The organism is Nocardia sp. NPDC003979 (genome assembly GCF_053605015.1).
Genome location: NZ_JBSGIJ010000011.1, coordinates 115344 through 172639, shown reverse-complemented (window position 1 = coordinate 172639; position 57296 = coordinate 115344). Strand labels below are relative to the sequence as shown.

Sequence of the window (57296 nt, the reverse complement as noted above, 5' to 3'; positions counted from 1 at the left end):
CCCGACAAGGAAAAGCCCGGCCGCGGCGGTAACCGCTGACCGGGCTCTACCGAACCAGCTCAGCGCAGCATCTCCGCCACCAGGAACGACAGTTCCAGCGACTGCTGAGTGTTGAGCCGGGGATCGCAGGCAGTCTCGTACCGCCCACCGAGATCCAGATCGGAGATGTCCTGCGCACCACCGAGGCATTCGGTGACGTTCTCGCCGGTCAGCTCGATGTGCATACCGCCGGGGTGGGTGCCGAGCGCGTGGTGGACCTCGAAGAAGCCCTGCACCTCGTCGACGATGCGATCGAAGTGACGGGTCTTGAACCCGGTGGACGACTCGTGGGTGTTGCCGTGCATCGGGTCGCACTGCCAGATCACCTGGTGGCCGGTGGCCTGCACCTTCTCGATGATCGGCGGCAGCACATCGCGCACCTTGCCGTTGCCCATGCGCGCCACCAGGGTGAGCCGGCCGGGTTCGTTGTTCGGGTCGAGCCGCTCGACGTATTCCACCGCCTGGTCGGGGGTGGTTGTCGGGCCGATCTTGAGGCCGATGGGGTTGGCCAGCAACTCGGCGAAGGCGATGTGGGCACCGTCGAGCTGACGGGTGCGCTCACCGATCCACAGGAAGTGCGCGGACAGGTCGTAGAGCAGCGGTTCGCCCGTCTCGCTCTCGCTGAGGCGGAGCATCGCGCGCTCGTAGTCGAGGACGAGCGCCTCGTGCGAGGCGTAGATGCGGGCGGTCTTGAGGCTCGGGTCGTTGACCTGACAGGCCGCCATGAACCGCAGACCCTTGTCGATCTCCTCGGCCAGGGTCTCGTAGCGCGCACCCGCGGGCGACTGGGCGACGAAGTCGCGGTTCCAGTCGTGCAGGCGGTGCAGGTCGGCCGTGCCCGCACTGGTGAGGGCACGGACCAGGTTCATCGCGGCACTCGCGTTGGCGTAGGCCCGGACCAGGCGTGACGGGTCGTGGCGGCGCAGCTGCTCGTCGGCGACCAGGGAGTTGACCATGTCGCCCCGGTAGGACTTCAGGCCGAGCGCGTCGATGTCGGCCGAGCGCGGCTTGGCGTACTGACCGGCGATGCGGGCCACCTTCACCACCGGCATGCTCGCGCCGTAGGTGAGCACGACAGCCATCTGCAGCAGGGTGCGGATATTGCCCCTGATGTGGGGTTCGGTGTTGTCGGCGAAGGTTTCCGCGCAGTCACCGCCCTGCATCAGGAAGGCCTCGCCGCGCGCCACCTGCGCCAGCTGCGCCTTGAGGTCCTCGACCTCGGCGGGCAGGCAGATCGGCGGCACGCTCTCGAGCACGGTGCGCATCGTGGTGGCCTCGTCGGCGTCCCAGGACGGCTGCTGCAGGGCGGGGCGAGCCAGAGCGGCGTCCAGTCGCCTGCGCAGATCGTCAGGCAGCGGCGGCAGTTCCGGCAGGCGGTCAATCGGTACGTCGACGGTCCAGGTCACCAGATCAGAATACGGACTCGACGTAGCGGGCGAATATCCGGCGTACCTGCGACGGGCCGACGGGACCCCGGCGGCGACCCCTGCGCACCACGCGCGAAGTGCCCGCATAGGGTTTCACTCAATTCATCGTGGGTCCGCCTGCCTCGTCGCGCCGGACGGGTCGGGCGCCCACCGGCACGAAGAGGCGATCTCCCTGCGATATTTCTACGATTCGGAATTCGTCGAGGACGGCGTGACGATCGATCTGATCTCGATCGGCGTCGTCTGCGAGGACGGACGCGAATACTACGCCGTCTCCACCGAATTCGACGCCGGCCGGGCCGGGCCGTGGGTGCGCCGCAATGTACTACCGAAGCTGCCACCGGCCGGTTCGCCGCTGTATCGCACCCGGGCCCAGATCCGCGACGACCTGTTCAAGTTCTTCCTGCCCCGGCCCGGTGTGTATCCGGAGCTGTGGGCCTGGGTCGGCGCCTACGACCACGTGGCGCTGTGCCAGCTGTGGGGTGACATGACCGCCCTGCCCAAGAACATGCCCCGCTACACCAACGAACTGCGCCAGCACTGGGTGGCCCACGGCAGCCCCGAACTGCCGCCCATCCCCGACGACGCGCACGACGCGCTGGCCGATGCCCGCCACAACCTGGCCAAGTTCGAGGCCATCGAATCCCACCGCCGCACGCCGCGCCTCTGAAAACGACGAAGGCCCCGAGTCGAAAACGACTCGGGGCCTTCGTTGTTCGCGGAATCAGTGACCGCTGTGGTCACCGTTGCCAGTGCGAGCCTGGTGCTCGGCGAGGGCGCCGAGCATCTTGTGCTCCTCGGCCTCCTCGATCTCGGCCCAGGCCTGGCCCTCGGCGCGCGGGTCGGGGCGAAGGAAGCTGCCCGTACCCGGCTTGCCCGCCGAACCGAGGCGGTTCATCTTCTTGGGCACCGGGGCACCCTGGTACTCCAGCGGGATGGCGTGGCCGTGTGCGTCGACCCCGCCCAGCGGCTGGTGCACCTCGATGTACTCACCGTGCGGCAGCCGCTTGATCACACCGGTCTCGATGCCGTGCTCGAGCACCGCGCGGTCGCTGCGCTGCAGGCCGATGCAGAACCGGTAGGTGATGAAGTACGCCAGCGGCGGCAGCAGCAGCAGACCGATGCGGCCGATCCAGGTGGTCGCGTTCAGCGAGATGTCGAACTTCAGCGCGATGATGTCGTTGACACACGAGAGCGTGAGCACCACGTAGAACGCGATGGCCATCGCACCGATCGCCGTGCGCACCGGCACGTCGCGCGGACGCTGCAGCAGGTTGTGGTGCGCACTGGTGTCGCCGGTGAGACGCTTCTCGATCCACGGGTAGGCGATCAGCAGCGTGAACACCAGGCCCATGACCAGCGCGACCCAGAACGCCGCCGGAATCGTGTACCGGCCGAGGTAGAGCTCCCAGGCAGGCATCAGACGCGCCATACCGTCGGTCCACATCATGTAGAAGTCGGGCTGTGAACCCGCCGACACCTGCGACGGGTTGTACGGACCGAGGTTCCACACCGGGTTGATCTGCAGGACACCGCCCATGATGCCGACGATGCCGAGGGTGAAGGCGAAGAACGCGCCCTGGTCGGCGGCGAACACCGGGACGATGCGAGCACCGACCACGTTCGTCTCCGTGCGGGCCGGGCCGGGGAACTGGGTGTGCTTCTGGTACCAGACCAGCGCCACGTGGGCACCGATCAGCGCCAGGATGATGCCGGGCAGCAGCAGCACGTGCGCGATGTAGAGGCGCGGGATGATGATGTCGCCGGGGAAGTCGCCGCCGAACATCAGCCAGTGCAGCCAGGTACCGACCACCGGGACACCGATGGTGATGCCGGAGAACGCGGCACGAAGACCGGTGCCCGAGAGCAGGTCGTCGGGCAGCGAGTAGCCGAAGAAGCCTTCGAACATCGCCAGGATCAGCAGCAGCGAGCCGATCACCCAGTTCGCCTCACGCGGCTTGCGGAACGCGCCGGTGAAGAAGATGCGGAACAGGTGGATGATGATCGACGCCGCGAACAGCAGGGCCGCCCAGTGGTGGATCTGCCGGACGAACAGACCGCCGCGCACCTCGAAGGAGATGTTCAGCGTCGTCTCGTAGGCCCGCGACATGCCGACACCGCGCAGCGGCTGGTAGGCACCGTCGTAGACGACGTGCGCCATCGACGGGTCGAAGTACAGCGTCAGGTAGATACCCGACAGCAGCAGGATGATGAACGCGTACAGCGCGATCTCACCGAGCAGGAACGACCAGTGGGTCGGGAAGACCTTGTTGATCGACCGCTTCACGAACGCGGCGGCGCGATACCGCTCGTCCATCTCATCGGCCTGGTTGGCCATGATAGTTCCAGCACTCATGAACGACGCTCCCAGAAGGCCGGGCCGAGCGGCTCGATGAAGTCGCCCGCGGCGACCAGGAAGCCCTCGGAGTTGACGGTGATCGGCAGCTGAGGCAGCGCACGGGCGGCCGGACCGAAGACCGGCTTACCCCACTCGGTCGCCGAGAACTGCGACTGGTGGCACGGGCACAGGATCCGGTTGGTCTGCTGCTCGAACAGCGAGGTCGGGCAGCCGAGGTGGGTGCAGATCTTCGAGTAGGCGAAGTAGTCGCCGTAGTTGAAGCTCTCCTGGCCCTTGCGCTTGATCGCCTTCTCGGCGTCCTCGGTGCGCAGCCGGATCAGCATGACGGCGTTACGGATGCCGCGCAGCGACTGCAGGGTGGCGTGCGAATCGCCGCGCCACTTCTCTTTCCAGGGGAAGACGGTTTCCATCGCACCCGCGTCGAGATCCTCCGGGCGCACCAGGACGATGTCGTCGGGGCGGCCGGTGTCGCGGCGGATGTAGACGGTCTCGCCCGGGTAGTCCGGGGTCCAGCCCGAGACCCACAGCGGCGACTTGTCGCGCTTGGCCCACGGGTTCTTGATCATGCCGCCGATGAACACCATCGCGGCACCGAGGCCGAGCACACCGACACCGGCACCGGCGGTGCCGAGCATCATCTTGCGGCGACCGAGGGTGGAGGTCTCGAGCGCGTCCTGCAGCTCGGCGGCCAGGGTACGGCGCTCGACCTCGTCGGACGGGCCGTCGTGGCGCTGCTGGATGGAGATCTCGGCGGGGATGAACCGCTTGCGGATCAGCACCACGGCGATACCGATGACCAGCACCGAGATGCCGAAGGTCAGACCGATGAGCGGGGTGAACAGCGAGTAGGCCTCGTGGCCCCGGTCGCCCTTGCCCTTCCACTCCCACGGCCAGAACAGGAAGACACCGATCAGCGCGGCGGCCGCGAGGCCGGAGATGGCGAACCAGAACGTGACGGCCCGCTCGGCGCGCTTCTCCGCCCGGGTGCCGGCCACCGGCCAGCGCTCGCCGCGGTACACGACCTCGACGTCGTCTCGCGCGGTACCGAGTTCGACGAGCTCGTCACGCGACATCGCGTCCAGTTCGTCTTCGGTGGGTTCGCGACCCATGTCGCTTCGCTCCTGTCCACTCATGACTGTGTCCTATCCGACGCGCCGAGCGCGACCTGCCCGATCATGTCCGGGAACCGATCCACATGGCCGCACCGACGGTGGCGGTGATGCCGATGACCCAGATGGCGAGACCCTCGGTCGCCGGACCGAAACCGCCGAGATCCCAGCCGCCGGGCGACTTCTCCTCCGCGGCGTTCTTGACGTAGGCGACGATGTCGCGCTTCTCTTCCGGCGTCAGCTGGCGGTCGGAGAACTTGGGCATGTTCTGCGGGCCGGTGAGCATGGCGTCGTAGATCTGCTGCTCGTTGGCCGGCTCGAGCGGCGGAGCGAACTTACCGCCCGACAGCGCGCCACCACGACCGGTGAAGTTGTGGCAGGACGCGCAGTTCATGCGGAACAGCTCCGAACCGCGGCCGATGTCGTCGCCGCGCAGCGATTCCTGGGCGATTTCGCCGTTGGCGTCGCGGATCACCGAGGGGCCACCGCCGTTGGCGGCGACGTAGGCGCCGAGCGCGTCGGTCTGATGCGCGTCGAACTTCTCGGGCTTGCGCATGGCCTGGGCCTCGTTGCGCACCATCGGCATACGGCCGGAGGAGACCTGGAAGTAGACCGCGGCCTCACCGACACCGATCAGGCTCGGACCGCGATCGGGCACACCCTGCAGGTTCGCACCGTGGCAGGTGATGCACGAGGTCTCGTAGAGCTGCTTGCCCTCACGGATCAGCGCGGACTGGTCCTCGTTCGCGGTGGCGATCTGCGGCTCGGGGGTGAGCGCGCTCGCCAGGAAGCCGGCTCCGACGAGGCCGACCATCAGCGCGAGCGCACCCGCGATACGACGGCGGGCACGACGCTGCTTGCGCGTCTTGGCAGCCTGACCGGCGCCTGCGGGCTCGGGGGCCGACGGGGGAGATGAACTCATCTGTAGTCCCTTTGGAGTAGACGGAACCGACTTGTGCAAAAGCTTGTGTGCCCGCGGGCTAGCTGACGAAGTAGATCGTGGCGAACAGCCCGATCCAGACGATGTCGACGAAATGCCAGTAGTAGGACACCACGATGGCGGCGGTGGCCTGAGCGGGGGTGAACTTGCTCAGCGTGGTGCGGATGAGCAGGAACACGAACGCGATCAGACCGCCGATCACGTGCAGACCGTGGAAGCCGGTGGTGATGTAGAAGACCGAGCCGTAGGAGCTGCCCGCGATGGTCGTGCCCTCGTGCGCCAGGTGGTAGTACTCGTACGCCTGACCGGCGACGAAGAAGGCACCCATCAGCAGGGTGATCGTGTACCAGCGGCGCAGGCCGAACACGTCGCCCTTCTCCGCGGCGAACACGCCCATCTGGCAGGTGAACGACGATGCGATCAGCACGGCCGTCACCGGAACAGCCAACGCGAGGTTCAGCTCGGTGGGCTCCGGGGGCCAGTCGCCGTGCGCTTGCGCGCGCGCAACGAAGTACATGGCGAAGAGGCCGGCGAAGAACATCAGCTCGCTCGACAGCCAGATGATGGTTCCGACGCTGACCATGTTGGGCCGGTTCAGCGAATGCACACGCTGAGTAATGGCCGATCCTGGGGTGCCTACTGCGGTCGTCACGGGGTAAGTATGACTCTTCGTAGTACGACAGCTGTACCCGGGTACGAAAGTTTGTCGCGCGGACCGGAAAACCCACGTACAGAGGGGGTCCGAAGCACCCGTCGGCGTGTTGGCGACTCTTCGCGTGACAACTCATTGTGACAGCGTTGGATGTGGATAGGCTGAGACGAGGAGGCGACGATGGTCGTAGTGCGGATGTGGCGGCGGCTCTTCGGTGGGCAACCCGGTGGGCTCGATCCCACGCGCGAGGATCTGGTCGTCGTCGCGTCGAGCTTCGACGACGCCGAGGCGTCCTCGGTGGCGCTCGACCGGGCCGTCGATCTCGATCGCGGCGCGCAGGCGGTGTTGCGGCACCATCTGCGGCTACCCGCCGATCGCATCGACGAGGCCTGTGAGATCGCCGGATACGACGGCTACGAGCGCGCGGAGGTGGTGCGCGGGGTCTCCGACGAGCTCGTGCCCGTGCTGCTGCAGCGGGTACAGCTGCTCGACCCGCTGACGATCTCGCAGGAACGTTCGCGGATGGCGGGCCTGGCGCAACGCCACGACGGGGTCGCCGACGGGTGGGACGCGCTGCAGCCGCCACGTCCGGCCGCCTAAACTTGCCGATCGAGCGCACAGTGGTTGCGCAAGCGCAACCTCGTTGCGCCCGTCGTCGAAACGGAGATGCAGAGCAGATGAGCGTGCGCAGCTGGCCCCAGGTGCTCGGGACACTCGCCGACGGGGGTGACCTCGGCTCCGACGACACCGCGTGGGTGATCGACGAGATCTTCACCGACAACGCCACCCCTGCCCAGATCGCGGCCTTCGGCGTCGCCATGAAGATCAAGGGCCCCACCCCCGCCGAACTGGCGGGCATGGTGTCGGGGATGCTCGGGCACGCGCGGCTGGTGCACGTCGACGGGGACGCGGTCGACATCGTCGGCACCGGCGGTGATCGTTCCGGGTCGGTGAACATTTCCACCATGTCCTCGGTGGTCGTCGCGTCGGCGGGGGTGCCGGTGGTCAAGCACGGCAACAGGGCCGCGTCGTCGAAGGCCGGTGGCGCCGATGTGCTCGAGGCGCTCGGTGTGAAGCTGGCGCTCGGCCCGCAGTCGGTGGCGCGGTCGGTGCGCGAGGCCGGGATCGGGTTCTGCTTCGCGCCGCTGTTCCATTCGGGTCTGCGTTTCGCGGGTGCGGCGCGCAAGGAGATCGGCATTCCGACCGTGTTCAATGTCCTCGGCCCGCTGACGAATCCGGCGCAGCCGCGCGCCGGGCTGATCGGCTGCGCGTTCGAGGACCTGGCGCCGGTGATCGCGGGTGTGTTCGCGCGACGCCGCTTCGCCGACGCGGTACCGGGTGTCGCGGGGACCCCCGCCGAGTACAGCGCCAGTGCGCTCGTAGTGCGCGGGCGCGACGGGCTCGACGAGATCACCACCTCGGATCTGACCGATGTGTGGGTGGTCAGCGGTGGGCGCGTCGAGCAGACGGTGCTCGATCCGACCGCGCTCGGCATCCCCCGCGTCGATCTCGACGAGTTGCGTGGCGGCGATGCGGCCGAGAACGCGCGGATCGCGCGGGAGGTCTTCGCCGGGACGCCGGGTCCGGTGCGGGACGCGGTGCTGCTGAATTCGGCCGCGGCGATCGTCGCCTACGACCTGTCACGTGGCGTGGGCGATGTCGATCTCGACCTGGACGCCGCGCTCTCGGCGGCGATGGAACGCGCCGCCGCCGCGGTGGACAGCGGCGCGTCCGCGAAGTTGCTGCAGACCTGGGCCGAACTCACCCAGGTCCTCGACGACAACTGAAAGCCCTACTCCCCCAGGGAGAATCCGGCTTCCACGTCGGCACTGGAATACGACTTGAAGGCGATGTGGGTGGTGGTGCGCACCACCCCGTCGACCTTGTCGATGCCCTCGGTGACGACCTCGGCGATGCGCTCGTGATCGCGTACCCGCACGATCGCGATCAGGTCCACATCGCCGGCGCAGGAGTACACCTCGGCGACTCCTGTGGTATCGGCGAGCGCCTGTGCGGTCTCGGGGATGCGAGAGTTCTCGGCCTGGATCAGCACGATCGCGGTAATCATGGGATCAGCCTAGAACTTCGGGCCGCTCGGTGGCCGCTTTGAACCGTCGCATGAGGTCGTAGCTCTTCACACCCGGTGCCGTTTCCAGCGAACTCGATACGTCGACGCCGTAGGGACGGTGGCGGGCGATGACGTCGGCGACATTGTCCGGGTCGAGGCCACCGGCCAGCACCACCCGGCCCGGCTGGGCGCGCACCCAGTCGGGGAACTCCTCGAAGACGCCGCTGCCCGCGCTGGCGTCGTAGAAGAAGTATTCGCTGGTCTGCTCGGGTGCGGGCGGGGTCGAGGAGCAGAAGGCCAGGTTCGGCAGGTCGGCCCACCGGTAGAGCTGGACGACGTCGAAGGCGTCGGCCACCTCGGCGACTTCGGCGTGTTCCAGCGCGACCGCGAAGGTGGTGATGCGACCGCGCGCGTAGTCGGCGAGGGCACGGGCCTGCTCGGGCGTGCGGTATCGCTTGCTCTTGGGCGTGACCATGACGCCGATCGCCGAGTAGCCCAGCTCGACCGCCCAGTCGATCTGTTCCTCGGTGGTCAACCCACACACTTTCACGAACACCGCCACCAGTCCTTTCCACCGTGAACGCCACCGACCATGATCCAGGACGGGCCAGGTGTGTGGCGGTCAGGGCGGTGGAACAGCGCCGGTCGCGTTCACCGCTCCGCCAGATACTGCTCCTGCTCGGACCGCACTTGCGCCGCCTCCCGGGCCAGCTGCGCCCAGGCGACCCAGCGGGCGGCACCGTGCAAGGGTTCGCAGTACCCGTCGCTGGTCCGGACGATCCTGGCGCCGGGTTTGGCGAGCCAACGCGCGATGACGCCGACCTCTTCCGGCGGCGCACCGAGGAGCGGGGGTACGTCGTGGGCGAACACGGCCGGCCGCTCGGCGCGCGACCCGGCAGCCTCGGCGAGCGACGGAGCCGTGATGGGCGACGCGGGAGGCTCGGCAGTGGGCTCGGACGGATCGGTTGTCGCCGAGGCGGCGGCGATTCCGGGGATCGGCATCGCTGCTCGTGACGGTGTGCGCTCCTTGCTCGTTGCCGCGTCGCCGAGATCGGGCACGACCGTTTCCGCGGCGGCCACGATCTGGTCTACGACGGCCATGGGTGGCGCGCCGCGCCGGGCGACGCCCGCGGCGGCGAGGCGGCCGTGGCGGATGACGGAGAATTCCCAGCCGCCCGCGCCGTCGGGAAGGGCGATGATCAGTTCGGCGAGGCGGGCCAGGGCAGCCAGTCGTTGCGTGCGCGCCAGTTTGGTGACCACGGCGGCGGTGCGATCACGCAGGCGGGCAGCTGCCTCGAAATGCTCTGCCGTGGAATAGGTTTCGATGCGCTCGAGCATCGCGCGCAGGAGGGTGTCGGAGCGACCCGTGAGCAGATCGCGAACCGAACCGGCGGCGGGTGCGTAGGTGGCGGCATCCGAGCCGTCGTTACGGGCGGCCGGGCATCCGCCGACGATCGCTGGTTGGCACATGTGTATCGCGGCGCGGGTGAGCCGGGTGGCACAGGTGCGCAGACCCGCGAATTCGGCGATGGTCAGGCCGACATCTACGGCGTCGGCGCGAGAGTTGAACGGGCCGAGAGCAGTTCGGGTCGGCGTGCGAACGGCGACCAGGCGCGGAAAGGGTTCGTCGGTGAGAGTGAGCCACCAGCCACGCTTGGGGAACTTCGAACGGCGGTTGTAAGGCGGGGCGTGGGCGGCGAGCAGTCGCAGTTCGCGAACACCGGCTTCGAGTCCGTGCGCGCAGACCACGTGGTCGACCCGTTGTGCCAGCGCCACCATCTCTTTCATGCGGCCGCGAGTCTCCGAGCCGGTGAAGTAGTTGCGCACGCGGCGGCGCAGATTCACCGCCGTCCCTATATAGAGGACTTCGTCGGACGGACCGCGGAACAGATACACACCCGGCGCGGCGGGGAGATCGTTGGCGAATGTCCTTTTGGCGCGCTGTGTTCCGGTGACACCGGGCAGATAGTCGAGCAGTTCCGTCAGGCTCTGCACACCCTGGTTACCGACGCGGGCGATCAGCGCGTGCAACACGTCGACGGTGGCGCGGGCATCGTCGAGAGCGCGGTGCGTCGGCGTGGTCGACGCACCGAGGATCTGTGCCAGCACCCCCAGCCGCGCCGACGGCGCCTCGTCGCGAGTGAGCACCCGCCGCGCCAGCTTCACCGTGCACAACACCTGCGGATTCGGCCACGGAATGTCCTGGCGCGCGGCAGCGGCTTTCAGGAAAGCCGTGTCGAACCGGGCATTGTGCGCCACCAGCACCGCCCCCGCCGCGAACTCGAGAAACCCCGGCAGCACCGCCTCGATCCGCGGCGCGGCATACACCATGGCCGTGGTGATCCCGGTGATCTGCACGATCGCGGGTGGAATCTCGTACCCCGGATTCACCAGGGTCGCGAACTCCCCCAACACCTCTCCCCCACGCACCTTCACCGCCCCGATCTCGGTGATCGCATCACCGTCGGGGCTGGTCCCGGTGGTCTCCAGGTCGACGACGACGAAAGTGGTGGCATACAACGGCGTATCGAGCTCGTCGAAGGCCAGCTGCCGCGCGGCCGGGAGTACAGGGTCGGGCACGCACAGCAGAGTAAGGAAGGGGTCCGACAGTGTTGGTTGGAGCGCTGGCGCGCTCGAGTCGGCGGCCCCTGCGGTCCCGACGCTGCGCGGCGATCCCTCCGCCTTGCCAGGAGGTTGCCTCGGTGAAGGGTGGCGGGTTCAGCGGGGCACGTGCTGTGGCCAGGCGGGGAGGGGTGGGGTGGGACGAGCCGTCAAGTAGCGGCTCCACTCGGGGAAGGTGGGCAGCGGCTGCGGCTTGTAGTAGGTGAGCGGTGGGCGCTGGGTTGTGGTGGGGCGGGTCGAGGCGTCGTCGGTGTCGACCCCCGACACAGCGCGGGCCAGTCCGACGACGAACAAGCAGACGAGTACGGCGATCGCGCCTGTGCTCGATCGCCTGGCACCGCCTGCGCTCGGACCGCCGAGGTACTCGCGGCGCACCGCCGGGTCTCGCAACGACCCGGAAGGATCGGGTACCTGCCGCAACAGTTCCCGCGCCGCGGGCCCGTGGGCCGGTTCGAGTTCGGCGGCCCGCAACAGCCACCGCTCGGCATCCGCCCGCCTGCCCGACCGCGCGGCGTCCGCGCCGAGCAGATACATGGCCTCGGCATTGTCGGGTTCCAGCCGCAACGCCTGCTCGAGTGCCGCACGCAACGCCACGGCGCGCTGGGCGTCGGCCTCGGCGCCGTGCCACAGCACGCGGGCACGCGTGATGTAGAGCAGAGGTTCCTGCGGGTCGAGTTCGATGCCGACGTCGACGGCGGCCAGCGCCGCCTCGCGGTCCCGGGGCGCCAGCACGACCGCGAGTACCCGGTGACACTCGGCCGACCAGGGATTCAGGTCCGCGCAGGTGTACGCCGCGCGCACCGCCTCGTCCTGATGGGCGAGCGCCGCGATCCGATCGGTATCGGTCAGCCGGTCGAACAAGCCGTGTTCACTGAGCGCGAGCAGGACCCACCCGAACAGGTGCTCGGGGTCGTGGCGCAGCGCCGTGCGTGCCGCCGCGCTCGCGGTGGCGAAATCCGCGGACCTCAGCCACGTGTGCGCGACATGTGCGTGGGCATCGGCGTTGTCGGGTTCGACGGCCAGGAGGGCGGCCAGCTCGGCGCGGGCCGCCTCGAGTCGGTCCAACTCGACCAGTACGACGGCCCGATCGAGTCGCGGTTCGCTCATCGGTGCCGGTTCAGCGCTTGACGCGCTTCAGGTACCGGGCGAGATCGTCATAGCTCCCGTCGCCGTTGGCGAATTCGACCACATTGCGGGCGGATTCGAACCAGGCACCGGTACTCGGCCGCACCTGGGCGAGCGCGGCCCGCACATCGGGCATGCCGACGGGACGCACTTCACCCGTGCGCATCGAGTCCGCCATCGCCAGCTGGGTGGCCGAGGTGCAGATGTGGGCGAGGTCGGCGCCGGACAGGCCCTCGGTGTGCGTGGCGAGGGCAGTGAGGTCGATGCCGGCGATCGGACGGTCACGCAAGTGGTAGTGCAGGATCGACCGGCGCGCGGCCGCGTCCGGCAGGCCGACGAAGATCATCCGGTCGAACCGGCCCGGCCTGCGCAGCGCCACATCCACGTCCCACGGGTGGTTCGTCGCGCCGAGCACGAACACGCCCTCATTGCTGTGGGTCGCCGAATCCATTTCGGTGAGCAGCTGGTTCACCACCGTGCGCATCGCCGAGGAGCCGTGCATCTGGCTGCGCTTGTGTCCGAGCGCGTCCACTTCGTCGAGGAACAGCACGCACGGGGCATTACGGCGGGCCATCTCGAAGATGCTGTGCACATTGCGCTCACTCGACCCGGTGTAGATGTCGAGGATGTCGGCGATCTCGATCGGATAGAAGTTGGCGCCGAGTTCTCCGGCCACCGCCGAGGCGATGAAGGTCTTGCCGCAGCCGGGCGGGCCGTAGAGCAGCAGGCCGCCGCGGGCGGAGGTGCCGAACGCCTTGGCGAGCTCGGGATTGCGCAGCGGACCGAGCAGGGTGAGGTCGAGCTGACGCTTCACCTCGTCCATGCCACCCACATCGGCCAAGCCGAAGCGAGGGCGCTCGAGAGTGGCCGCGTCGTCGTCGGTGACGAACTCGGCGGGGGCATCGACGAAGGCGGGGGCGATGATGTCGCCGACCTGACTCTCGGCGGCCGCCCAGTCGTAGCCCGTCGGCACGGCAGCGGGCGGGGCGGCGGGCGCCGGTTCCGGCGATCCACCGCTCAACGCGGTACTACACCGTGTCATCAAGGCCAGGACCTGCGCGTTTCCGGGCTCGTTCCCGAGTGCGACACCACAGTGAGCCAGCGCATCGGCATACCGTTGCCGCTCGATCAGCAGCTCGATGACGCACACGCGCAGCGCGAGCACCCCCGGACTGCGGTCGAGCATCGTCAGCATGTCGGTGAGTACCTGGTCGTCGGTCACCTCTCCCCCTTCGCACCGCGAACATTCGACCGTACCGTAACCGCCCCAACGGGTTTCGCTGAATCGACCGAAGTTCGGTCCCACCCACCGGGACCAGGTCCGCGAGCCGGGTGCCCGACCCGATGCCGATCATTCGCCGCGAATATTTCGCACCGATGCGAACAAAATGACCGCGAGCAAACCCAATTGAGACCGGCATCACAGATATCGCGGTTATGCATTACTGCCGCCGAAACGATCGGATAAGTGACGTTTCCAGATTCCGACCGCGACAGCGGGCGGCGCGCCCGGCGTGTCGACTGGATGTCAACCGGCGGGTCGCCTTGGCGCCACGCTCGCCCAACCTGGGACTTCACTGAGAATTCACGGCGTGTCGCACAGACACACCGACCCGACGCCGCGCCGGAGGGCAGTCGGCCCGCTCGAGAAATTCGACCTGGCGTTATCTTTTCGTGATTCGGTGTGACTCACGTCGCACGTTCGTTCCGGTCGAATCGACGAATTCCCTTCCAGGACACATGTCCGACTTTACAAACCACCGTGATTGGTTCGTAACCTTTTCGAGACCTCACGGAGTCCGCCAGGCCGCAACGGCTCGGCGCGAGGAGTCCGCCCCGTCATACGGACGGGACGTCGTGGGGCAGATTGGAAGTACCGCATCATGGCGACCAACACCGTCAAGCGTCAGGCGCAGCGTGCCGTTGCCGCCGGAGCCGTCGGCGCTGCCACCATCGGCGCGTTCCTCCTGCCGGCCGCTCCCGCGTCGGCGACGCCCGTCACCGTGCCCGGCATCGGCACCTTCGAGGTGCCCAACGAGATCCCGATCCCTGCGGGCATCCCCGGCATCGAGGCCCCGGCCGCGCCGCACGTGTTCACCGCGCCCACCGCCACCGCCGCCGACATCGCCCTCGATGCCGCACTGAGCAAGGTCGGCTCCCCCTACGTCTACGGTGCCGCGGGCCCGGACGCCTTCGACTGCTCGGGTCTGGTCCAGTGGGCCTACCGCCAGGCGGGCATCGAGCTGCCCCGCACCAGCGGCGCCCAGCTCGGCGCAGGCACCCCGGTCGCGCTCGGCGACCTGCGCCCCGGCGACCTGGTGTCGTTCTACGGCGGCGGCCACTCGGGCCTCTACGCCGGTGACGGCAATGTCGTCCACGCCGCCACCTCGGGTTCGCCGGTGCACGTCGCCTCGCTCGACTCGATGCCGTTCGCGGGTGCGCGCCGCTTCTGATCCAGCCGGCACGGTGCGTCGTTCTCGGGGAAGGGCGCACCGTGACCCTTTCGTGCCCCACTGGACACGAACCCTCGCCGTTCCGTAATCTGATCGAGACCTTCGTGGCGGACGGGGAAGTCCGGGTTCAGGTAAGGCGCTGGCATCGTCGGATATCGAGAGAACGGGGCACGGGGCACTGTGAGATCACAACACCGGAGATTTCACGCAGCGCGTGGATTGGCCGGAGCCCTGAGCGCGACCGTCCTGGTCTGCACCGCCGCCGTGGCCGGCCCCTCCTCGGCCGACCCGGTCGCCCTCCCTACCACCGCCGGTGACGCGATCGCCCGCATGGTCGACCTGTCCCGGCAGGCCGAAGTGGTCAACCAGGAATCCCTCACCGCGCAAACCGAACTCGACGCGAAGCTGGCCGTCCAGCGCGATGTCGACGCGAAGCTCGCCGCCGCGACGGCCGTCGCCGACGCGGCCCGTGCCGAAGTGCGCAAATTCCAGCCGATGATCGACCGCGCCGCCGTGGCCGCCTACACCGGCGCGCGCACCGACCGCATGTTCGCCGTGCTGTCGAGCAACTCCCCCCAGCAACTGCTGGACAAGATGTCGACCCTCGACGTGCTGTCCCAGCAGACCGCCGACTCGGTCCGCGAATTCAAGAAGGCCGCCGACGCGGCGACCGCCGCCGAGACCACCGCCCGCACCGCCGCCGATGCCGCCCGCGCCGCGACCGCCGCCGCCGAGGCCGTGCGCGCCGATGTCGACCGCAAGCGTGCCGACCTCGCGGCCGCGACCACCCAGGTCGTCGAGGCGTGGGGTGCGCTGTCGGCCCGCGACAAGTCCACTCTCGCCGGCTCACCCTTCCCGCCCGGCTTCGATCGAGACAGCCTGCTCGCAGGCCTCGTTCCCGGTAGCGGAACGAGCGCGCTGGCCGCCGCCCTCACCCGGGTCGGCGACCCGTACGTGTGGGGCGCCACGGGCCCCGACCAGTTCGACTGCTCCGGTCTCGTGCAGTGGGCCTTCAAGCAGGTCGGCAAGAACGTCCCGCGCACCAGTTCCGCGCAGGCCGGGTACGGCACGCCCGTGGCGAAGGAAGATCTGCAACCCGGTGACGTGGTGCTGTTCTATCCGGAGATCTCGCACGTCGGGATCTACGCGGGCAACGGAATGATGGTGCACGCCTCCACCTTCGGCGTACCCGTCGCCGTCGCACCGATCGACACCACCCCCTATCACTCGGCCCGGCGATACTGAGGCCGTGAACGTGCGCACCTGGCTGTCGGCGCGTGGCCGACTCGAATTCTGTCTCACGCTCGCCTCGGTCACCCTGCTGACCGGGGCGTGCGTCGCCCTGATCCTGGTGCCGCGCAACGCCGGACCGCTGCAGCTGGCCACCGAGCAGGCCGAGGTGCTCGGCACGACCGTCGGCATCGACGATCCGCGCCTTGCCCCGGTGCGCCGCGAGGTGCAGCCGTTCGGCCCGATCCTGGTGCGTCAGGTCGAGGCCGGTGGCGCCGACACCGCGCTGGTGGTGGCCCATCCGGGCCACGAAGCCGACCTCGAGGTGCTCGAGGCCCAGCTCGCGCCCGCGATCGCCGACGTCAGCGCCGTGTGGGGCACCGAGTGGAACCGGGCACCGGTCATCGTGGTCGCGAGCAACAGCGCCGAGTTCACCGCGTTGACCCGCCGGGCGGGGGCGTCGACCACCGCCGACGTGGCCGCGGTGTCGTTGACCGGCTCCTACGTACCCGGTACCGAACCCACCGAGCAGCGCATCGTGTTCAACCCCGATGCCCGTCGCCGCGTCGGTGACGAAGGCATGGCGACCCTGTTGCGCCACGAACTCACCCACGTCGCCACCCGCGCGGTCACCGTCGACGGTGCGCCGCAGTGGCTGCTCGAGGGGTTCGCCGAGTACGTCGCCCAGCGCGCGAGCGGTCAGACCTTCTCGCAGATCGCCCCGACACTCACCACGCGGTTACGGGCGGGCACGCTGCCTGCCGACCTGGTCACCGACGCCGAGTTCACCGGCACCGACGCCGCCTTCGCCTACGAATCGGCGTGGAGCGCGTGCGCCTACATCGCCGACCGGCACGGTCCGGCCGCGCTCACCCAGCTGTACCGGCAGCTCGCGCAGGGCCCGCAGTCGACCGCAGCCCAGGACGCGGCGTTCACCACCGTCCTCGGTGCCTCCCGATCCCAGCTGCTCGACGGCTGGCGCTCCTGGCTGCGCTCCCACGCTGTCTGACCACCGGCCACCTCGCCCGACCGCCGCCCCTCGTCGAGGCACCGACACATTAGGTTGTTCACTATGGCCCGAACTCTCCTGGTTACCAACGATTTCCCACCTCGGCCGGGTGGAATCCAGTCCTATCTGCAGGCACTGACCCAGCAGCTGCCCCCGGAGGACCTCGTCGTCTACGCCCCCCGCTGGCGCGGTGACAGTCACGAGAAGTTCGACGCCACCCAGAAGTTCCGCGTGGTCCGCCACCCGACCACACTCATGCTTCCCACCCCAGCCGTGATCAAGCGAGCAAGTGCGCTGTTGCGCGAAAACGATTGCGACACAGTCTGGTTCGGTGCCGCCGCGCCACTGGCCGCGATGGCGCCCGCACTGCGTCGAGCGGGCGCCGAACGCATCCTGGCCAGCACCCACGGCCACGAGGTCGGCTGGTCGATGCTGCCCGGTTCGCGCCAGGTGTTGCGCACGATCGGCGAGAACACCGATGTGGTCACCTACGTCAGCAAGTACACCCGAGGCCGGTTCGCCTCGGCGTTCGGTCCGCGCGCGGCGCTGGAACATCTACCCCCGGGTGTCGACCCCTCCGAATTCCGCCCCGACCCGGGCGCCCGCGCCGAGCTGCGCGCCCGCTACGGCCTCGGCGACCGGCCGACCGTTCTGTGCCTGTCGCGACTGGTGCCACGCAAGGGCCAGGACATGCTCATCGTCGCGATGAACGAGATCAGGGAACGGGTCGACGGCGCGGTACTGGTCATCGCGGGCGGCGGACCGTACGAGAACCGGTTGCGCGGCCTGGCCGAGGCCCTCGACCTCGGTGACAGCGTGGTGTTCACCGGCCGCGTCCCCTCCGGTGAGCTCGCCGCCCACCACACCATCGCCGATGTGTTCGCCATGCCGTGCCGCACCCGTGGCGCCGGGCTGGACGTGGAGGGCCTCGGCATCGTGTTCCTCGAGGCATCCGCGACCGGGGTGCCGGTGGTGGCAGGCGATTCCGGCGGGGCGCCGGAGACGGTGCGCGAGGGCGAGACCGGTCTGGTGGTGCACGGTCGTTCGCTGCCGCAGATCAGCGATGCCATCGTCGAGCTGCTCACCGACCGCGACAACGCCGCGCGCATGGGTGCCGCGGGCCGCGAGTGGGTGCAGCGGAACTGGCATTGGGATCGCCAGGGAGCCCGGCTGCGGCAACTGCTCGGATGACACCCCGGACTGTCGCGGTGGCGCGTCCATTACTCTCAGCGAGGTGAGCAGTATCCAGGTCGCCGATCAGACCTTTCTCGCCGCGCCGCCCGCCGCGATCGCCGAGGTGCTCGGCGCACCGAACAATTGGCGCCGCTGGTGGCCCGACCTGCACCTCGACGTGCGGGAGGACCGGGGCGACAAGGGCATCCGCTGGACGGTCGCGGGCCCGCTGACCGGCACCATGGAGGTGTGGCTCGAGGCCGTCGCCGACGGCGCGATCCTGCACTACTTCCTGCACGCCGAGCCCACCGCGAGCAAGCCGCTCACACCGCGGGCGCTGGCCGCCGCCAACCGCGCGCGGCGGGTCGCGGGCAAGGACATGTCGTTCGAACTGAAGGCACGGCTGGAAGCGGGCCGCCCCGCGGGCGTCGCACCCGCCTCGGCGCTGTAACGAAAGGAATCCATGGCCCCCGACCGGACCAAGAGATCGATCGTCATCGAGGCGCCGTCGCAGCAGGTGATGGCCGTTATCGCCGATCTGGAGTCCTACCCGGAATGGGTGGCCGCGGCGAAATCGGTCGAGGTGCTCGGCACCGACGCGGCGGGCCGGGCCGCGACCGCGCGCTTCGTGCTCGACGCGGGCGTCGTCAAGGACGCCTACACCCTCAGCTACACCTGGCGACCCGACGGCAAGGCGGTGAGCTGGCACCTGCTCGAGGGGGACCTGCAGAAAGCCCAGGACGGCAGCTACGAACTGCTCGACCGTCCCGACGGCAGCACCGAGGTGACCTACGAGCTCACCGTCGACTTGAACATCCCGATGATCGGCATGTTCAAGCGCAAGGCCGAGAAGGTGATCACCGATACGGCGCTGAACGAACTGAAGAAGCGGGTCGAGGGCTGAGCGCCCCGGGCATCACCCGCGTCGAACTGTTCGTCGGCAAGGGCGGGGTCGGGAAGACGACGCTGGCCTGCGCGACGGGCATGTCCTACGCGCGCGCCGGCGAGCGGGTGCTCATCGCCTCGCTCGACCAGGCGCATTCCCTCGGCGACGCGCTGGGTTTCCGTTTCCCGCACGACCCGGGCACGGTGGCCGGGGTGGCGCGGGTGGCGCCGGGTCTCGAGGTGATCGAGATCGATTCCCTCGCCCTGCTCGAGGACCGGTTCCGCGATGTGGTGCGGATGCTGGACAAGGGCAGCGGCCACGATCACGGCATCGACCTGGCCGCACTCGATCCCGCCGAGCTCACCGGGCTGCCCGGGGTGCAGGAACTGCTGATGCTGGTGGAGATCGGGCAGTTCGCCGAGGAGAACGACTGGGACGTCATCGTGGTCGACTGTCCGCCCTCGGCCGACATGCTGCGGATCGTCACCGCCCCCGACACCTTGCTCAGCTACCTGGAACGGCTCTGGCCCAAGCACGCTCGCACGATGAGCGCGATCGGCACCGACCTGCGCAAAGCGGTACTCGCCGCGGCCGTGGAGCGGGTGGTGAACGCGGTGACCCAGGTGCGTGACCTGCTCGCCGACCGCGCCCGCACCAGTGCCCGCCTGGTCACCGGACCGGAGCAGGTCGCGGTGGCCGAGGCGCGACGGGTGCGGTCAGCCGCGGCACTGCTCGGCTTGCGGTTGGACGCGGTGGTGGTGAACAAGGTGCTCGCACCCGTACCGCCGCCCGGTGAGAACGCGCACCCGGCGGTGCACTGGTATCTGAATCGGCGCGCCGAACAGCTCGAGGTGGTCGCGCGGTTGCACGAGCAGCTCACCGATGTCCCGATCGTCGTCGCCAAGCACGCCGGGGCCGAACCGGTGGGGCTGAGCGCGCTGTCCGCGTTCTCCTATTCGGTCGACACGCTGCCCCGCCCGTCGCTCGGGGCTGCGGAATCGGGGGAACCGATGGTTCGATGGGAGTCGGGCTCCGGCGTCGACTCCGTGTACGCGATGCGGATGCGGCTGCCGGTGGTCGATCCCGGCACCTTGCGGCTGGGCCGAGTGGAGGACGATCTGATCGTGGGAGCTGACGGGGTGCGCACCAGGGTGCGCCTCGCGCCGGTGCTTCGCCGCTGCACGGTGGCGGGCGCCGAGCTCGACGACGGTCATCTCGTTGTCCGGTTCCGGCCCGACCCGCAGGTGTGGCCCGCCGATCCGAACTACACGAAGGCCAGGCGCACATGAGCAGTGACAGGCAGTCCGACCGCAACCACGACGGTTTCGCCGAGTTCGCCGAGGAACTGCGCCTGCTCGCCGAGGTGCTGCTCGCGCGCGTCGAACCGGTGCTGCGCCGCACCGCCGCCGACGGCGCGGCCGACCTCGGCGGCTGCGCCTGGTGCCCGGTGTGCGCGGCCGCGGCCCTGGTCCGCGGCGACCATCACGACGTCGTCGCCGCCCTCGCCGAACACGGCACCTCGATGGTGACGGTCCTGCGCGAAGCCCTCGCCGGCGTCCCCGTGGAGCCGGTCCTGCCCCCGGAATGGGCCGATCACGCCGCGGGCCACCCCGGGCACGCGCGCGAGAATGCCGCGGGGGCACAGCGATACCAGCCGACCGACGAAGCGTCCGTGGCGCATCCGACGAGCGGTGCCGGTGCCACGCACGGCGATCAGCGGAACCCGCACGCGCCGAGCGGCCCGCGTGGCCATCGACCCGCCTCGCCGCGGTCGGACGGGTCCGCTACGCCCAAGGATTCCCCTCGGGCCACCGGTCTCGGTGAACAGCCGACCCCCCGCCCACGCCGGGTCGACGAATTCAGCGCACGCACGCCGCACATCACCCCGGAACCGCCGGACGAAACCGCGTCGGGCACAGGGCAGTTCACCGCAGGTGCCGGCACACGTCCGGCCCACGGCGAGGAGCGGCCCGCGGGCGCCCGCGCGCCGCGCTCGCGTTATGTCGATATTCCGGTCACGATCCGGGGATGAGCCAGGCGAGTACCCACCCACTGACCGTCGGAGTCGACGTGGGCGGCACGAATATCCGCGCCTCCGTCGTCGACGCCGACGGTGAGGTGCTCGACACCGTGCAGGCGCCGACACCGCATTCGGCCCGCGCGCTCGAGGCCGCCATCGACCGATCCGTGCGTGAACTGGCCCGCAGGCATCCCATCGCGGCGGTGGGGCTCGCGGTGGCCGGGTTCATCTCCGCCGACCGCACCATCGTCCGGTTCGCCCCGCACCTGCCCTGGCAGGACGCGCCGGTGGCTCAGCGGCTCACCACCCGGCTGGAACTGCCGGTGATCCTCGAGCACGACGCCAACGCGGCGGGCTGGGCCGAGTACCGCTTCGGCGCGGCGGCAGGCGGGCACACCGTCGTCCTCGTGGCGATCGGCACCGGCATCGGCGCGGCCCTGCTCATCGACGGCAGGCTCTACCGCGGCAGCCACGGCGTCGCACCCGAACTCGGCCACCTGCAGGTGGTCCCGGACGGCCGCGCCTGCGCGTGCGGCAAGCGCGGCTGCTGGGAGCGCTATTGCAGCGGAACCGCGCTGGCCGACACCGCGATCGAAATGCTCGCCACCGACCCCGTGCGCTCGGTGCTCGCGCGCGATGTGATCCGCGATCCCGGTTCGCTCACCGGCCGACGGGTGGCCGGTGCCGCCCAGGACGGTGACCCGCTCGCGGTGCGGGTGATGTCGGACTTCGCGCGCTGGCTCGGCCTCGGCCTCGCCTTCGTCAGCGACATCTTCGACCCCGATCTCGTGGTGATCGCCGGTGGGGTGAGCAGTTCGGCGCCGCTGTTCCTCGACGAGGCCCGCGAGCACTACGCGAGTGCGGTCACCGGCTCGGGTCATCGCCCCCTCGTGCGGTTGCGCACGACCCAGCTCGGCGAGGCGGCGGGCATGATCGGCGCCGCCGAATTGGCCCGGGCGGCGATTGGAACGCCGCTAGCGGGTACTACCGGGAGATGAGGGTCACACCCATGCCCGTCGGCTACCGTCCTGGTTGGTTGTGACCTGCGACCAGCGGTAAAGTCGTTTTCCGACGAGGCTGCACACGACCATCCCGGTCCCCGGGGAAAGGACGCCATGTTCTACTGGCTGCTCAAGTTCGTACTCGTGGGACCGTTCATGCACCTGTACAACCGACCCGTTGTGGAAGGTGTGGAGAACATCCCGACCGACGGGCCGGCCATCATGGCGGGTAACCACCTCTCCTTCGCCGACTGGTTGTTCGCGCCGCTGCTGAGCCCGCGCCGCATCAACTACCTGGCCAAGGCGGAGTACTTCACCACCCCCGGTTTCAAGGGCCGTCTGCAGAAGTTCTTCTTCTCGGGCACCGGCCAGTACCCGATCGACCGCAGCGGCGCCACCGCCGCCGAGGACGCGCTCAACGCGGCCAAGAAGCTGCTCGACGAAGGCCGCCTGGTCGGCCTGTACCCGGAGGGCACCCGCTCCCCCGACGGTCGCCTCTACAAGGGCAAGACCGGCATGGCCCGCCTCGCGCTCGAGACCGGTGTCCCGGTGATCCCGGTCGCGGTGATCGGCACCGACAAGGTGTCCCCGCCCGGACCGTTCAAATGGCGCCGTCACCGGGTGACGCTGAAGTTCGGTGCGCCGCTGGACTTCTCGCGGTACGAGGGTATGAGCGGCAACCGTTTCGTGGAGCGCGCCGTCACCGACGAGGTGATGTACGAGCTGATGCGCCTGACCGGTCAGGAATACGTCGACGTGTACGCCCACAGCCTCAAGAAGGGTGTGAAGCCCACCGATCACCAGATCGAGGCCACCCGCATTCCCGACCGCGCCGCCAGCTGACGCCGATCCCCCTGTGCCGCAGGCCGGCTCGGCACCGCCGCGCCTGATAAGCATCTCGTAAGGGCCGTCGGCCAGACTGGTCACATGTTCAAGCAAATGCTGGCCGCGGCCGGTGTCGGCGGCGCCGAGGTCGACACCGAATTGTTCACTCCCGGTGTGCAACCGGGTGGTCTCGTCGAGGGTGTCATCCGGTTGCGGGGCGGGCGTGTCGATCAGGCGGTCGGGCAGGTGGCCGTCGAGTTCATCACCCGCGTCGAGCGCGAATACTCCGACGGTGAGGAGCGCGTCGCCGATCAGGCGTTCGGCCGCGTCGCTGTCACCGGGCCGTTCACGCTCGGTGCAGGCCGGATCGCCGAATTCCGTTTCGCCGCACCTGTTCCGCTGGAAACCCCGATCACCTTCTTCGACGGCCACCACCTGCCCGGCGCGGCGGTGGCCCTGCGCACCGTGGTCGATCTGCACGGCGCGGTCGATTCCACCGACACCGATCCGATCGGTATCGGCGCGCTGCCCGCTCAGCACGTGGTGCTCGACGCGGTGCGGCGCATGGGTTTTCCGCTGCTGCGCACCGACGTGGAGGCGGGCCGGATCAACCGCACACCGCAGCGGCTGCCGTTCTACCAGGAACTCGAATTCGGCCGCTCCCCGCATTTTCCCCGGGTGAACCAACTCGAGGTCACCTTCATCGCGACCGAAACGGGCATGGCTGTGGTCCTCGAGGCCGACATCCAGGGCGGCCTGTTGCGCGGCACCCGCGACGGAATCGGGATGTTCTGGGTCGACTACGCCCAACTGGCCCACCGGGATTGGACCCAGGAGATTCACGGCAGCCTGCACCGGCTCGGCGCCCTCGGCTAAGCCGCTTCGCGATATTCGGCTCAGCTCCGCCTGCGGTCCGGGCGGCAGAGCCCAGCCCCGCCGCCCGGTTCGGCAGAGCCCGGCCCTGCCGCTCGATTCGGCAGAGCCCGGCCCCACCGCCCGGTTCGGCTGAGCCTGGCCCTGCCGCTCGATTCGGCAGAGCCCGGCCCCGCCGCCCGGTTCGGCAGAGCCCGGCTCGCCGTTCAGGTTCGGCAGCATCCACAGCCTGCAGCGTGATCGGCTGAGCCCGTGGGCACCCGGTAGCGGATCACGCAGGCGCGTCTCTGCTCGGGCCGTCGCCTGTTCGACAGGTCCTGATGTGCGGACGCCACCACGACCGGTTGGTAACGTGTGCCGCACACGCGGGCCGAGGATGTGGGTAGCGTGGCCGTCGACGGGGAGGGCGAGGTGGACATGGCCGCAGATGAATTCGACGCGGGTCGTGTCGTGCGTTTTCCCCGCCGCAAGCCCGACGGGGCACCGCCCACCGGCCGGGTCGCCCGGGGCACCAGGCTGGCAGCGGTGCCCGTCGCCTATCTGGGCAGACGCGTAGCGGGGATCGGCCGACGGGCGGCCGGACGCGACGCGGCCACTGTGGAACGCGAGATCCGCCACCGCACCGCCGAACACCTCTTCCAGGTGCTCGGCGAACTCAAAGGCTGCGTCGCCAAACTCGGCCAGCTGCTCGGCCTGCTCGAACTCGGGCTCGCCCCCGACCTCGCCGAACCGTACAGCCGCGCCCTTGCGCGCCTGCACGACTCGGCCCCTGCCATGCTGCCCGCCGCCGTCCACACCGAACTCGCCACCCATCTGGGCCCCCGCTGGCGTTCGCTGTTCCTCGAGTTCGACGACCGCGCTGCGGCGGCCGCGTCGGTGGGTCAGGTGCACCGGGCCCGCTGGCACGACGGCACACCGGTGGCGGTGAAAGTCATGTACCCCGGTGCGCGGCAAGCGGTGCTGGCGGACCTGAGCGTCCTGCGCCGCGCCACTCCGCTGTTCACCGCCTTGCTGCCAGGTGCCGAGACGCGTCCGGTGATCGAGGCGCTGTGCGAGGAGATCGGCGCCGAACTCGACTACGCCCGCGAAGCCGCCAACCTCGAGCACTTCCGCACCGCCCTGCGCCACGACCCGGATGTGGTGGTCGGCCGGGTGATCGCGCAGCGCGGTGACGTGCTGGTCACCGAGTGGCTCGACGGAATCCCGCTGTCGCGCTTGATCGCTCGTGCCGAACCGGCCGAGCTCGACCGGCTGGGCGTCCTCATCCTGCGCTTCCTGTTCTCCGCGCCGGCGCGCGCCTCCCTCATCTACGGCGACCCGCACCCCGGCAACTTCCTGCGCATGCCCGACGGGCGGCTCGGGGTGGTCGACTTCGGTGCGTGCACGCCCTGGACGCCCGCGTTCCTCACCGTCGCCGGTGACGTGGGCGCCGCCGTCGTCGCCGAATCCGTGGCCGACCTCGAAGCCGCGCTGCGCCGCCACGGTTATGTCGCCCCCGGCGGCGATCTCGACATCGCCACCGTCGCCGAGCGTCTGCGTCCCGTGCGTGAAGCACTGATGTCGCCGACCTACCCGCTGTCGGCGGACTGGTTGCGCGAGCAGGTCCGCCTGGCCACCGACCTGAGCCTGTCGAACATCCTGCGCCAGCTCACCATGCCACCCGCCGATACTCCCCTGCTGCGTTCGTTCCTCGGCGGCGTCGCCATCCTGTGCCAACTCCAGACGGCAGTCCCGCTCCGCGCCGAATGCACCCGCTGGTATCCCGAAACCGCTGCCGCCGTGGGTCTTTGATCGCTGATCAGTTCCTTTCGCCCAGGTGGACGTGAGTCTTTCCGTCCGGCAGCGTTCACCGGCTGTTGCCGTACACACGACCGCCCGTTCGACTCGTCCGGGCACGGTGCAGGACATGGTCGACTTCGCGATGTCCCGGCGCACGCTGCTGCGCGCCTCCGCTCTCGGTCTGCTCACCGGCCCCGCGCTGGCCGCCTGTGGTGACGGCCCCGGATTGGTACGGGCCAGGCCGACCCTCACCCACGGCATCGCGGTCGGCGACCCGCGCAGCGACGGCGCGCTGATCTGGGCCCGCTCGGATCGCCCCGCCACGCTGGTCGTCGAAACGGCGGCCACCGAGAAGTTCAGCGACGTACGACGTTTCACCGGCCCGCTGCTCACTCCCGCCTCCGACGGCACCGGCCGCGTGCGGGTGAACGGCCTGCCCGCCGGCCAACTCGTGCACTATCGGGTACGGCTCGAAGGCGAGGACGGCGCCGCCTCGGAAACGCTGAGCGGCGTGTTCCGCACCGCCCCGACCGCGCCCGCCGACATCTCGCTGGTGTGGTCCGGCGACGTGGCGGGCCAGGGTTTCGGTATCAACCCCGACGTCGGCGGCATGAAGGTCTTCGCGACCATGGCCGCTCGCGACCCGCACCTGTTCCTGCATTCCGGTGACGTCATCTACGCCGACAACGCGCTGAAGGAATCGGTGACGCTGCCCGACGGCCGGGTGTGGCGCAATATCACCGCCGACGCCAAGAACCAGCCCGCCGAGACCCTCGACCAGTTCCGCGGCAACTACGCCTACAACCTCACCGACGAGAACTACCGCCGCTTCAACGCCTCGGTCGCCCAGATCGTGCAGTGGGACGACCACGAGACCACCAACAACTGGTCGCCCGGCGGCACGGTCGCCGCCGACAAGGGCTACACCGAGCGCAACATGGACACCCTCGCCACCCGATCCTGGCAGGCGTTCCACGAGTGGATGCCGCTCGAACCCCGCGAGGCCGTCGACGGACGGCTCTATCGCAAGATCTCCTACGGCCCGCTGCTCGACGTGTTCGTCCTCGACATGCGCGCCTACAAAGACGCCAACACCGCCAACACCGGACCCCAGGGCCAGGTGCTCGGTGCGGCCCAGACGGCATGGCTCATCGATGGTTTGAAGCAGTCCACGGCGACCTGGAAGATCGTCGCCGCCGATCTGCCGATCGGCGTGGTGGTCCCCGACGGCAAGACCGCGTTCGAAGGCGTCGCCAATGCCGCGCCGGGCGCGCCGTCGGGCCGCGAATCGGAGATCGCCCGGGTGCTGTCGGCGATCAAGGCGAACAAGGTGCGCGACGTCGTCTGGCTCACCGCCGACGTGCACTACACCGCCGCGCACCATTATTCGCCCGCGCGCGCGAACTTCACCGATTTCGACGAGTTCTGGGAGTTCGTCTCCGGGCCGCTCAACGCGGGCGCCTTCGGTCCCAACCCGCTCGATCCGACTTTCGGACCCGAGGCCGTTTTCGTGCACGCGCCCCCGGCGCCGAACACCTCGCCGCTCGATCTCGAGTACCAGCATTTCGGCGAGGTCCGCATCGACGGCGGCACCGGGGAATTGACGGTCGATCTGTGTGACGCGACCGGAAAAGTCCTGTTCAGCAAGCAACTTCCGCCCTCGCGGAAATAGGTGGGAACTACCCGTCGCCAGAATCGCCGCGCTGTGGTTAGCTATGCGGTCATGGGCACGCCGCATACCGTCACCTCCGAAGAATATCTCCCCACCGACACTGCGGATGTCGTTCGCACCGTGCGTGATTCGCGTGATCGAGCCGAACGTCTGACGGTACGTGGCGGCGAACCGACCGAAGAGTCCTCGTTCGGGCTGGCCGATCAGCGCGGCGTGCTGTCGTTGCGCAGGATGAACTCGGTCCTCGACATCAATCTGGGCCGTCGCACGGTGCGGGTGCAGGCCGGCGCGAAGCTGTCGGAGATCGACCGGCGCCTCGGCGCGCACGGCCTCGGCCTGCCCGTGGTCGGCGACCACCGCGACATCACCGCGGGCGGTTTCGCCTCCGTCGGTGGTGTGAGCACCGCCTCGCACCGCTACGGCATGTTCATCGATCAGATCGTCGACCTCGAGTACGTCGACCCCGACGGCCGGATCGGCACCTGCGGGCGTGGCCACCACACCGAACGGTTCCAGCGCATCCTCGGCGCGGGCGGGCGCGCGGGCATCATCACCGCCCTCACCCTCGATGTGGTCGAGGTCGACAAGGACCACACCTGGCTCACCACCGACGCCGACCGCTTCCTCGACTTCGATTCCTTCGTCGAGCACGCGACCGCCGAGATCACCAACCCCGGCAGCGCGGCTTTGCAGGTGGGACGCTGGGTCGACACCGCGCCGCTGAAGGTCACCCGCCCGGTCGGCACCGGACAGGTCACCCTCGGCGCCGTCCGGTTCGGCCAGTGGTCGAGCCTGTACCCCACCGCTCCCACCCGTGGTCTGCGGGCGCGGCGCGAGGTCGGCACCCGCACCCGTAAGTCGTTGGGCGCCATCGCCTCGGCGGCGGGCGGACGCGCCGGTATGCCGGTGCGCAACGCGGCGGCGGGCGCGCTGATGTTCGCGCCGAAGGTGCTCACCATGCGTGATGCCGAGTACCTGGCCGACACCGTCATCAACTCCTCCGAGCGCGGCCCCGCCTACCGTGTGGGCGTGTTCGCACCGCTGGCCAACTACGGTTCGGTGTTCTACGGCCTGCACGACCTGTTCTCCGAGCACCGCGAACGCTCCGGTTGCTTCACCGTCATCTCCGCGATGACCTACGGTGTGCGCTCGCCGTACCTGCGGGCCGAGGCCGCCGCCCGCGGCCTCACCCCCGCCGACTACGGCCTCATCACCTTCACCTGCCGGCTGCGTCCGTCGGCCCTGCCCTCGGAGCAGCTGCGGGAGATCGTCGCGGGTATCGACGACATCTGCCGTTCGGAGCAGGCGCTGCGCTACAGCGTCTGACATCTGCACGCATTCCCGCATCAGAACGCGGTTCTGGTGGTGTGCGCGAAAGGTTGGCGCGCACACCTGGCGGTGAGTGTGTCGGCGCGGCGCGCGGTGCGGTACGCGGCGGGTGCCACGCCGTATTCGGCCCGGAATGCGCGGGAGAGCTGGTCGGCCGTGCGGAATCCGCAGGTCTCGGCGATCTCGCGGATACTGCGTGAACTTTCGCTGAGCGCGGTCGCTGCGGCGACCAGTCTGCGGGCGCGGATGAGTCCGGCGACGGACAGGCCTTGCAGCTCGAAGGCGCGGAACAGTGTCCGTCTGCTCACGTGCAGTCGTCGCGCCACCGCGTCGGGGTTCATGGCCGGGTCGGTGAAACCGCGGTCGATGACGTCGATCGCGCGGCGGCGCAGCATGTCCTCGGTGGATATCTCGATCGCGGCCCCGGCCAGGTCGCGTTCCAGCAGCGCGACCACGGCCGACCGGAAGACGATCTCGTCGATCCGGGCGGCGATGCCGAGATGCGCGGGACTCGTTGCGCCACAGGCGAGGTCGCGCGCGAACAGAAGTGCCGACATCGCGGCGCCGGACAGTGCCCACACCTGACCGCCCGCCGCGGCGGGTTCCAGACCCCAGGCAGTCAGCGCACCCATCGACACGTACAGGTGCAGCACGTCGACGGCGCGCGCCTCACCTCGCGACAGCACCGACCGGAACGGCGAGTCGAGGCAGACCGCGAACGCCTGCCCCGACGCCGCGACGGAGCGGGTGCCCCCTTGTTCGAGGGCGACCCGGCCATCGATCACCAAGCTCAACTGCAGGTACTGGCCGTAATGATCACGGGCGGCGCCGCCGTCGCGCTCGGCGGTGATACCCGAGGTGCGCAGCCGGGCGACCAGCACCGAGCCCGTGCTCAGGGTCCAGAGGGTGGCGGCGAAGTCCTCGTCGGCGCGCACCCGGCACCCGAAGGCCAGACGGTTCAGGTCCCGCGGCCCGCGCAAGGCGATCCCCCCGCCGCCGCCTCGGCCTGCCGTGTCGAGCAGGCACGCGAATTCACGATGCGGAGGTTCGCCCATCAATTGCCCTGAATCAGACAAACCAGACGGAAAAGGCTCCGCATCACCGGTTCGGCCGGACGGATGGCCCGCCCGGCGTCCACCGGGTGCGTCTCGCCCACCGTGTTGCCGCTCATCGGTTTCGCGCACACCCGCATAGATCCGCATACCCCACCTCCGCGCCTGTCCCCGATAGCTCGACCGTGCCGACAACTCCCAAGCTGCGAAAACACAAGAATAACAGGGGAACTCGTCTCTGCCGGACCGCTTTCCGCGCATTCGGACCGCAAGCGGCCGAGCCCAATTTTCCGTGCCATCTTCACCAGAAAACCGTGCCAAACCCGATCGCCCGGCAGCGCCGTCGCGAGTTCGGCAACCCCGCTGCGGCCTGGCGATTAGGTGTCACGAGCACGTCGCGACCGGCATTCGATGCGTTAACTGGACCATTGCACCGACTGATCGCCGCGGTCTAACTTCGAGATCTCCCGCATCCCTTGCGATTTCGCCGCGGGATTCCACAGTTCGTGTCCCTCCCTTACTGACGAGGTGGTGTCAGCAATGACTTCAGTGGTATCCGACATGCTCGACCGCAAGTTCGACGTGTGCTTCGGGCACGGCGACCAGAACGGCGACGGGGTGATGGAACGGGCGGACGTGATCGCCCTGGCGGCTCGCATCATCGCCTACCTCGACGCGCCGTTCGACTCCCCCAAGGCCCAGGCGCTGCTGGTCGCCTTCCAGAACTTCTGGGAGAACGTGTCGACCGAGTTCGATACCAACGGCGACGGCCTGATCAGCAAGACCGAATGGCGCGAAGGCCTGCGCAAGTTCGCCGCCAGTGGCGACATGTACCGCGAAGGCTTCCGTCCGCTCGCCGAGGCCCTGTTCGCGCTGTGCGACGCCGACGGCAACGGCAAGGTCTCCCCCGAGGAGTTCTTCCAGTACCAGCGTGCCTTCGGCACCTCGCCCGAGAACAGCCGTCTGGCTTTCGAGCGGCTCGACCGCGACGGCAGCGGCTCGCTGTCGGTCGAGGAACTGCTCGATGCCTGGCACGAGTACTACACCAGCTCCGATCCGCAGGCGCCCGGCAACTGGCTCTACGGCGACATCGGCCCGCTGGCCTGATCGTCGGCGGCACAGGCTCTTTCGCGCCGGCCGGGACACCCTTCCGGTCGGCGCCCGGCTCGGGAGGACGCATGACACGACACACACCGGTGGCGGTGATCGGCATCGGTTGCCGTTTCGCCGGGGGCATCGACTCCCCGTCGGCGTATTGGCGGCTCATCACCGGCGGCGGCACCGTCGTCGGTGAACAGCCACCGGGACGTCTGCCGGACAATCGTGACGTGCCCGCAGTTCGGCGGGCGCTGCGTCCCGGCGCCTATTTCGACGATATCGCGGGATTCGACGCTGCCTTCTTCGGTATTCCGGCGGCCGAAGCCGAGCACATGGACCCTCAGCACCGACTGGCACTCGAAGTCGCTTGGGACGCCTTGCAGCACAGTGGAATCGACCCGACCGCGTTGACGGGGACAGACACCGCAGTGTACGCCGGAATCGGTTCCGACGACTACGGCCGTAGACTGCTCGGCGACCCGTCGACCGTCACCGCCTGGACCGGTATCGGCTCCGCGCTGTGCGGTGCGGCGAACCGGATCTCGCACGCGCTCGACCTGCGTGGCCCGAGCGTGGCCGTGGATACCGCATGTTCGTCGTCGCTGGTCGCGGTACATCAGGCGATGTCGGCGCTGCGCGACGATTCCGTTCCGCTCGCGCTCGCCGGTGGGGTGATGCTGATGGGCGACGCCGCGCTGTCGGTCACGCTCGCCGAGGCCGGTGTGCTCGCGGACGACGGGGTGTCCAAGTCGTTCGACGACGCCGCGGACGGATACGGTCGCGGTGAGGGGTGTGCCTTCGTCGTCCTGGAGCGGCTCGACGACGCGCTCGCCGCCCGGCGCCGCGTGCTCGCGGTACTGCGCGGCGGCGCGATCCGTCAGGACGGGCGAACCAGCGGCATCATGACGCCGAGCGGTCCGGCCCAGCGACATCTGGCCAGGGCCGCGTGCGCGGACGCCGGAGTGTCACCGGACTCGGTCGACTATGTCGAGGCGCACGGGACGGGAACCAGGGCCGGCGATCCGGCCGAGGCGGCCGCGCTGGCCGAGGTATTCGGCACCGGGCGTCCGTCGGGGAAACCGTGCCTCATCGGTTCCGTCAAACCGAACATCGGCCACCTCGAGGCCGCCGCGGGCATCGCCGGTCTAGCCAAAGTCGTTCTCGCACTGCATCATCGGACGATCCCGCCCACGCGGACCACGAGCGGACCGCGATCCGACATCGACTGGCACCGCAACGGTATCGCCCTGGCCACCGCCACGCTCGACTGGCCGTCGACCGAGCACACGGCGCGCGCGGGCGTGGCGAGTTACGGCTACGGCGGCACGCTGTGTCACCTCATCGTCGATGCCGCGCCATCTGTATCGCCGGTGACGACTCCTCCTCGCGCCGAACACCTCTGTGCTGTCAGCGCGGCCTCGGCCGACGGGCTGCGCGATGAACTGCGGGCGCTTGCCACCGCCGTGCGATCGCATCCCGATATCGATGCGGCCGACATGTGCTTCACACGGGCCCGGCATCGCAGTCATCTCCCGTACCGGGTGGTCGTGCACGCCGGAGATACCGCCGAACTCCTCGCAGGCCTCGACGCAGCCGTCACCGCCGAGCACCACCGCTCGGCACCGCCGCACGATCCGGTGTGGGTGTTCTCCGGGCACGGATCGCAGTGGACGGGAATGGGTGCCGAGTTGATCGACGCGGACCCGGCTTTCGCGGCCGCCGTAGCCGAGGTGTCACCGGTGTTCCGTAGCGAATGGGGCTGCAGCGCCGAAGATCTGCTGCGTCACGGCGACCTCGCCCACACCCCGACCGCACAGTGCGCGATCTTTTTGACCCAGCTGGGGCTTGCGGCGATGTGGCGGGCGCACGGGGTGCGACCGGCGGCGATTCTCGGTCATTCGGTCGGGGAGATCGCGGCGGCCGTCGTCGCGGGCGTGCTCGATCCGGCGGCCGGTGCGCGCCTGATCTGCGTGCGGTCCCGGTTGCTCGAACCTGCCACCGGCCGGGGCGCCATGATCATGGTTGCGCGCTCTTTCGACGAAGTGGCAGCCGAACTGGCGGGCTACGACGATGTGGGCGCGGCCGTTCGGTCCTCGTTCGGCAGCACGGTGGTCTCCGGCACCCGCCGCGCGGTCGACGCACTGGCAGCCGACTGGGGCGCACGCGGAGTCCCGATCCGCCGCGTCGATTCCGACCTTGCCTTCCACAGCCCTTCGCTGACCCCGATCGCCGAGCGGCTCGCTCAGGAACTCACCGATCTCGAGCCTCGCCCGGCCCGGGTACCGCTGTACACAACCGCCCTCACCGATCCACGCGATCCACGGCCTCGCGACGCCGCGTATTGGGCGACGAATCTGGCCGCACCGGTGCGCTTCGCCGACGCCGTCGCCGCTGCCGGGGCCGACGGGCACCGCACCTTCCTCGAGATCTCGGCCCACCCGGTCGTCGCCCACTCCCTCGCCGAGATCGACGAGACCTTCCGGGTCGTTCCGACCCTGCGCAGACAACGTCCCCAGCTCGCCGCCTTCCATGCCGCGGTCGGTGAGCTGTATCGCCTCGGGGCCCGGATCGACTGGGCGGCACTGTATCCCGAAGGCGTGCTGGTCGAGCTGCCGACCACCCGTTGGCAACACCGGCACTTCTGGCGGCGCACGAACGAGGTGTCCACCGCGATCGTCGGCCACGACCCGTCCTCCGCGACCCTGCTCGGCGGCGAACCCACTGTCGTCAACACCACACCGCCGGTCCGCGTCTGGCACACCTACCTGGACCGCACCGTCCGGCCCTATCCGGGTGACCACCCGGTGTGCGGCAGCGAGATCGTGCCCGCCGCGATCCTGCTGCACACATTCGCCGCGGCGGTGCCCGGCCGGCGGCTCTACGACATCGCCCTTCGGGTCCCGGTCACCGTGGAGCCGGCACGACACATCCAGGTCACCGCTTCGGCGGGCAGACTCACCCTGTCCTCCCGGACCGACGGAGGGTGGCAAACCCACACCACGGCCCACTACCGGCGCGCGACGGGCCGAACCCGCCGATCTCCCGTGCTGTGGTACCGCGGCGAGAACCTGCGCGCCGACTTCGTCATCGACCGGCTCGCCGCGCTCGGCGTGACCTCGATGGGTCTGCACTGGCAGATCATCGAGGCCGAGCGCAACGACCAGGGCTTGTCCGCCCGCGTGAAAAGCACCGCGGCCGCGCCTGATTCGTGGGCCACGTTTCTGGATGCGGCCCTGTCGGCGGCGTCGGTGGTCTTCCCCGGGCCACCTGCGCTCCGCATGCCCGCTCACATCACCGAGTGCCGCTTCCCCTCGGGCTCGCCACCGGCGGAAGTGGTGCTCACCGTCACCGTCCGGGCGGGACTGCGGGTCGACGCCGACCTGTCCGACCCCGACGGCAGATCGCTTGCCTGCCTGACGGGTGTTCGCTACGCCGAGCCGGATACCGTCGCCGAGTCGCCTGCCGCCACTCTTGATCTGTGCTGGCAGATCTCCGAGCCGGATCCCGACACCACCGCGGCACCCGGCGTCACAGTCCGCGGGGGCGATCCGCTGTTGAGACAAGCCTTTTCAGCCCGCGATGGTGACGAGATCATGGTCTGCGCACCGAGGCCGCGAGCACATGAATCCGTCGAGGAGTCGGTGCGGCGAATGGTCATTGAACTGTTCGAGACCGCACGGACCCGGCGCGGACCGTGGTGGTGCGTAACGCGCGGGGCAACCACAGCCATCACTCCCGCCGATCTGGCGCAGACCGCGCTGTGGGGCGCGGGCCGGGCTCTGCTCGCCGAATACCCGGACAGTTTCGCCGGAGTCGTCGACCTCCCCGCCCGCGCGACCGCCGACGACCTGGCCGCGCTGCGCGGACACCTGCGCACACCGCCGGGTTCCGGCGAAGACGTCGCCGCCGTCATCGATGGCCACGTGCACCACCTGCGTGCGGTACCGGTCCCGTCGCACTCCGGCACCTCGGGTGTGCGCTGCGATCCGGCGGCGTCCTACGCAGTCCTCGGGGCCTCGGGTGCCCTGGGCGCGATCACCGCCCAGTGGTTGGTCCAGCGCGGCGCCCGCCGGCTGATTCTCGTGAGCAGGCGGGCGGCGCCACGGCGGGCGAACCGCTTGCAACGCTCGCTGGAAGCTCAGGGGGTCACCGTGCGAACCGTGGCCGCCGACCTAGCCGACCGGCCCGCGCTCGCCGCCGCCCTCGACACCGACGCCCACGGTCTGCCTCCGCTGCGCGGTGTGGTCCATGCGGCAGGCGCCGTGGCGAACGTGCCGGTCGCGGACCTGCGGCCCGACCTCATCGAGCAGGGATTGGCCGCCAAGGTGGCCGGAACCCTCGCTCTCGGTGCGTTGTTCGCGCCCGGCGATCTCGACTTCCTGATCCTGTTCTCCTCGGCGGGCCAGCTGCTGCACCTGCCGGGCCAACCGGTCTACAGCGCGGCCAACGCCTTCGTCGACGGCTTCGCCCGTCACCGCCGCGCCCTCGGCGACAGCGGTTGCCAGGCCATCGCCTGGACCAGCTGGCGTGGGCTCGGCATGTCGACGTCCTCGACGGCGATCACCGCCGAACTCGCCGTCCACGGCACCGCCGACATCTCGACGGAGCAGGCGCTGCGCGCCCTCGACGGACCGATCACGGCAGGCGGCGCGAATGTCGCTGTGCTGCGCGTGGTCCCGCACCCGGCCCACCCACCGCTGCTGGCAGACCTCGCCCCGGCCACCGCCCTCGGTCCCGGTGCCGGGTGGACAGCGCTCGACCCGACCGATCTGCCTGCCGCGCTCGTCACCCTGCTGCGATCGTCCGTGGCGACCTTGCTCGGCGTGTCTCCCGCGGAGGTTCCGCTCGGACTCGCCCTGACCGAGCTGGGTTTCGACTCGCTGCTCTCCGCGATCCTGCGTCGCGAACTGACCGTGCTACTCGGACACCAGATTCCGGCCACGCTGCTGTGGCATCACCCCACGATCGACGCCGCCGCCGGGGCGCTCGCCGACCTGCTCTCGAGGAGCCATCGATGACCGCAACTCCCGTCACCACCACCGCCGACCTGCGCACCTTCGCCGAGGACGCCGCCACCTACTTCGACCGGTCACGCATCGCCATGCACACCATGGATCCCACCGAGCTGACCACACTCCAACTGGACGCGCTACGCCTGCGCTTCGACGAATTGCGGCCACGCATACCGGTTCTCGACGCGCTCGCCACTGAACAGCACATCGACGGTATCGACACCATCGATGACGCGGCACCCCTGCTGTTCCCCCACACGGTCTACAAGGCGTACCCGACACGACTGCTCGTCGAGAACCGCTTCGACCGGATGAACACGTGGATGTCGCGCCTCACCACCGTCGACCTGACCGGCCTCGATGTCTCGGGCTGCACCTCGATCGACGACTGGCTCGCCACGGTGGACGAGCGAACCGAACTGCGCCTGGCACATTCGTCGGGCACTACCGGCACCATGTCGTTCATCCCGCACTCCCAGATCCAGTACGACCGGCTGTACCGCATCGTGCGCATGGACGCGCTCCCCGACGACGACCACACCGGCGTCGACGTGGTGTGGCCGAGCTTCCGGACCGGCCGCAGCGGCATCGCGCGGCACGCGACCGCCATGGCCGAGCAGATCGCGCTGACACCCGACCGCATGCATTGCCTGCATCCGGGGCTGCTCTCCGCCGATGTCATGTTCCTGGCGGGCAGGCTCCGGGCAGCCGCCGCCCGCGGCGAAGAGGGCCGCGTTGAGGTGCCGCTCGCGCTCGCGCTGCGACGGGCCGAGTTCACCGAGGCCCTGCGCGCCACCGGACCGGGAATGACCGCGTTCGTGCGGCGCCTCGCCGACGAGCTGGCCGGTTCCCGGGTGGCGGCCCTGTCCACCTGGGATGTGCTGTCCGGTATGGCCGACAGCGCGACCGAACAGGGACTCACCGGTGTCTTCGCACCGGACTCGGTGATCTTCGCCGGAGGCGGCTCCAAAGCCGGTGCACTACCGGAGGATTGGGCCGAACGCACCGCACGATTCGCGGGCGTGCCCGCCCTGCGATTCGTGTACGCCATGGTCGAGGTGATGTCGCTGAACCTGCAGTGCGGTGCCGGTGGCTATCACCTCGAACCGTGGCTGGTGCTGTACCTGCTCGACCCGGAGACAGGAGCGGTCCTGCCACGCACCGGAACCAGGACCGGCCGCGTCGCCCTCTACGACCTGACCGCCGACCTGAACTGGGGCGGCATCGTCACCGGCGACCTGGTGACAGTGGACTGGGAACCGTGCGTCTGCGGCCGGACCACCCCGCGGATCGGCGCGGCCATCAGCCGCTTCGCCGGTCCCGGTGGGGACGACAAGATCACCTGCGCCGCCACCGCGGAAGCGCTCGACGAGGCGCTGGCCTTCCTCAACGGGGAGCTCTGATGACGGGGACACCGCTGGCTCCCGCGTTCGTGCGCGGGCGGACCGTGCAGGACGACGGCCCAGAATTCGGCGCCGGGAACGCGGCCTTCCGGGCACCCGACGCACACCGTCTGCTCCCCGGCCTGGTCTGCCCCGGACCAACGAGCATGCGCGACATCCACGAACTCCCGACCACCGACATCATCGACTTTCTCGACGAGGTCGGGCAGCGGCTACACCCCGACGACAACCCCTACCTGCGTGAAGCCCTCGGCAAACTCGTCGGGTGCTCCGGGCTCACCGAGCCGGTGCTGCGCTCCACCTACGCCCAGCTGGCCGGACTGTTCGCCCGCGAGACCACCCTTGACCTGGTCGAGAACACCATCGGCATCCGGTATCTCGACGGCTGGGCCGAATGGGGCTCGGCGCGGGTGCGGGCCTTCGGGGCGAGGACCGTGCACGTCATTGCGGGCAACAACCCGATCATCGCCGCGATCACCTTGGTGCGCAACGCCCTCACCCGTGGCGACGCGGTGGTGAAACTGCCGGCCAACGACCCCTACACCGCCGTCGCGCTCGCGCGGACGATGGCTGAGGTCGATCCGGCGCATCCACTGGTGCGGCACCTCGCCGTTGCCTATTGGCGCGGTGGGGACGAGCGGTTCGAGAGCGCGCTCTACCGACCGGCTCATGTCGAAAAGCTTGTCGCCTGGGGCGGATTCGCGGCCGTCCGGCACCTCACCCGCTATCAACAGCCCGGGCTGGAACTGGTCACCCTCGATCCGAAGCTCAGCGCCACGGTCATCGGGCCCGAGGCGTTCACCGACGATGACGCCCTGCACGAGACCGCGGCACTCGCCGCCGCCGATGTCGGCCTGCTCAATCAGGACGCGTGCTTCAACGCCCGAGTCGTCTACGTCTGCACCGGCACGGACACGGCGGGCATCGAACAAGCGGTGCGGTGGGGCGAACTGCTTCACGAACAGATCCAGGCACTGCCTCCGGCGGTCAGTACGGCCGGTACCCGATTCGACCCCGGACTGCGCCGCGATATCGCCGCCCTGCGCACCAGCCCGGCCTTCTTCCGCGTCTTCGGTGGAACGAACGACGAAGGCGCCGTGCTGGTCTCGCTGTCCGACGAACCGGTCGATTTCCACGCCTCGCTCAGCGGTCGGGTCGCCAATGTCGTCCCGATCGATCACCCGGAACGAGCACTGGACGCGATGAACGCCTACACCCAGACCGTCGGGGTATGGCCGGAATCGCTCAAACACACCCTGCGTGACCTGGCGCCACACGCGGGCGCGCAACGGTTGGTCTCACTCGGCTTCGCCACGCACTTCCGCTCCGACACCCCGCAGGACGGGATCGAACCGATGCGCCGACTGGTCAAATGGGTCGTCGACGAGACCTACGACCCGCACCGCATCCACCCCTTCGCCCAGCTCGCCCCGGCCGTGGAAGCGGTGCCGCGATGACCACACTGCTTCCCGAGGCCGAATTCGCCCGTCTGGCCCAGCGATTCGATCATCACGATCCAGCCTTCACTCCCGATGTGGCGATCGAAGTGCATCGGACGATCCGCGAACAGAGCCGGGTCACCTACTCCCCCGCCTACGGCGGGATGTGGTTGCTCGCCCGCTACGACGACGTGGCCGCGGCCCTCACCGACCACGAGACCTACAGCTCGGCCGCAGGGGTCTTCTTCCCGAAAGCCGAAGGCACGCCACGCTTCGCGCCGCTGGAGTACGACCCGCCGGAGCACGGCAACTACCGGTCACTGATGCGCCCACCGTTCCTGCTCGCGGCCGCACAGAAATTGCGGCCACGCATCGAGGTCGCGGTGGCCGAACTGATCCGGCCGACGGCCCGGCGCGGGTCCGCCGACCTGGTGGGTGAACTGGCGGTCCCGCTGCCGCTGGCAGTGGTCGGCATGGCCGTCGGCTTCTCCCCCGACGCTCAGCGGCGCATCCGCGATCTCACCGCCAACACCTGGGACCGGATGGCAGCCGACCCCAACGCCGACGGGTTCTGGCCGCCGTTCGCCGAACTCTTCCGGCAGGAGATCGCCAGGGCGAGAGACGAACCCGGTGACGACTACCTCTCCACTCTGGTCCGTGCGGAGTTCGACGGCAGGCCCGTCACCGACGACGAATTGCATGTGATGCTGGTGGCGTTCGCCATCGCGGGCCACGAAACATCGATGAACACCCTCGCGCACCTGCTCTGGCAGCTGGCCCGGCGACCCGATCTGCAGGACCGGTTGCGGGCCGATCCCACCCTCATCCCGGCCGCGGTGGAGGAAACGTTGCGGCTGTGGGCGCCGGTCGACCACGGCACCCGGCGCACGACCACCGAGGTCGTCATCGGCGACACCGTGATTCCCGAGGGTGCGCGGGTGGTGCTGCTCACCGGCGCCGCCAACCGCGACCCACGCCGGTTCGACGACCCCGACACCTTCCGGCTCGATCGCGGTCCGATCCGGCACCTCACCTTCGGCCACGGCATCCACTTCTGCCTCGGCGCACACGTCGCCCGGCAGGAATTCGCCTTGGTCCTAGCCGAGCTCGCCAGGTATCCGAATTACCACTTGGCGGGCACACCGACCCGCTACTTCGAGAACGGCAGACATATCTGCCTGGATTCACTTCCGGTCATATTCGATCACCCGACGAAGGATGTCTGAGACATGCTGTGGGAAGCCCTGCTGTGGGTCGTGTTGATCGCCGGCCTGGCCGGTACGTGCGCGTATTACCTGCGCAGGCGCGGGAAAGGCCATGAGGGCGAATCGGTCAACGAGTCGGTGGGCCAGGTGTTCACCCTCGTCGCCGGTTTGCAGGTGGTGCTCGCCTCGTTCCTGCTCATCGGCGTACTCGACACCAACTCCGCCGCCGAGAAGGCGGTCTCCGACGAGGCCGACCGGCTGCTCGCCCTGCAGTGGGCGGGCGATTCGCTGCCGGAACCCGCCCGCAGCACCATCTCCGCCTCGGTGCGGCGCTACACCGGCGAGGTGATCGAGGTGGAATGGCCTGCCATGAAGGCCGCCAAGGAGGTCGACGACACCGCCTGGACCGAGCTCAGTGAGGTGCGCACCGCCATCGCCGCCACACCGGCGGCCGACGAATGGCAGCGTTCCCGCCAGATCGCGGCGGCGGACCGGCTGTGGGAGGTCTACGAGGCACGGCAGACCCGGGTGGAGGCCGCGGGCAGCACGCTGTCACCGATGATGTGGGTGGCGCTGATGCTCGGCGCGCTGCTGTCGATCGGCCTGTCGTTGATGTTCGCAGGCACCAGCGCCCGGGTGCACGTCGTGGTCGTGGCGAGTTTCGCCGCCGTGGTCACATTCATGATCTACACGATCTATCAGTTGCAGAACCCGTACGGCCGGGCTGCGAAGATCAGCCCGGACGCCTTCACCGCTGTGCTGGGTCAGCTCACGTGAGAACACCGATGCGCACGGGATTCTGCGCGATCGCAGTGGGTGCCAGCCTGTGCTTGCCGGGTGCGGTCGACGCCGCACCCGGATTTCCGTTCGTCCCCGGCGCTGAGCCGGGCGGAGGGATCCCGGGTGGCGGGATCCGGCCGGACCGGCCGGTCGGCGAGAACCCGGCGCCACCGATCCCGATCGATGGGCGGCCCGCAGCGCCGTCACGTCCGCAGACGCCGAACACACCGGCCCTGCCGAAGGTCTCCGCCCCGGAACCAGACCGTGACTCACAAAACCAGCCCGGCGCGAATGGTCCGTTCGCCCAGATCATCGTCCCCGGCCCCGCACCCAGGCGCGACGCACCTCCCGCACCGCCGCCCCCTCCCGCACCCGCGCCGGTCCCCGAAACTCCGAGCACGACGCCTAGCCCCGCTGCCCCCGAGCCGGGGCTACCCGGCCCCGCACCAGAGCCACCGCTGCTTCCGCCGCCGGGACACGGCGACCTGCCGGGAATCCCGATGCCACCCGAGCCACCCCACCCCGAGCCCGGAATGCCCTTGGCCCCCGTTCCTGTGCCCCCGCCCGACGTCCCACCACCGGCGGCACCCGCCCCACCCGATCTCCCACCCCCAGCGGCACCCATCCCGCCCGACCTCCCCCCACCGGCTCCCGCCCCGTTCGACATACCTCCACCCGCTCCGGCCCCGTTCGACATCCCGGCCCCGGCGCTGCCCAACCCGGACCCGCCGCCGGTCGCTCCCGCCCCGATGCCCCCGCAACCACCGATCGTGCCCGAGCCGCCGGCGCCCGCACCACCCCAGCAGGCTCCCGCACTCCCCGCACCACCGGCTCGCACCGAACAACCCCGACCCAACACACCGACCAGCCCGCCCGCGGTTCCTTCGACAAGGCCACCGGTGCGGATCCCAGCCTCGCGAGAACGGGAACCCGAGGTCGTCGACGCGCGCCCGGTCGTCGAGGAGCAACGACGATGGGCGCTGGCGATCCTGCTGCTCGTGATCGGCAGCGCGGGCGCGGCCAGAGCCGCGACGCGCCGCTCCTGATCCCGGGCCTACCGAAGGCACCGAAACGACAATCGCCGCAATCCTGGACAGGATTGCGGCGATTGTGCGTAGCGCGTCAGTGCTTCTCGACGCCCAGGTAGTACTCGAAGACCAGGCCCGCGGCAGCGGCGAGAACCAGCGCCACGCCGAGGCCGATCAGCCAGAACTGGAAGAAGGCCAGGCCGAGGGCAGTCACCGAACCGGCCGCGGCCAGGGTGATGGGCCAGAAGCTGCCGGGCGAGAAGAAGCCCAGGTCGCCGGCACCGTCGACGATCTCGGCGTCCTCGAAGTCCTCGGGCCGCAGGTCGATGCGACGCGCGACGAACCGGAAGTAGGTGCCGATGATCAGCGACAGGCCGGCGGTCAGCACGATCGCGGTGGTACCGGCCCACTCGATGCCGGTGCGCGACTGCGCGGTGAAGAAGCCGTAGACGATGCCCACCAGGATGAAGAACGCCGTGAGCAGTTCGAAGATCCGTGCTTCGATCCTCATATCAGAATCCTCACTTGCTCTCGTTCACCGAAGCGCTCTTGATATCGCGCTTGGTGTTGAAGGGGTACGTGGAGGTGGCCACCGGGGACTCGCCGATCGCCTCGAGGGCCTGACCGTTGGTCTTGCCGTCGATGCGCGCCTGCAGGTACTGGGCGAACTTCTCCGGCGAGACCGCGCGGACCTCGAAGTTCATCATCGAGTGGTAGGTGCCGCACATCTCGGCGCAGCGCCCGACGAACGCGCCTTCCTTCTCGATCTCGGAGATCTGGAAGACGTTGTCGGACTGGTTTTCCTTCGGGTTCGGCATCACGTCGCGCTTGAACATGAACTCCGGCACCCAGAAGGCGTGGATCACGTCGGCGGCGGCGAGCTGGAACTCGATGCGCTTGCCGGTGGGCAGCACCAGGATCGGGATCTCGGTGCTGGAACCGACGGTCTCGACCTTGTCGTAGTGCAGGTACGAGAGGATGTCGTTGGCGGGCTTGCCGTGCACGGGGCCCGGCTGCTTGAGGCCGTGCTCGCCCTCGCGCTCCTCGTAGCCGCGCAGCTGCTCCTCGTTGGCCTGCTCCCGCGCGGTGTCGATGCCGTTCCAGGTGAGGCCGCCCACGTTGGCCACGTCGCGGTAGCCGAACTTCCAGTTCCACTGGAAGGCGGTCACGTCGACGGTGACGTCCGGGTTGTCGGTCTTCTCGTGCACGTAGTTCTGCACGACGACGGTGAAGTAGAACAGCACCGCGATGATCACGAACGGGATCGCGGTGTAGGTCAGCTCCAGCGACACGTTGTAGCCCGTCTGGCGCGGGAACTCCGGGGAGTCCTTGCGCTTGCGGTGCATGATGACGGTCCAGAAGGTCAGACCCCACACCAGCACGCCCATGGCGAGCGCGGCCAGGACCGACCAGGTCCACAGCTCCCGCATCCGGGTCGCCTGCGGCGTGATGCCCGAGGGCCAGCCGAACCGCAGCCAAACATTGTCGATCGAGCAGCCCGAGACCAGGAGAGCAGTCATCCCCAAGGACACCGCCAGCCCGGCCCGCCGAAGGATACGGCCCTGCCGACCCCGAACGGGTCGAGCCCCGATCTCTTCGCTCGCCTTGTGCGCCACGCTCACGCCTTCCTGGTCGCTACACATTCCGACACTTTGCGTCTTCGGGGCCGCGATCCGCCCGTCCGACACGTTTTCCAGCACGTTTCGGTCCGTCCCGAGTATCGCGGCTGCGACGCCGGTTCACCTGAGAAGGACCTGAGTACTACGCAGCGTAGACCAAAGCGGGTGCTGTCTTGTCGCGGGGTCGGATTCGACACTCCGCCTTGATCGGACGCGACCGCACGACCTGCGGTTCTGTCCACGCGACGCGGCGATTCCGGCGGACGCGCGAACCGCCGCACCGGGTTTCGCCGCGCACATGCCCGCTCGCCTGGGTACCGGGCGGGTGGAGTCGGTAGAGTTCAGTGCAACCCCGGTCGACCCCGTCGCGCCGGACGTCCACGCGCCGAGCCCGCCAGGGTCGCTCATGCGCACATCGAACGAGAGAAGGTTGCCGACACGTGTGCGGACTGCTCGGATTCCTGACAGCTGATGCGGCGACGACCGAGGTGGTCGATCAGGTCTACGACGCCCTGCACTGCCAGCGCCACCGCGGCCCGGACGAGAAGGGCACCTGGCACGACGATCACATGATCTTCGGCTTCAACCGCCTCTCCATCATCGATATCGAGCACTCGCACCAGCCGCTGCGCTGGGGCCCCGCGGACAACCCGCAGCGCTACGCGATGACCTTCAACGGCGAGATCTACAACTACCTCGAACTGCGCGAGCAGCTGGCCGCCGAACACGGCGCCGAATTCCCCGAGGGCAAGATCTTCGCCACCGACGGTGACGGCGAGTCGATCGTCGCCGCCTTCCACTTCTGGGGTCCCGAGGCCGTGCGCAAGCTGCGCGGCATGTTCGCGTTCGCGATCTGGGACACCGAGAAGCAGGAGCTGTTCCTGGCCCGCGACCCCTTCGGCATCAAGCCGCTGTTCTACGCCACCGGCCCCGGCGGCACCGCGTTCGCCAGCGAGAAGAAGAGCGTGCTCGAACTGCTGAGCCCGCTCGGCCTTTCCGACGAGCTCGACCCGCGCGCCCTCGAGCACTACACGGTGCTGCAGTACGTGCCGGAGCCCGAGTCGCTGCACAAGAACATCCGCCGCCTCGAATCCGGCACCTACGCCACCGTCCGGGTGGGCGCGCAGCCGTCGGCCACCCGCTACTTCCGCCCCGACTTCCGGGTGCGCCCGTTCGCCGAGGGCGCCGCACAGGCCCGCTACGCGGAGATCGCCGCCGCGCTCGAGGACTCGGTCGCCAAGCACATGCGCGCCGATGTCACCGTCGGCTCGTTCCTGTCCGGCGGTATCGACTCCACCGCTATCGCCGCGTTGGCCATGCGCCACAACCCGAAGCTCATCACCTTCACCACGGGGTTCGAGCGCGAGGGCTACTCCGAGGTCGACGTGGCCGCCGAGAGTGCCGAGCTGATCGGCGCCCGCCACATCGTGAAGGTGGTCTCCCCCGCCGAGTTCGCCGCCGCCATCCCCGAGATCGTCTGGTACCTCGACGACCCGGTCGCCGATCCGGCGCTCGTTCCGCTGTACTTCGTGGCCAAGGAAGCCCGGAAGCACGTCAAGGTCGTGCTGTCCGGTGAAGGCGCCGACGAGCTGTTCGGCGGCTACACCATCTACCGGGAACCGTTGTCGCTCAAGCCTTTCGAGTACCTGCCCGCCGGGCTGCGCAAGCTCGTCGGCAAGCTCGGCGACCGCATCCCCGACGGCAAGCGCGGTAAGTCGCTGTTGCAGCGCGGCTCGCTCACCCTCGAGGACCGCTACTACGGCAATGCCCGCAGTTTCAACGACGCCCAGCTGCGGTCGGTGCTGCGCGAGTTCCGCCCCGAATGGACCCATCAGGACGTCACCGCCCCGATCTACGCCCAGTCCCAGGGCTGGGACCCGGTCGCCCGCATGCAGCACCTGGATCTGTTCACCTGGCTGCGTGGCGACATCCTGGTCAAGGCCGACAAGATGACGATGGCCAACTCCCTGGAACTGCGCGTGCCGTTCCTGGACAACGAGGTGATGCGGGTCGCCCAGGGTCTGCCCTACGACCAGAAGATCACCAAGGAAACCTCGAAGTACGCGCTGCGTCAGGCCTTGGACGGCATCGTCCCCGACCACGTCCTCAACCGCGCCAAGCTCGGTTTCCCGGTCCCCCTGCGCCACTGGCTGCGCGGCACCGAACTCTACGACTGGGCCGAATCCCAGATCGCCGAGTCCCAGACCGATCACCTGCTGAACAAGCAGGCCGTCCTGCAGATGCTGCGCGACCACAAAGCAGGCGTCTCCGACCACAGCCGCCGGCTGTGGACCCTGCTGGTCTTCATGGTCTGGCACGGCATCTTCGTCGAAGACCGCATCAAGCCCGAAATCCAGGAACCGACGTATCCCGTCTCCCTCTGACACACCACGAACGCCCCCGGAAATCCGGGGGCGTTCGTCGTTTCAAGATCACCACGCTGTGGTGGCGGAAGCCACTCGGGCGATGCCGCCACCACAGCGTGATGATCGAGTGTCCGGCTAGAGGAGGACGGCCAGGTCGTCGGCGGCTTCGGGGCCGTAGGCCTTGGTGAGGCGTTCCAGGGCGTCCTCGGTGTTGAGGGTCCATTCCTGGGTGCCGGTGGTTTCCAGGATGAGGACGGCGATGAGGGAGCCGAGTTGGGCGGCGCGTTCCAGGCTCAGGCCCGCGCGGTGGGCGGTGAGGAAGCCCGCGCGGAAACCGTCGCCGACGCCGGTCGGGTCGACCTTGTTCAGCTCGGGGACCACGCCGACGCGGACCTCGGTGCCGTCGGTGTCGACCACGAGCACGCCCTCGGCGCCGAGGGTGGTGACCCGGATACCGACCTTGGCGGTGATCTCGGCTTCGCTCAAGCCGGTCTTGGACTGCAGCAGCGCCCACTCGTACTTGTTGGTGAACAGGTAGGCGGCGCCGTCGACGAGTTCGGCTGCCTGCTCGCCGTCGAGGCGGGCCAGCTGCTGCGAGGGGTCGGCCGCGTACGGAATGCCCTGTGCCTTGGCCTGACGGGTGTGGGCGATCATCGCCTCGGGGTCGTTCGCGCCGACCAGCACCAGATCCACCGCGTGCTCGGCGGCGATCGCGGCGATGTCGATCTCGCGCGCCTCGCTCATGGCGCCGGGGTAGAACGACGCGATCTGGGCCATCGTCTCGTCGGTGGTGCACACGAAACGGGCGGTGTGGGACTTGGTCGACACGTGCACGGCCGAGCAGTCGACGCCGTTGTCCTCCAACCACTTCCGGTACTCGGCGAAGTCGGCGCCGACCGCACCGACGAGCAGCGGACGCTGCTTCAGCAGCCCCATCGCGTAGGCGATGTTGCCCGCGACGCCGCCGCGGCGGATCTGCAGATCGTCGACGAGGAAACTCAGCGACACATGGTCGAGCTGATCGGCGAGCAGCGCATCGGCGAATTTGCCGGGGAAACGCATGAGGTGGTCGGTGGCGATGGACGCGGACACGGCTACAGACACGAGGCGAAGCCCCTTCGGCGCTAGACGGAAACAAAGAAGCCCGGGATCACCCGATCCCGGACCTCAACCGTAGCAAGCGTGACCGCCGGTAGTTCACCTCTTGGTCACCTCGCCACGTCGTCGCGGCGCATGTGAGCGCGGGTTCACGGAGCCCGCAAACCCGCGGCAGCCGACCTCAGTTGAACGAATCGCCGCAGGCGCAGGAACCGGTGGCGTTCGGGTTGTCGATGGTGAAGCCCTGCTTCTCGATGGTGTCGACGAAGTCGATCGAGGCGCCCTGGATGTAGGGAGCGCTCATGCGGTCGACCGCCAGCTTCACACCGGAGAACTCGACGACGATGTCACCGTCGAGGACGCGATCGTCGAAGAACAGCTGGTACCGCAGGCCGGCACAGCCACCCGGCTGCACGGCGATCCGCAGGGCGAGGTCGTCGCGACCTTCCTGGTCGAGCAGCGCCTTCGCCTTGGCGGCGGCAGCGTCGGTCAGCGTCGCACCGTGGGTTTCGGTGGCGGTCTCGTTCTGCACAGTCATGGACACTCCTAGTTCGGCTCAGCCCGTCAACGGACCTCAGGTGCACAGCGCACGACTGAAATCAACACATCGCACCGGCTGCGTTATTCCATTTTGCCACCCATGCCGGCGCGTGTGGACCCGCCCCGGGTGCTCGTGCCCACACTACTCGCCTACCGGCTGTGATCCAGCTCGCATCGGTTCGGCGGTGAGACCACCGGCACCGCCGGGGAGACCGAGTTTCCCCCTGCTCGACCCCATCGAATAGCCTGGTGAACGTGAAATTGTTCCGTCGCGACGAGTCCAGCACCATCGACGAGTCCGTCGACCCCTCGGTGCCCGACGTCGAGAAGACCGCCGCCGCACCCGCATCGTCCACCCCCGGTAAGGGTCGTCCGACCCCGAAAAGGCGTGACGCCGAAGGCAAACGACGCGGCCCGGTGGCGCCCGCCCCGATGACGGCCAAGGAGGCGCGGGCCCGCCGCAAGGCGGCCAAGGGCAACCGCGCCGACCGCAAGGCGGCGGCCGCGGATCGTCGCGCCGCCGTGCAGGAGCGGCGCGCCAGGATGCTGGCGGGCGAGGACAAGTACCTGCTGCCCCGCGATCAGGGCCCGGTCCGCGCGTATGTGCGCGATCTGGTCGACGCGCGCCGCAACCTGGTCGGCTTGTTCATGCCGATGGCGCTGGTGCTCATCCTGTCGATGTTCGTGGCGCCGCAGCTGCAGAGCATCGTCACCCTGGCCATGCTGGTGATGATGCTGTTCATGATCATCGAGGGTTTCGTGCTCGGCAAGATCGTGAACAACCGGGTGATCGAGCGGTTCCCCGAGACCACCGATACCGGTTTCAAGCTGGGCTGGTACGCCTTCGTCCGCGCGTCCCAGATCCGCAAGATGCGTGCCCCGAAGCCACGGGTCGGCCCCGGCGACGCGGTATAGCTTCCCCCTCTGCGCGAATGCCGTTCCATCCACCCGGATGGGACGGCATTCGTTGTTTCAGGAGTGGCCCGGACGGATCTCGGTCGAGTAGCCGGCGATCGCGCGGAGTTCGGCATCGATGCGCTGAGCGTCGCGGTCGATGACCCCCGTGGCGCCTGCGGTGCCACGTCCGGCGAGGACGGCGAGTGCGGTGATGGCGGCGAGGACGATCAGAAAAGTAAGCATGGCAGTAATTTTGCGCGCGTTGGTTTTCAGCCGAAAGTGGCTGTTCTGTCATTGTGCGTAAAAATTCGGCCAGTAGGATGGGGTGATGCTGTCCAGGGTTGCGGTCGTGCTCAACGAGAAGCTCGCGATGTTCGAGTTCGGTGTCGTCTGCGAGGTTTTCGGGCTCGACCGCACCGCCGACGGTTTGCCCGGTTTCGAGTTCCGGGTGTGCGGGGCGGAGCCGGGTAAGCCGCTGCGCTCGACGACTCCCGGCGTCACCGTCACACCCGAATACGGTCTCGACGAGCTCCTGCACGCCGATCTCGTCGCGATTCCGGCGTTCCCCTTCACCACCGAACACGCCTACCAGCCCGGCGTCGTCGAGGCGGTGCGCGCGGCCTCCGATGCGGGCGCCACCGTGCTCACCGTCTGCTCCGGGGCGTTCCTGGCAGGCGAGGCGGGCCTGCTGGACGGGCGCAAATGCACAACCCATTGGCGCTACGTCGACACCCTCGCCGCCAAGTACCCCGAGGCCACCGTCGACCCCGACGTGCTGTTCGTGGACGAAGGCAATCTGATCACCAGCGCGGGCACCGCGGCGGGCATCGATGCCTGCCTGCACCTGGTCCGCCGCGAGATCGGCACGGCCGCCGCCAACGGCATCGCCCGCCGCATGGTGGTGCCACCCCAGCGCGACGGTGGTCAGCGCCAGTTCATCGAACAGCCCATCCCCGAATGCCACGCGGCGGGCCTCTCCGACATCCTCGCCTGGCTGAGCCAGAACCTGGCGCATCCGCACACCGTCGACGAACTCGCCGCCCGCGCCAGCATGTCCACCCGCACCTTCGCCCGCCGCTTCGCCGCCGAAACCGGAACCACCCCGGTCAAATGGCTCACCACGCAGCGCGTGCTGTTCGCCAAACACCTGCTCGAAGCCACCGAACTGCCACTGGAACGCGTCGCCGACCAGTGCGGTTTCGGATCCGGCGCGCTGCTGCGCCACCATTTCCAGCGCCAGGTCGGGCTGGCCCCCACCGAGTACCGCAGGCGCTTCGGCTCCGGAAATTGAACGACTACACCTTTTCCGGGGTTCGGAACCGCCCGGTGAGGCGCAGACCGTCGCGCGCGTTCAGCGACATGAGGACGATATTGACGGCGCCCGCGACGAGTTCGAGCGCCTGCACTCCGTAGAACAGCGGCCCGAACCGGTCGTGCCGGGCGAGAACAGCGAGCACGATCGCCGACGGGATCAATACGCACAGCCCGTTGGCCGCGATGATCGGCATCCGCCGCTTCTTCGCGACGACGACGGGCAGCGTCGAGCCGCCCGCCAGCCGGAACCCGGTGCCGCCGGTCGCGGCGAGCGCGAGGACCAGCACCGGCAGCGCCCACGGGATGGCTTGCTTCACCGCGACGACGGCGTCTTTCGAGCCGCTGAGCTCGCTGAGCACCGTGGACACCCAGAACGTGAGAATGGCGAGCAGGCCGATCACGCCCGCGATGGGGTGGATTCGAGTGAGCATGGGATCCCTCTGTTCGGTCGTCAGGTGCCGCGATCGGCTTCGAGGTTGCCGATCGCCTGGGCAGCCAGGCGCAGCAGTTCTTCCCGCTCGGCGTCGGAGAATCCCGCTGTCGCAAGGGCGTTCACCTCTCGGGCCGCCGCTTCCAATGCGGGGCGGAGCCGGCGTGACCGGTCGGTGAGGTGGATCAGTGCCCGTCGGCCGTCGGCCGGGTCGGGTGTGCGTTCGACGAGGCCGTCGCGCTCCATCCGTTTGAGCGTGTGCGCCATCGTCGACTGGTCGATACGAACCTTCTCGCAGAGCTCCTGCTGCGAGACACCCTCCCGCTCGTAGAGCGCGAGCAGTTGCGCGAATTGGCCCGGCACCACGCCGTGGCGGGCGATGCGGTCGCGCAGCGCCTGTTCCAGGAGGCGCGCGAGGTGGTTGATCACGTACCCGAGCGAGTCACTGCGGTCCACCGCGAGCCCACCTTCCGTCGTCTCCCCTCGATAATACATGGCAAGCCATATATCTGCTCGTTCGCCCTAGGTTCGCCTGTGAGGGTTCATAATTTGTGAACACGTCAGTTCATCGAGAGCCTCAGCGACTTGACCTGCGATAGGGGAACCTGGTCAGCTGGAACGGTGTTTCGTAGCGGGTGGGGAAGTTTCGCGCGGTTGAGGACGGTTCTGGCGGCCGTGACTGCGGCTGTGGTGGTGTCGACGGTCGGCTCGGTAACGGCGGCCGCCGTGCCTGCCAACCCTGTCTTGCGTACGCCCGCAGGCGGTTTCGAGGAACTGTTCGTTCCGTCGAGCATGGGGCCGATCAAGGTGCAGGTGCGGTGGGCGGCGCGGGGCGGTTCGGCCGCGCTGTATCTGCTCGACGGTTTGCGCGCACCGGCCGACCACAGTCAGTGGACGACCGATACCGATGTGCTGAGCCGATTCGCCGGTGACAACGTCACTCTGGTGTTCCCCGTCGGCGGGCATTCGAGCTTCTACACCGACTGGTACCGCCCGAGCAGCACCAACGGACAGTCCACCACTTATCGGTGGGAAACGTTCCTCACCCGCGAACTACCGGACTTCCTTGCCGGATATGGTGTTTCACGCACGAACAACGCGGTGGTCGGCGCCTCGATGGGTGGCAACGCCGCGCTGACGCTGGCCGCGCACCACCGCGACCAGTTCCGGTTCGCGGGCGCGTTCTCCGGTTTCCTCAACCCGACCTTCCCCGGCTGGGATCTCACGATGCGTGCCGCCATGCTCGACGAGGGCCGCTTCAATCTCGACGACATGTGGGGCCCGGTCGGCGATCCCGCGTGGCGGCGCAACGACGCGACCGTCCAGGCCGAACTGCTGCGCGGCCTGCCGCTCTACATCACCTCGGGCAACGGTGTCCCCGGCCCGCTCGACGCGAGTTCCGCCGTGGGGAACACCGTCAACGCGATGGGCATCGAATCACTGGCGGTGATCGCCGCCAGCATATTCCGGGAACGGACAACGGCCCTCGGCATCCCCGCCCGCGTCGACATCACCGCGGGCACCCACACCTGGCCCTACTGGCAGCAGTCCCTGGCCACGGCCCGCCCCATGATCCTGGAGGCACTTGGCGCGTCCTGAGGCACTGCGGCCCGTTTCGGGACGGCGATGCCGAGGTGACCCGGCTTTCCGCGGCGCGGTGCCCTACGCCGAAACCACGGACGATCGGCGCCGACGAGCCGGAGGACGGGCCGATCGCGATGCGCGGCCGGTTGCTACCGTGCTGACATGCCGGTCGACCGCACACCTTCGCGCACGCTCGTTCTCGGGGGCGCCCGGTCGGGGAAGTCCGCCTTCGCCGAGGGACTGCTCACCGCAGAACGCGAGGTCCGCTACCTCGCCACCGCGGTGCTCGACCCGGCCGACCACGACTTCGCCGAGCGGATCGACCGGCATCGCGACCGGCGCCCCGACCACTGGTCGACGGTCGAGAACGCCGACCCCGCAACGGTTCTCGCCACCGAATCGTTCGCGACCCTGCTCGACGACATCGGCACCTGGCTCACCGCGCGCCTGGACGCGCGCGGGGCGTGGGAGCAACCGCGCGGCACCGTCGCCCCGGACTGCGACGCACTGGTGGCCGCCGTCGCGGCCTACCGGCGGCGATTGGTGATCGTCTCGCCCGAGGTCGGCATGGGTGTCATCCCGGCGACGCGGTCGGGGCGGTTGTTCCGCGACGAGATCGGCACGCTCAACCAGCGGTTGGCCCAGGTGTGCGACGAAGCCTTCCTCGTCGTCGCCGGGCTGCCGGTCCGGTTGAAATGAACCGGGGTCGCCCGGCGCCTTGTGGTCCGGGCAAGATGAGCACCGAAGAAACACTTTGTCGAAAGGCTTCCCAGTGACACACGGATTCGGCCCGGTCGCGGCCCCGGACGCGCAGGTGCGTGGCGCGGCCGAGCAGCGCCAGACGCAGCTGACGAAACCGGCCGGATCGCTGGGACGACTCGAGGAACTCGGCAACTGGATCGCCGCCTGCCAAGGTGTGTGTCCGCCGAAGCAGTTCGAACGTGCCCGCGTGGTGGTGTTCGCCGGGGACCACGGTGTCGCCGAGCACGGCGTCTCCGCGTATCCGAGCGAGGTCACCGCGCAGATGGTCGCGAACTTCCTGGCCGGTGGGGCGGCGGTGAACGCGCTGGCCGCCGTCGCGGGCGCGACCGTGCGCGTCGCCGACATCTCCGTCGACGGCGACACCGACCCGACGGTCGCCCAGCACAAGGTGCGCCGCAGCTCGGGCTCCATCGACCGTGAGGACGCGCTCACTCAGGAAGAGGTGGCCGCCGCGCTCGCGGCCGGGCGCGCGATCGCCGACGAGGAGGTCGACGCGGGCGCCGATCTGCTCGTCGCCGGGGACATGGGTATCGGCAACACCACTCCCGCCACCGTCCTCGTCGCCACCCTCACCAACACCGAACCGGTCGCCGCCGTCGGACGCGGCACCGGTGTCGACGACGCGGGCTGGATCCGCAAGGTCGCCGCCATCCGCGACGGCATGCGCCGTGCCCGGCCCGTCGCCGCCGACCCCGTCGAACTGCTGCGCGTGGCGGCGGGCGCCGATTTCGCCGCCATGGTCGGATTCCTCGCCCAGGCCGCAACCCGCCGCACCCCCGTCCTGCTCGACGGTGTCGTCGTCACCGCCGCCGCCCTGGTCGCCGAGGACCTCGCCGCAGGCGCGAAAGCGTGGTGGCTCCCCGCCCACCGCTCCACCGAGCCCGCCCACGACCTGGCCCTGAAACACCTCCGCCTGCAACCACTCCTGGACCTGAACATGCGCCTCGGCGAAGGTTCCGGCGCCCTCACCGCCCTCCCCCTCCTCCGCGCCGCCGTCGCCACCCTCGCAGAGATGTCGACCTTCGCCGACGCGGGAGTGAGCACACCCGACGAGGCATCTGTCGACCTCGTCAAGTGACGCCGAGAAACAGTGTGAACGCCGCGCGATTGGCGATCTCCTGGCTCACTGTCGTGCCCGTTCGCGGTCCGGCGCAGGTCGACCGGGCCGTCGCGGGGCGGGCGATCACGCTCGCGCCGTCGGTCGGACTACTGCTGGGCGGCGGGGTGGCCGGGGCGCTGTGGGTGTTCGAGCGTGCCGGACTCACCAGCGCGCTCGCCGGCCTGCTCGCGGTGGGACTTCTCGCCCTGTGTACACGCGGTATGCACCTCGACGGGCTCGCCGATACCGCCGACGGGCTCGGCAGCTATGGGCCACCCGAGCGGGCACGCGAGATCATGAAGTCCGGTGCGGCGGGGCCGTTCGGGGTGGCGGCGTTGATCTTCGCGATCGGGATTCAGGCGTTCGCCTTCGCCGCGCTCGTCGACGAGCGGCGGTGGGCGGCGATCGTGCTCGCGGTGGCGCTCGGCCGGGTCGCGGTGGTCGTCGCCTGCAGGCGCGGCGTTGCAGCCGCTCCGGGGTCGGGTTTCGGCACCCTGGTCGCAGGCACCCAGCCGATCGCCGCAGTGGCCTTCTGGCCTGTCCTCGCCCTCTGCTGCTCCGTCTTCGTCGTTCCCGGCAACTTCTGGCTCGGCCCCGTCGTCGTCCTCACCGCCCTGGCCGGATCGGTCCTGATCACCCGCCACTGCGTGCGCCGCTTCGGCGGCATGTCCGGTGACATTCTCGGCACGACGGTGGAAATCACGACTTCTCTTGCCGCCCTTGGCTTCTCGCTGACGTTCTGACTCCCCGCCGCACGACTATGTGAAACCAGCACTATTCACAAATGGGGTGCTCACCGGTTGTGCGCTCCCACAGACCGCCCGGTCATCGGTACTCGGGTGCATCGCCAGCACACCGGTGGCAATACAGTGGAAGACATGTCTTCCGAGCGCCTCTACTTCCGTCAGCTGCTGTCGGGCCGGGATTACGCCGTCGGCGATCCGATCGCGACACAGATGCGCAATTTCGCGTATCTCATCGGCGATCGGGAGACCGGCGAGACCCTTCTCGTCGATCCCGCCTACCAGGCCGCCGACCTCGTCGAGGTGGCCGCCGCCGACGGCATGCGCGTGAGCGGCGTGCTGGCCACCCACCACCATCCCGACCATGTCGGCGGAACCATGCTCGGCTTCACCCTCGGCGGTGTGCGCGAATTACTCGAGAAGACCAGCGTGCCCGTGCACGTGAACAAGTACGAACTGGACTGGGTCGCCAAGACCACCGGCATCGCCCCGAGCGAGCTCACCGGCCACGACAACGGCGACACCGTCTCGGTCGGCGCCTTCGACATCGAACTGCTCCACACCCCCGGCCACACCCCCGGCAGCCAGTGCTTCCTGTTCGACGGCCGCCTCATCTCCGGCGACACCCTGTTCGTCGACGGCTGCGGCCGCACCGACTTCCCCGGCGGCGACTCCGACGAGATGTTCCGCAGCCTGCGTCACCTGGCCGGGCTGAACGGCAATCCCGTCGTCTACCCGGGCCACTGGTACTCCGAGGCGCCGAGCGCCGAGCTGTCCTCGGTCCGCGACAACAACTACGTGCTGCGGCCCCAGTCCCTGCAGCAATGGCAAGCCCTGATGCCGGGCTGACAAACGAAAGAGCGGGCCCACACTCGGGGGCCCGCTCTTTTTTCGCCGATTACAGCTTGCGCAGCCACCCGTGGGTGTCGGCGAACGTGCCGCGCTGGATACCGGTGAGCGTGTCGCGCAGCGCCATCGTCACCTCGCCGGGCTCGCCGCCGCCGATCGCGAATTCGCCGTCGTGGGAACGCACCCAGCCGACGGGGGTGATCACGGCAGCGGTTCCGCACGCGAAAACCTCACTGATCTCACCGGATTCGGCGCCCTTGCGCCATTCCTCCACCGAGACCTTGCGCTCCTCCACCGGGTAGCCGGAGTCGGCGGCCAGGGTGAGCAGCGAGTCGCGGGTGATGCCGGGCAGCAGCGAACCCGACAGTTCCGGGGTCACCAGCCGCGCCTGCGACCCGGTGCCGAACACGAAGAACAGGTTGTTGGTGCCCATCTCCTCGACGTAGCGACGCTCGCAGGCGTCCAGCCACACCACCTGGTCACAACCCTTCTCGGTGGCCTGGGCCTGGGCGAGCAGGGAGGCGGCGTAGTTGCCCGCCACCTTCGCCTCACCGGTACCGCCGGGTGCGGCGCGCACGTATTCGGTGGACAACCACACCCGCACCGGCTTCACACCGCGCGGGAAGTACGCGCCCGCGGGCGAGGCGAGCAGCAGGTACTTGTAGGCGGCGGCCGGCTTCACGCCGAGACCGGCCTCGGTGGAGAACATGAACGGACGCAGGTACAGCGAGTCCTCACCGCCGGCGGCGGGCACCCAGTCGGCGTCCACCTCGAGCAGCTGGCGCACCGACTCGATGAACAGTTCCTCGGGCAGCTCGGCCATCGCCATGCGGGCCGCCGACCGACGGAACCGCGCCGCGTTGGCGTCGATGCGGAAGGTGGCGATGCTGCCGTCGGGCTGACGGTAGGCCTTGAGGCCCTCGAAGATCGCCTGTCCGTAATGGAAGACCATGGTGGCCGGATCCATCGACAACGGACCGTACGGCTCGACCCGCGCGTTGCCCCACTGACCGTCGGTGTAGTCGATCGACACCATGTGATCGGTGAAGTACCGCCCGAAACCGGGCGCCGCCAGTACCTGTTCCCGCTGCTGCGCCGAGATGGGCGCGGGGTGCGGAATACGGGTGAACTGTGCAGCGACTGTCATGATGCGATCCTATCGGGCGGTAACTGTTACTTGGTCTTGGTGTCGACGAACGGCGGCTTGACCACCTCGCAGCGCAGCCTGCGCCCGCGCACGTCGACCTCCACCTCGTCGCCGGGCGCGAGCTTCGCGTCGGTGTCGAGCAGGGCGAGCGCGATGCCGACCTTCAGCGAGGGCGAGAACGTGCCCGAGGTGGTCTCCCCGACCGGTTCGCCGTCGCGCAGAACGGTCTGGCCCTGACGCAGCACACCTCGGTCGAGCGCTTTGAGACCGAGCAGGGTGCGGCGCGGTCCGTCGGCCTTCTCCTTCGTCAGCGCGTCCTTGCCCCAGAACTGCGGCTTCTGCCAACCGACGGCCCACCCGGTGCGGGCCTGGTTCGGGGTGATCTCGAGGGAGAGTTCATGGCCGTGCAGCGGGTAGCCCATCTCGGTACGCAGGGTGTCACGGGCACCGAGTCCGGCGGGCTGACCGCCCGCGGCGAGGACCTGTTCGACCAGCGCGCGGAACACCGGTTCGGCGTCGTCCCATTTCGGCAGCAGCTCGTAGCCGTGTTCGCCGGTGTAGCCGGTGCGGCACACGCGCACGGGCCGACCGTCCCATTCGGCGTCGGCGTAGGCCATGTACTCCATGTCGGTGGGCAGGCCGAGCGCGGCGAGCACCTCGGTGGACTTGGGTCCCTGCACCGCGAACACCGCGTACTCACGGTGTTCGTCGGTGACGGTGATGCCCTCGGGTGCGGTCTTGCGCAGTTCGGCGACGACCGCGGCGGTGTTCGCGGCGTTCGGGACGAGGAACACCTCGTCGTCGCCGACGTAGTACGCGATCAGGTCGTCGATCACGCCGCCGTCCTGCGCGCAGCACAGCGTGTACTGCGCCTTGCCCGGGCGGATGCGGCCGAGATCGTTGGTCAGCGCCGAGTTCACGAACTGCGCGGCGCCGGGTCCCGCCACCGTCGCCTTGCCCAGGTGACTCACATCGAACAGGCCGACCGCCGTCCGCACCGCGGTGTGCTCGCCGACGGTTCCCGCGTACTGCACCGGCATCTCCCAGCCACCGAACGGGGCGAAGGTCGCCCCCAGTTCGACATGAACGGCATGGATGGGGCCTTCGAGCAGGACGTTGTCGGTCATGGCAGCGAGCTTATCCGGCGGTCCCGACATCGCGGCGTGCCCCTGCATTTGGGGGCTCTCACCAGGCATCTCGGCACGCCGGAGCATGCGAGGATCACGCCATGAATCTCCGT

The 57296-nt window shown here is 69.1% G+C and carries 53 protein-coding genes (1 of these 53 only partly in view); 33 read left to right on the top strand and 20 right to left on the bottom strand.

The window, feature by feature from the left end; genetic code table 11:
• Positions 1-59: 59 nt before the first annotated feature.
• Positions 60-1445 carry a class II 3-deoxy-7-phosphoheptulonate synthase gene (locus ACWEVR_RS22865; RefSeq protein ID WP_067497414.1) on the bottom strand — a complete coding sequence of 462 codons (1386 nt, stop codon included), beginning with the start codon at positions 1443-1445 and terminating at the stop codon, positions 60-62.
• A 193-nt stretch (positions 1446-1638) separates the two neighbouring features.
• Between ACWEVR_RS22865 and ACWEVR_RS22860 the strand changes: the two genes are divergently transcribed.
• Positions 1639-2136, top strand: coding sequence for a polyadenylate-specific 3'-exoribonuclease AS (locus ACWEVR_RS22860; protein ID WP_067642942.1), 498 nt, complete (start codon positions 1639-1641; stop codon positions 2134-2136).
• Between the two features lie 54 nt (positions 2137-2190).
• Here ACWEVR_RS22860 and qcrB read toward each other — a convergent pair whose 3' ends face one another.
• From qcrB to ctaE, 4 genes are read right to left on the bottom strand one after another with little or no spacing between them, the layout of a single operon-like run.
• Positions 2191-3822 (bottom strand): cytochrome bc1 complex cytochrome b subunit, encoded by a 1632-nt coding sequence (qcrB, locus tag ACWEVR_RS22855; RefSeq protein WP_452468644.1) that lies wholly within the window; start codon positions 3820-3822, stop codon positions 2191-2193.
• Positions 3819-4958: a cytochrome bc1 complex Rieske iron-sulfur subunit gene (gene qcrA, locus ACWEVR_RS22850; RefSeq protein WP_452468643.1), complete on the bottom strand. Its 1140-nt coding sequence runs from the start codon at positions 4956-4958 to the stop codon at positions 3819-3821. The genes qcrB and qcrA overlap by 4 nt, the downstream gene beginning before the upstream one ends.
• Positions 4959-4998: 40 nt before the next feature.
• Positions 4999-5856: a cytochrome bc1 complex diheme cytochrome c subunit gene (qcrC, locus tag ACWEVR_RS22845; protein ID WP_357398017.1), complete on the bottom strand. Its 858-nt coding sequence runs from the start codon at positions 5854-5856 to the stop codon at positions 4999-5001.
• Between the two features lie 58 nt (positions 5857-5914).
• Positions 5915-6526, bottom strand: coding sequence for an aa3-type cytochrome oxidase subunit III (ctaE, locus tag ACWEVR_RS22840; protein WP_439266192.1), 612 nt, complete (start codon positions 6524-6526; stop codon positions 5915-5917).
• 180 nt (positions 6527-6706) lie between these two features.
• On the opposite strand from ctaE, the gene ACWEVR_RS22835 reads away from it, so the two are divergent.
• Positions 6707-7126, top strand: a complete 420-nt coding sequence (locus tag ACWEVR_RS22835; RefSeq protein ID WP_452468642.1) for a hypothetical protein — start codon at positions 6707-6709, stop codon at positions 7124-7126.
• 77 nt (positions 7127-7203) lie between these two features.
• Positions 7204-8313, top strand: coding sequence for an anthranilate phosphoribosyltransferase (gene trpD, locus ACWEVR_RS22830; protein ID WP_452468641.1), 1110 nt, complete (start codon positions 7204-7206; stop codon positions 8311-8313).
• A gap of 5 nt (positions 8314-8318) precedes the next feature.
• Here the strand turns inward: trpD and ACWEVR_RS22825 are convergent, their stop codons facing one another.
• The 5 genes from ACWEVR_RS22825 to ACWEVR_RS22805 form a co-directional block, all read right to left on the bottom strand.
• Positions 8319-8594 (bottom strand): Lrp/AsnC family transcriptional regulator, encoded by a 276-nt coding sequence (locus ACWEVR_RS22825; protein ID WP_452468640.1) that lies wholly within the window; start codon positions 8592-8594, stop codon positions 8319-8321.
• Positions 8595-8598: 4 nt separating this feature from the next.
• Complete coding sequence (gene trpF / locus ACWEVR_RS22820) at positions 8599-9129, bottom strand: phosphoribosylanthranilate isomerase (RefSeq protein ID WP_157105098.1); 531 nt, start codon at positions 9127-9129, stop codon at positions 8599-8601.
• A 116-nt stretch (positions 9130-9245) separates the two neighbouring features.
• Positions 9246-11180: a DEDD exonuclease domain-containing protein gene (locus ACWEVR_RS22815; protein ID WP_452468684.1), complete on the bottom strand. Its 1935-nt coding sequence runs from the start codon at positions 11178-11180 to the stop codon at positions 9246-9248.
• Between the two features lie 132 nt (positions 11181-11312).
• Positions 11313-12323, bottom strand: a complete 1011-nt coding sequence (locus ACWEVR_RS22810) for a hypothetical protein (RefSeq protein ID WP_452468639.1) — start codon at positions 12321-12323, stop codon at positions 11313-11315.
• A gap of 10 nt (positions 12324-12333) precedes the next feature.
• On the bottom strand, positions 12334-13563 hold the full coding sequence (locus tag ACWEVR_RS22805) for an ATP-binding protein (RefSeq protein WP_452468638.1): 1230 nt from the start codon (positions 13561-13563) through the stop codon (positions 12334-12336).
• A 661-nt stretch (positions 13564-14224) separates the two neighbouring features.
• Here ACWEVR_RS22805 and ACWEVR_RS22800 point away from each other — a divergent pair.
• From ACWEVR_RS22800 to ACWEVR_RS22735, 14 genes are all read left to right on the top strand, one after another.
• Positions 14225-14794 carry a C40 family peptidase gene (locus ACWEVR_RS22800; RefSeq protein ID WP_452468637.1) on the top strand — a complete coding sequence of 190 codons (570 nt, stop codon included), beginning with the start codon at positions 14225-14227 and terminating at the stop codon, positions 14792-14794.
• A 219-nt stretch (positions 14795-15013) separates the two neighbouring features.
• A complete protein-coding gene (locus ACWEVR_RS22795; RefSeq protein ID WP_452468636.1) occupies positions 15014-16039 on the top strand; it encodes an NlpC/P60 family protein in 1026 nt (341 codons plus the stop codon).
• Between the two features lie 4 nt (positions 16040-16043).
• Positions 16044-17033, top strand: coding sequence for a peptidase MA family metallohydrolase (locus tag ACWEVR_RS22790; protein ID WP_452468635.1), 990 nt, complete (start codon positions 16044-16046; stop codon positions 17031-17033).
• A gap of 63 nt (positions 17034-17096) precedes the next feature.
• Positions 17097-18224, top strand: coding sequence for a glycosyltransferase (locus ACWEVR_RS22785; RefSeq protein ID WP_439266206.1), 1128 nt, complete (start codon positions 17097-17099; stop codon positions 18222-18224).
• Positions 18225-18267: 43 nt separating this feature from the next.
• Entirely contained in the window at positions 18268-18657 is a 390-nt protein-coding gene (locus ACWEVR_RS22780; RefSeq protein ID WP_067642979.1) for a polyketide cyclase / dehydrase and lipid transport, read from the top strand.
• Between the two features lie 12 nt (positions 18658-18669).
• Positions 18670-19110: an SRPBCC family protein gene (locus ACWEVR_RS22775; RefSeq protein ID WP_452468634.1), complete on the top strand. Its 441-nt coding sequence runs from the start codon at positions 18670-18672 to the stop codon at positions 19108-19110.
• Positions 19107-20381, top strand: a complete 1275-nt coding sequence (locus ACWEVR_RS22770; RefSeq protein WP_452468683.1) for an ArsA family ATPase — start codon at positions 19107-19109, stop codon at positions 20379-20381. Before ACWEVR_RS22775 ends, ACWEVR_RS22770 begins: the two co-directional genes overlap by 4 nt.
• On the top strand, positions 20378-21124 hold the full coding sequence (locus ACWEVR_RS22765) for a hypothetical protein (protein ID WP_452468633.1): 747 nt from the start codon (positions 20378-20380) through the stop codon (positions 21122-21124). Before ACWEVR_RS22770 ends, ACWEVR_RS22765 begins: the two co-directional genes overlap by 4 nt.
• The gene (locus tag ACWEVR_RS22760; protein ID WP_452468632.1) at positions 21121-22110 is read left to right on the top strand and encodes an ROK family protein; all 990 of its coding nucleotides are present in this window, start codon (positions 21121-21123) and stop codon (positions 22108-22110) included. Before ACWEVR_RS22765 ends, ACWEVR_RS22760 begins: the two co-directional genes overlap by 4 nt.
• 117 nt (positions 22111-22227) lie before the next feature.
• The gene (locus ACWEVR_RS22755) at positions 22228-22956 is read left to right on the top strand and encodes a lysophospholipid acyltransferase family protein (RefSeq protein WP_067495956.1); all 729 of its coding nucleotides are present in this window, start codon (positions 22228-22230) and stop codon (positions 22954-22956) included.
• An 84-nt stretch (positions 22957-23040) separates the two neighbouring features.
• Positions 23041-23814 (top strand): sporulation protein, encoded by a 774-nt coding sequence (locus tag ACWEVR_RS22750; protein WP_452468631.1) that lies wholly within the window; start codon positions 23041-23043, stop codon positions 23812-23814.
• A gap of 384 nt (positions 23815-24198) precedes the next feature.
• A complete protein-coding gene (locus ACWEVR_RS22745; protein WP_452468630.1) occupies positions 24199-25602 on the top strand; it encodes an ABC1 kinase family protein in 1404 nt (467 codons plus the stop codon).
• A gap of 115 nt (positions 25603-25717) precedes the next feature.
• Positions 25718-27262 (top strand): alkaline phosphatase D family protein, encoded by a 1545-nt coding sequence (locus ACWEVR_RS22740; RefSeq protein WP_452468629.1) that lies wholly within the window; start codon positions 25718-25720, stop codon positions 27260-27262.
• 51 nt (positions 27263-27313) lie between these two features.
• Positions 27314-28588, top strand: coding sequence for an FAD-binding oxidoreductase (locus tag ACWEVR_RS22735; protein WP_452468628.1), 1275 nt, complete (start codon positions 27314-27316; stop codon positions 28586-28588).
• 20 nt (positions 28589-28608) lie between these two features.
• Here the strand turns inward: ACWEVR_RS22735 and ACWEVR_RS22730 are convergent, their stop codons facing one another.
• Positions 28609-29646 carry a helix-turn-helix transcriptional regulator gene (locus ACWEVR_RS22730; protein WP_452468627.1) on the bottom strand — a complete coding sequence of 346 codons (1038 nt, stop codon included), beginning with the start codon at positions 29644-29646 and terminating at the stop codon, positions 28609-28611.
• Between the two features lie 537 nt (positions 29647-30183).
• On the opposite strand from ACWEVR_RS22730, the gene ACWEVR_RS22725 reads away from it, so the two are divergent.
• From ACWEVR_RS22725 to ACWEVR_RS22695, 7 genes are all read left to right on the top strand, one after another.
• Complete coding sequence (locus ACWEVR_RS22725; protein WP_084457476.1) at positions 30184-30750, top strand: EF-hand domain-containing protein; 567 nt, start codon at positions 30184-30186, stop codon at positions 30748-30750.
• A gap of 71 nt (positions 30751-30821) precedes the next feature.
• Positions 30822-35759: a type I polyketide synthase gene (locus tag ACWEVR_RS22720; protein WP_452468626.1), complete on the top strand. Its 4938-nt coding sequence runs from the start codon at positions 30822-30824 to the stop codon at positions 35757-35759.
• Complete coding sequence (locus ACWEVR_RS22715; RefSeq protein WP_452468625.1) at positions 35756-37156, top strand: hypothetical protein; 1401 nt, start codon at positions 35756-35758, stop codon at positions 37154-37156. The genes ACWEVR_RS22720 and ACWEVR_RS22715 overlap by 4 nt, the downstream gene beginning before the upstream one ends.
• Positions 37156-38613, top strand: coding sequence for an acyl-CoA reductase (locus ACWEVR_RS22710; RefSeq protein ID WP_452468624.1), 1458 nt, complete (start codon positions 37156-37158; stop codon positions 38611-38613). Before ACWEVR_RS22715 ends, ACWEVR_RS22710 begins: the two co-directional genes overlap by 1 nt.
• Positions 38610-39821 (top strand): cytochrome P450, encoded by a 1212-nt coding sequence (locus ACWEVR_RS22705; protein WP_452468623.1) that lies wholly within the window; start codon positions 38610-38612, stop codon positions 39819-39821. Before ACWEVR_RS22710 ends, ACWEVR_RS22705 begins: the two co-directional genes overlap by 4 nt.
• Positions 39822-39824: 3 nt before the next feature.
• Positions 39825-40577, top strand: coding sequence for a bestrophin-like domain (locus ACWEVR_RS22700; protein WP_067495987.1), 753 nt, complete (start codon positions 39825-39827; stop codon positions 40575-40577).
• 902 nt (positions 40578-41479) lie between these two features.
• The gene (locus tag ACWEVR_RS22695) at positions 41480-41626 is read left to right on the top strand and encodes a hypothetical protein (protein ID WP_167353332.1); all 147 of its coding nucleotides are present in this window, start codon (positions 41480-41482) and stop codon (positions 41624-41626) included.
• Between the two features lie 76 nt (positions 41627-41702).
• Here ACWEVR_RS22695 and ACWEVR_RS22690 read toward each other — a convergent pair whose 3' ends face one another.
• Positions 41703-42119 carry a cytochrome c oxidase subunit 4 gene (locus ACWEVR_RS22690; RefSeq protein ID WP_067985726.1) on the bottom strand — a complete coding sequence of 139 codons (417 nt, stop codon included), beginning with the start codon at positions 42117-42119 and terminating at the stop codon, positions 41703-41705.
• Positions 42120-42129: 10 nt separating this feature from the next.
• A complete protein-coding gene (gene ctaC / locus ACWEVR_RS22685) occupies positions 42130-43128 on the bottom strand; it encodes an aa3-type cytochrome oxidase subunit II (protein ID WP_452468622.1) in 999 nt (332 codons plus the stop codon).
• A gap of 539 nt (positions 43129-43667) precedes the next feature.
• Between ctaC and asnB the strand changes: the two genes are divergently transcribed.
• Positions 43668-45611, top strand: a complete 1944-nt coding sequence (gene asnB, locus ACWEVR_RS22680) for an asparagine synthase (glutamine-hydrolyzing) (protein ID WP_452468621.1) — start codon at positions 43668-43670, stop codon at positions 45609-45611.
• 117 nt (positions 45612-45728) lie between these two features.
• Here the strand turns inward: asnB and ACWEVR_RS22675 are convergent, their stop codons facing one another.
• Both ACWEVR_RS22675 and erpA read right to left on the bottom strand, forming a co-directional pair.
• Positions 45729-46655 carry a carbohydrate kinase family protein gene (locus tag ACWEVR_RS22675; protein WP_378670179.1) on the bottom strand — a complete coding sequence of 309 codons (927 nt, stop codon included), beginning with the start codon at positions 46653-46655 and terminating at the stop codon, positions 45729-45731.
• A gap of 217 nt (positions 46656-46872) precedes the next feature.
• Entirely contained in the window at positions 46873-47229 is a 357-nt protein-coding gene (gene erpA / locus ACWEVR_RS22670) for an iron-sulfur cluster insertion protein ErpA (protein WP_067496006.1), read from the bottom strand.
• 257 nt (positions 47230-47486) lie between these two features.
• Between erpA and ACWEVR_RS22665 the strand changes: the two genes are divergently transcribed.
• A complete protein-coding gene (locus tag ACWEVR_RS22665; RefSeq protein ID WP_067496159.1) occupies positions 47487-48146 on the top strand; it encodes a DUF3043 domain-containing protein in 660 nt (219 codons plus the stop codon).
• Between the two features lie 57 nt (positions 48147-48203).
• Here the strand turns inward: ACWEVR_RS22665 and ACWEVR_RS22660 are convergent, their stop codons facing one another.
• Positions 48204-48371 carry a hypothetical protein gene (locus ACWEVR_RS22660; protein ID WP_452468620.1) on the bottom strand — a complete coding sequence of 56 codons (168 nt, stop codon included), beginning with the start codon at positions 48369-48371 and terminating at the stop codon, positions 48204-48206.
• A gap of 85 nt (positions 48372-48456) precedes the next feature.
• Between ACWEVR_RS22660 and ACWEVR_RS22655 the strand changes: the two genes are divergently transcribed.
• Positions 48457-49419, top strand: a complete 963-nt coding sequence (locus ACWEVR_RS22655; RefSeq protein WP_452468619.1) for a helix-turn-helix domain-containing protein — start codon at positions 48457-48459, stop codon at positions 49417-49419.
• 4 nt (positions 49420-49423) lie between these two features.
• Here ACWEVR_RS22655 and ACWEVR_RS22650 read toward each other — a convergent pair whose 3' ends face one another.
• Both ACWEVR_RS22650 and ACWEVR_RS22645 read right to left on the bottom strand, forming a co-directional pair.
• The gene (locus tag ACWEVR_RS22650) at positions 49424-49873 is read right to left on the bottom strand and encodes a hypothetical protein (RefSeq protein ID WP_452468618.1); all 450 of its coding nucleotides are present in this window, start codon (positions 49871-49873) and stop codon (positions 49424-49426) included.
• A 20-nt stretch (positions 49874-49893) separates the two neighbouring features.
• Positions 49894-50328: a MarR family winged helix-turn-helix transcriptional regulator gene (locus ACWEVR_RS22645; protein ID WP_452468617.1), complete on the bottom strand. Its 435-nt coding sequence runs from the start codon at positions 50326-50328 to the stop codon at positions 49894-49896.
• 210 nt (positions 50329-50538) lie between these two features.
• On the opposite strand from ACWEVR_RS22645, the gene ACWEVR_RS22640 reads away from it, so the two are divergent.
• From ACWEVR_RS22640 to ACWEVR_RS22620, 5 genes are all read left to right on the top strand, one after another.
• Positions 50539-51471 (top strand): alpha/beta hydrolase, encoded by a 933-nt coding sequence (locus ACWEVR_RS22640; RefSeq protein WP_452468682.1) that lies wholly within the window; start codon positions 50539-50541, stop codon positions 51469-51471.
• 147 nt (positions 51472-51618) lie between these two features.
• Positions 51619-52155, top strand: a complete 537-nt coding sequence (locus ACWEVR_RS22635) for a bifunctional adenosylcobinamide kinase/adenosylcobinamide-phosphate guanylyltransferase (RefSeq protein WP_452468616.1) — start codon at positions 51619-51621, stop codon at positions 52153-52155.
• Positions 52156-52228: 73 nt separating this feature from the next.
• Positions 52229-53296, top strand: a complete 1068-nt coding sequence (gene cobT, locus ACWEVR_RS22630) for a nicotinate-nucleotide--dimethylbenzimidazole phosphoribosyltransferase (protein ID WP_452468615.1) — start codon at positions 52229-52231, stop codon at positions 53294-53296.
• Between the two features lie 14 nt (positions 53297-53310).
• The gene (locus tag ACWEVR_RS22625) at positions 53311-54060 is read left to right on the top strand and encodes an adenosylcobinamide-GDP ribazoletransferase (protein WP_452468614.1); all 750 of its coding nucleotides are present in this window, start codon (positions 53311-53313) and stop codon (positions 54058-54060) included.
• A gap of 135 nt (positions 54061-54195) precedes the next feature.
• The gene (locus tag ACWEVR_RS22620) at positions 54196-54909 is read left to right on the top strand and encodes an MBL fold metallo-hydrolase (RefSeq protein ID WP_452468613.1); all 714 of its coding nucleotides are present in this window, start codon (positions 54196-54198) and stop codon (positions 54907-54909) included.
• Between the two features lie 49 nt (positions 54910-54958).
• Here ACWEVR_RS22620 and ACWEVR_RS22615 read toward each other — a convergent pair whose 3' ends face one another.
• Both ACWEVR_RS22615 and gcvT read right to left on the bottom strand, forming a co-directional pair.
• A complete protein-coding gene (locus tag ACWEVR_RS22615; protein ID WP_356986108.1) occupies positions 54959-56056 on the bottom strand; it encodes a branched-chain amino acid aminotransferase in 1098 nt (365 codons plus the stop codon).
• A 26-nt stretch (positions 56057-56082) separates the two neighbouring features.
• A complete protein-coding gene (gene gcvT, locus ACWEVR_RS22610; RefSeq protein WP_452468612.1) occupies positions 56083-57183 on the bottom strand; it encodes a glycine cleavage system aminomethyltransferase GcvT in 1101 nt (366 codons plus the stop codon).
• Between the two features lie 101 nt (positions 57184-57284).
• Between gcvT and ACWEVR_RS22605 the strand changes: the two genes are divergently transcribed.
• A protein-coding gene (locus tag ACWEVR_RS22605; RefSeq protein ID WP_452468611.1) for a hypothetical protein crosses the window boundary here: on the top strand, positions 57285-57296 show its beginning. The gene runs 168 nt beyond the window's last position; 12 of the gene's 180 nt are visible here — the first part of the coding sequence; its start codon is at positions 57285-57287; its stop codon lies off the right edge, out of view.

What these genes read in the sequence shown, in the direction of transcription:
- gcvT (WP_452468612.1), bottom strand. Translation starts at nt 57,183, where the DNA reads ATGACCGACAACGTCCTGCTCGAAGGCCCCATCCATGCCGTTCATGTC.
- trpD (WP_452468641.1), top strand. Translation starts at nt 7,204, where the DNA reads ATGAGCGTGCGCAGCTGGCCCCAGGTGCTCGGGACACTCGCCGACGGG.
- ACWEVR_RS22765 (WP_452468633.1), top strand. Translation starts at nt 20,378, where the DNA reads ATGAGCAGTGACAGGCAGTCCGACCGCAACCACGACGGTTTCGCCGAG.
- ACWEVR_RS22810 (WP_452468639.1), bottom strand. Translation starts at nt 12,323, where the DNA reads ATGAGCGAACCGCGACTCGATCGGGCCGTCGTACTGGTCGAGTTGGAC.
- qcrC (WP_357398017.1), bottom strand. Translation starts at nt 5,856, where the DNA reads ATGAGTTCATCTCCCCCGTCGGCCCCCGAGCCCGCAGGCGCCGGTCAG.
- ACWEVR_RS22715 (WP_452468625.1), top strand. Translation starts at nt 35,756, where the DNA reads ATGACCGCAACTCCCGTCACCACCACCGCCGACCTGCGCACCTTCGCC.
- ACWEVR_RS22705 (WP_452468623.1), top strand. Translation starts at nt 38,610, where the DNA reads ATGACCACACTGCTTCCCGAGGCCGAATTCGCCCGTCTGGCCCAGCGA.
- ACWEVR_RS22650 (WP_452468618.1), bottom strand. Translation starts at nt 49,873, where the DNA reads ATGCTCACTCGAATCCACCCCATCGCGGGCGTGATCGGCCTGCTCGCC.
- ACWEVR_RS22730 (WP_452468627.1), bottom strand. Translation starts at nt 29,646, where the DNA reads ATGGGCGAACCTCCGCATCGTGAATTCGCGTGCCTGCTCGACACGGCA.
- ACWEVR_RS22775 (WP_452468634.1), top strand. Translation starts at nt 18,670, where the DNA reads ATGGCCCCCGACCGGACCAAGAGATCGATCGTCATCGAGGCGCCGTCG.
- ACWEVR_RS22750 (WP_452468631.1), top strand. Translation starts at nt 23,041, where the DNA reads ATGTTCAAGCAAATGCTGGCCGCGGCCGGTGTCGGCGGCGCCGAGGTC.
- ACWEVR_RS22785 (WP_439266206.1), top strand. Translation starts at nt 17,097, where the DNA reads ATGGCCCGAACTCTCCTGGTTACCAACGATTTCCCACCTCGGCCGGGT.
- qcrB (WP_452468644.1), bottom strand. Translation starts at nt 3,822, where the DNA reads ATGAGTGCTGGAACTATCATGGCCAACCAGGCCGATGAGATGGACGAG.
- ACWEVR_RS22660 (WP_452468620.1), bottom strand. Translation starts at nt 48,371, where the DNA reads ATGCTTACTTTTCTGATCGTCCTCGCCGCCATCACCGCACTCGCCGTC.
- ACWEVR_RS22800 (WP_452468637.1), top strand. Translation starts at nt 14,225, where the DNA reads ATGGCGACCAACACCGTCAAGCGTCAGGCGCAGCGTGCCGTTGCCGCC.
- ACWEVR_RS22740 (WP_452468629.1), top strand. Translation starts at nt 25,718, where the DNA reads ATGGTCGACTTCGCGATGTCCCGGCGCACGCTGCTGCGCGCCTCCGCT.
- ACWEVR_RS22825 (WP_452468640.1), bottom strand. Translation starts at nt 8,594, where the DNA reads ATGATTACCGCGATCGTGCTGATCCAGGCCGAGAACTCTCGCATCCCC.
- ACWEVR_RS22710 (WP_452468624.1), top strand. Translation starts at nt 37,156, where the DNA reads ATGACGGGGACACCGCTGGCTCCCGCGTTCGTGCGCGGGCGGACCGTG.
- ACWEVR_RS22620 (WP_452468613.1), top strand. Translation starts at nt 54,196, where the DNA reads ATGTCTTCCGAGCGCCTCTACTTCCGTCAGCTGCTGTCGGGCCGGGAT.
- ACWEVR_RS22700 (WP_067495987.1), top strand. Translation starts at nt 39,825, where the DNA reads ATGCTGTGGGAAGCCCTGCTGTGGGTCGTGTTGATCGCCGGCCTGGCC.
- erpA (WP_067496006.1), bottom strand. Translation starts at nt 47,229, where the DNA reads ATGACTGTGCAGAACGAGACCGCCACCGAAACCCACGGTGCGACGCTG.
- qcrA (WP_452468643.1), bottom strand. Translation starts at nt 4,958, where the DNA reads ATGAGTGGACAGGAGCGAAGCGACATGGGTCGCGAACCCACCGAAGAC.
- ACWEVR_RS22655 (WP_452468619.1), top strand. Translation starts at nt 48,457, where the DNA reads ATGCTGTCCAGGGTTGCGGTCGTGCTCAACGAGAAGCTCGCGATGTTC.
- ctaC (WP_452468622.1), bottom strand. Translation starts at nt 43,128, where the DNA reads ATGACTGCTCTCCTGGTCTCGGGCTGCTCGATCGACAATGTTTGGCTG.
- ACWEVR_RS22735 (WP_452468628.1), top strand. Translation starts at nt 27,314, where the DNA reads ATGGGCACGCCGCATACCGTCACCTCCGAAGAATATCTCCCCACCGAC.
- ACWEVR_RS22635 (WP_452468616.1), top strand. Translation starts at nt 51,619, where the DNA reads ATGCCGGTCGACCGCACACCTTCGCGCACGCTCGTTCTCGGGGGCGCC.
- ACWEVR_RS22690 (WP_067985726.1), bottom strand. Translation starts at nt 42,119, where the DNA reads ATGAGGATCGAAGCACGGATCTTCGAACTGCTCACGGCGTTCTTCATC.
- ACWEVR_RS22755 (WP_067495956.1), top strand. Translation starts at nt 22,228, where the DNA reads ATGTTCTACTGGCTGCTCAAGTTCGTACTCGTGGGACCGTTCATGCAC.
- ACWEVR_RS22675 (WP_378670179.1), bottom strand. Translation starts at nt 46,655, where the DNA reads ATGCGTTTCCCCGGCAAATTCGCCGATGCGCTGCTCGCCGATCAGCTC.
- ACWEVR_RS22720 (WP_452468626.1), top strand. Translation starts at nt 30,822, where the DNA reads ATGACACGACACACACCGGTGGCGGTGATCGGCATCGGTTGCCGTTTC.
- ACWEVR_RS22725 (WP_084457476.1), top strand. Translation starts at nt 30,184, where the DNA reads ATGACTTCAGTGGTATCCGACATGCTCGACCGCAAGTTCGACGTGTGC.
- ACWEVR_RS22615 (WP_356986108.1), bottom strand. Translation starts at nt 56,056, where the DNA reads ATGACAGTCGCTGCACAGTTCACCCGTATTCCGCACCCCGCGCCCATC.
- ACWEVR_RS22835 (WP_452468642.1), top strand. Translation starts at nt 6,707, where the DNA reads ATGGTCGTAGTGCGGATGTGGCGGCGGCTCTTCGGTGGGCAACCCGGT.
- ACWEVR_RS22760 (WP_452468632.1), top strand. Translation starts at nt 21,121, where the DNA reads ATGAGCCAGGCGAGTACCCACCCACTGACCGTCGGAGTCGACGTGGGC.